This is a genomic window from Chloroflexota bacterium (assembly GCA_034717495.1).
In the GTDB taxonomy this organism is placed as follows: domain Bacteria; phylum Chloroflexota; class Anaerolineae; order JAAEKA01; family JAAEKA01; genus JAYELL01.
In genome coordinates, this window is sequence record JAYELL010000060.1 from 1 (window position 1) to 55888 (window position 55888).

Genomic DNA, 55888 nt, shown 5'->3' on the forward strand with positions numbered 1-55888 from the left:
GCGGGCCGGTGTTGATCCAGCGGGTAAGTGCTTCCCTCTGTCAACTCAAGCCTGGCTACCACCTTTCCTTCGGTGTTCCCAGCCGGTGCAGTGAAGTCAACTGAAGCAACCGCGATGCCATCGGGGCCAGTGACGTGGCGCCTGGGATGGGCGCGGAAGGATCGCCAATCGAATGATCTCCAGATCAGGGAGTTCAGGCATGGCTGAATTCTACCACAGGGTGAAACCGGGCAACAAGTGCGAATAGGTGCAACGCATTCCCGAGGGATTCTGGTCTCCGCCGGGATGGTGCCCGCTCCCAAACTGGGGCCTGGAAACGATCCGCGGTGAAATGCGTAACATCAGCTCCTCAGACATACAACTTGTCCAAAAGCCCAACCCGGTGTACTGTTGTATGCAGGAATTCTGTCTTTCTGATGAGGAGCTTTTCCAGCGTGACCGTTCGCGAGATTCAAGCCAGGGTTCTACTTTCACCGGTGAAACAGCCCGATACCTGGTTTGGCCTGAAATACAATATGAACCTCTACCGTGGCTGCCAGCATGGGTGCATCTACTGTGACTCCCGCAGCGAGTGTTACGGCATCAACGATTTCGATGGCGAGGTACTGGTCAAGGCCAACGCCGTGGACTTGTTACGCCAGGAGCTTGCCCGTAAACGGGTAAAGGGCTACATTGGTTCCGGCTCGATGAACGATCCCTATATGCCAGTGGAACGAAAGCTGGGTTTAACCGGTCGTGCCCTGGAGGTGGTTGCCGAATTCGCCTTTCCAATCCACATATTGACCAAGAGCGACCTGGTACTGCGCGACCTGGACACCCTGGAGGCCATCAATCGCACCAGTGCTGTGGTCAGCTTCACCATCACTACGCCTGATGATGGGTTGGCCCGGCAGGTCGAGCCGGGGGCACCTTCACCAACAGCCCGGTTTCGCGCCATGGCCACGTTGGCAGAGCGGGGCATTCGCACCGGAGTCGTGCTAATGCCGGTACTGCCCTTTCTGCAGGACGATCCGGACAGCATTGCCCAGATCGTGATCCGGGCCCACGAGAGCGGGGCCAGCCATGTGATTCCTTCGTTCGGCATGACCTTGCGGGACCGGCAGCGGGAACACTTCTATGGCGAGCTGGACCGGCGGTTTCCTGGACTCAGCCGGCGATACCGGCGGGCGTTTGGAGATAGTTACTTCGCCCCGGTGGATCGAATCGGCGAGCTGGAAACTGTACTTGACGACCTGATAACACGTTTTGGTCTGCTGCGTCGTGTTCCTCCCTATCGCCCCGTCGACGCACAGCAGCTGTCTCTTTTTTGACACACTGACTCATGTTACGCACTTGGCCAAGTTACGGGTCAAATGACATCCTGAGCCTGTCGAAGGGCGGCATTTGACCCGTTCGCTCCCTTCGGTCGCACTCAGTATGCAAACTGCGTAACTCCAGACACTGATATGATCACTCGATCTCCAGCCGCGGCACATCAAAGGATGCCCACTCCACATGAACAAACTGTACGATATCATCGTCGCCGGGGAAATAAATCCCGACCTGATTCTCTCCGATCCCGATCTGGAACCTCGCTTCGGACAACATGAAACCCTGGTCGAAAACGCCACCTTGACCGTGGGCTCATCGGCGGCGATTTTCGCCTGTGGCGCGGCTCGATTGGGCCTCACGGTGGGAATCATCGGCGTGGTCGGGGAAGATCTCTTTGGCCGCTTCATGCTCGATTCCCTGACAGAACGCGGGGTCGATGTTTCGAATGTCATCGTTGACCCTGAGCAGAAGACCGGGCTCAGCGTCATTCTCAGCCGGGGAACTGACCGGGCCATTCTTACCCAGGTTGGCGCTATCGACGCCCTGCGCGCCGAACAAATCCCCTCCGAATTGCTGAAAAAAGCGCGCCACCTCCATGTCACCAGCTACTTCCTGCAAACCGCTCTGCAACCAGACCTGCCCGACCTGTTCGCCCGCGCCCGGCTGCTGGGACTCAGCACCTCCCTCGACACCAACTGGGACCCCGACGAACGCTGGACTGGCGTTGAATCAGTGCTGGAGCACACGACGGTTTTCCTGCCCAACGAGATGGAAGTGTTATCGCTGACAGGGTTGGCCGATGTTCGGGAAGCCGCCCAATATCTGGCAACAAAAGCCGGGGTCGTGGCGGTAAAACTGGGCGAACAGGGTGCCATTGCCTGCTGCCAAAGCGAGTTTGTCCAGGCGCCATCCTTACCTGTGTCCGTCGCCGATACCGTTGGCGCCGGCGATTCTTTCGACGCCGGGTTTCTTTACGGTATACTCCATGGATGGGAGATGGAGAGGTCGCTGCGTTTGGGTGTCGTCTGTGGCTCCCTTTCGACAGTACAACATGGCGGCATCACCGGTCAGCCCACGCTGGAGCAAGCGCTTGCCACCCTGGAAAACACTTATTGGAGTTGAAGTATGAGCTCGTATTTGGATAACATAGTGGCGGCGCAGAAAGCTGGCGGGTCCATCGGCATCCCCTCCATCTGTTCCGCCCACCCTTTTGTCGTTGCAGCCGCCCTGCACCATGCACGGGCCAGCGATGCGCCGGTGCTGATTGAATCCACCTGCAACCAGGTGAACCAGTTCGGCGGTTATACCGGCATGACGCCCCGCGATTTCGTGGCCTATGTTTACGGCATGGCTGACGACGCCGGGCTTTCCCACGACCGCATCATCATCGGCGGCGACCACCTGGGCCCGAACCCCTGGCAGGATGAGCCCGCTGTGCAGGCCATGGATGAAGCGAGAGACCTGGTGCGGGACTGCGTGCTGGCGGGATACGAAAAGATCCATCTGGACGCCAGTATGAAACTGGCCGACGACGATTCCAGCGAGCCCCTGTCCAAACAGATTGCCGCGGCGCGAGCGGCTGACATGGCCCAGGTGGCGGAGGAAGCGTTCAGGCAATCAGCAGGTGCTGGAGCCCCGCGCTACGTCATCGGCACGGAGGTGCCCATCCCTGGTGGTGCGCAGGAGGAGGAAGGTAGCATCCGAGTCACCCAACCTGACGACGTGGCCGAGACCATCGAAATCACCCGAGCGGCGTTCCTGGCCCGGGGGTTGGAGGATGCCTGGCAGCGGGTCATCGCCGTGGTGGTGCAGCCGGGCGTGGAGTTTGGAGACAGCAGCATCTACGACTATGAGCGGATGGCGGCCTCGCCCCTGGTCGGTTTTATCGAGGCCGAGCCGCTCCTGGTCTACGAGGCCCATTCCACCGACTACCAGACGCCGGCAGCGTTGCGGCAGATGGTCGAGGACCATTTTGCCATCCTGAAAGTGGGCCCCGGTCTCACATTCGCTTTCCGCGAGAGGGTGTTCGCCCTGGCGATGATAGAGGAGGAGTTGCTGGCAGGTGAGAAGGACGTGACGCTTTCTGATATCCGTGAGACTTTGGATGAAGCGATGCTGGCGGATTCGATCTATTGGCGAAAACACTATCGGGGCTCGCCCCGGGAACAGTATTTCGCCCGCAGGTATAGCCTCAGCGATCGTTCGCGTTACTACTGGCCCGTTCCTGCGGTGCAGGCGGCGCTGGCGCAATTGCTGGCCAACCTGGAAGCGCATCCCATCCCGTTGTCATTGCTCAGCCAGTATTTGCCTTGCCAATACGAGGATGTGCGCAACCATCTGCTGGACAACTCTCCTCGGGAACTCATCCTCGACAAAATCCGCCGGGTGCTGGCCGATTATTCATCTGCCAGTGGAATTTCGGTTTCTGCCCCGGTCTCTGCCGCCAGCCGCGCTCGCGCCTCGGCCAACTGATCGTCCAGGTCATCCAGTTCGGCCATCATGGTCGGAGGCACGGAGTGAGCCGGCAGTCGCGCCTTCAGGTCGGCCAGTCGGGCTTCCAGGCTTGCCACCTCTGCCTGTAATTCTTCGGTCCTCTTCGAGTCCATGATTTCCTCTAAACGAGTACAGATAAGGCGTCGAGCCTGTGCGTAGCCCCCTTTTTGGGTCAGGCCTGGCAAGGGGCCAGTGGTCGACAAGCCCGGCTATTGTACACCTGCTCCGGCGGTTGGATCAAGTCCTCTGGCGTCGCTGGTCACGCCCTCGTAACACTCATTGCCCCAACTTGTCCCGCTGGCATTTCTCGCATATACTTTTTCATCGGTGGACAAAGCCTCATATCGAGGACAACGAGACGAGCTGATGCGATCGCCCTCATCCTGGGCGAGGAGGTGACGTAGTGGAACCTTTTCGGCGGCGCACCTATACCCTGAAAACCTTGTGGCAAGACTTCCGCGCTACCATGAGCCGGCGTGCTGCCATCCGCCAGGCCATGCGGGGGGGACGGGTCCCCGAGATCTTCCGCGAGCGGCTGATGCTGGTGGTCACCGAAGTGAACGGCTGCCGCTATTGCCGGACGTTTCACAACCGGGAAGCCCTGAAGGCGGGACTTTCGCAGGATGAGCTGCACGCCTTTTCCCAGGGTCTCATCCCCGAAGATGCGCCGGAAGAGCAACACGCTGCATTGCTCTATGCTCGCTACTGGGCGGAAAATGACGCCCGGCCTGATCCTGAAGCTACCCGCCAACTGGTCGGGCGTTATGGCCAGGAAACGGCTGAAGACATCCTCACGGTCCTGGGCATGATCCGCATGGGCAATCTTCTGGGCAATACCTGGGACTATCTGCTGTACCGGCTTTCTTTCGGCAGGCTTGGTTTGCTGGAAAGCGAGGCTGGCGATAGCGTCTAGTACAGCATCTTCTACTACGCGACGTGCGGCGGAAACCGGTGGACGATCCTGAACTCGCGCGGGCACCGGGACTGAGTTAGCCATCGCCAGGATGCGAACGGTTTGAGAAGTTTGCGGTTTTTGCGACAAAAGTGTACAATTGAATTGTACACAAGCGGAAAAGGAGTTGCAGAATGATCAGCATCGGTATTAGCGAGTTTCGAGCCAATATGAATCACTTCCTGTCTAAAGTGCAAAAGGGCGAAATCATTCTCCTCACATCCCGCAGCGCCGAAGTGGCGAAACTGGTTCCGCCTGATTACGCCCAATCGGTCGCACGCAAGGAACTGGAAGCGCTTCGCCAGACGGCTGTGGTCGGGGACGTATTGTCGCCGCTGGATGAGCATTGGAACGCATCTTCGTGATCCTCCTGGACACCCACGTCATCATCTGGGACGCCCTGGCTCCTGAACGACTGTCGAAGCATGCGCAGCAGGCCATCCTCCAGGCCAACGAGAGTGGTGGCATCCTGGTTTGTGATATCTCCCTGTGGGAGATCGCCATGTTGATCAAAAAGGGCCGTGTCCAGGTGGATGTTGATTGCCAGAGCTTTATCAACCTGGTGATAGAGGCGAACAGAATCGTGGTGCAGCAGATCACGCCGCAGATTGCCACATTGGCGGTGGAATTGCCTGACGTCATCAACCAGGATCCGGCGGATCGGCTGATTGCCGCAACGGCGTTGGCCGAAGACTCACCGTTGCTGACGGCAGACCGCAACCTGCTGGCGGCTGCGCAAATCCCTACAATCTGGTGACAATCCTGACCGCAGCTCCATGAGTGCGGAACTGTGGGATGAGACCGTCGATCTGCTGGAAGAAATGGGGCGGGTTGACGCAGAGCGCCGTTGACGTCAACCAGGACAACGGCGCCTGCGATCAGGTGACCAACCCCTACGGCGTCCCGTCAGGCGGAACAAAGGATGTCGCCTGGGGCACACAGCTCATGTTAGGTGCCTGGGCCGGGTTATTCATGAATTCCGCCATCATGGAAATTGAACAAGGGCTAAGGGTCACATGCGCCTGATCGCCGAACTCGGCCAGGTAGCTGGTGCCAAAGCTCTTGGCGACCTCAGCGCCCAGCTCGGGCGGCTTGTTGGTGTCGTACACGCCTTCCATGATCAGCGCCGGCACGCTGTCGCTCACCACCACATCTCCAGGCGGCAGGCTCTCAACGTCCCACAGCGAGCAGATGTCAACGACGAGTTGTGCCGCCGGCTTTAGCGCCTGGACAATCTCGGGGTAGGCGTCATCGGTAGCAAAGTCATCTATCGTCATGTAGCCGATGTCAGCGCAGAACACAGATTGGTACATGCCGTCGGCAAAGCCGATGCCGGTGTCGCCTGCAAATGCGGAGGGAAGGAGGCCGGAGATCATCGTGAAGTCACCATCTGCCATCTCATAGATGGCTTTGGGCAGGCTTGCGACCATACCACCACCGAAGCTGTTGGTAAGCACCTGGATAGCCAGATCGCCGGTCAGTGCAATTTCCACGCCCTCACCCGTTGCCGGATTCTCGATAGTCAGCGGCGCGGGATTGGTGTTCAAGCCTGCGATGAGGTCAAAGAAAACACGTTCCAGGTCAGGATAGTGCTCGCTGCAAACCGCGTCGGCGGCGCATTCCTCGAACAACAATCGGAAACTGGCGTCGATATTGGTGATCAGGGGAACTGTCACCTCGCTCATATGTGCCTTGGGGAAAGCGCCGCTGTCGGTCATGATCGTGCGAACTCCAGCAGGATGATCACGCACGACCACTTGCGTCAGCAGCCCCCCGCCTGAAAGGCCACTGAGATTGTATTCTTTGTAGCCCAGAACCTCCATCACCAGCGGCACGTCGGCGGCTCGTTCGGGGTTGTTGTAGGCGTTCAGGTTGATCCCGTCACTCACCAGGCGCTCCCGGCAGTTGGTGAAGGCTTCCAGCTTGAGCGCGTCGAGTTCCTCAGGTGACGCGCCAAAGTGCTCATCCACGATGGCGAGTTCGGGGCAGTCCAGGAAAGGCTCGGCTCCATAGGTACCGCGTTCGCTCATCAACACGATGTCACGGTCGGCGCGGATAGGTGCGCCGAACTTTGACAGCATGGCGGGGGCCATGTCAAATATGTTCCCGCCAGGGCCGCCGGTGAAGTACACATACGGGTCAGGGGCTGGGGTGTCGCTATCGCTCTTCAGAATAGCAACCGCCAGCCGGATCGTTGGCCCGTTGGGGTTGGCGTGCTGCTCCGGCACGGTGACGTAACCGCAGATCAGCTCTTTGCCGAAGGCCACTATTTTCGGCACGTCGAAGGGACAGTCTCCTTCCTCCCACCGTTCGTCGGTGATTACAGCTCCGGATGCTACGTCGGCTGCATCGGTGATTTCAGTACTGGGCGCTGCCTCGATGGTTTCGGCAGTGGGCGTTGAATCAGTTGCACACCCAGTGAGAAATGCCGATAACAGTATCAGGGCCAGGGCAACAAGTGTAAGGTTCTGCATGGTTTCCTCCATTTTAGTTAGTCTTATGCTTCACCTACCACTGTAGTCCTGAACTGTCGCAAAAGCATCACGGAATTGTCGCAACTTTGTCGTAGAATCAAAAAAAGTCGCGTTTAGCGACTTGATCCATGGCTCCGGATGTGAATGCTCCTTAATCGGCGCAAGGGAACCATATCGTGAAACAGCTTCCCTTGCCGACTTGGCTCTCGACTGAAACCGTCCCCCCCATCGCCTCGGTCAGTTCTTTAACCAGCGCCAGCCCCAACCCGGTCCCGCCTCTGCGTTCTGCGCGAGTCTCATCGACGCGGTAGTAACGTTCCCAGATGTGGGAAAGGTCTTCGGCCACAATGCCCTCGCCGGTATCCTTGACCTGGATGACAACCGCGCGCGGTTCGGTACGAGCCGATACGACGACGATTCCGCCCGGCGGTGTGTGGCGGAGAGCGTTCTGCAGCAAGTTGTTCACAATCTGTTCCAACCGAATCTTGTCTACTTTGACAAGGGGCAATTGGGGCGGGAGATCGGCGACCATCTGAACTTTGCCTTTTCGCCAGGCGATGGGCGATGCGCTTTTCACGACGCGTTGCAACAAGGGGAGGATCTCGGTGGGCTGCATCTGGAATCCTAACCTGTCCAACTCGGTGCGCGCTACCGTGAACAGGTCGTCAATCAAACGCTGCAGGTGGATTACCTCGCCGTCCATGATCTCCATATCCTGCCGCAAAACAGGCGACAGAGCAGCGGTCTCGCGCTCAAGGGCTGATTCGATGGTCCCCCGCAGAGTCGCCACCGGCGTCCGCAGATCATGAGAAACACTGGCAAACAGCTCGCGGCGCGACTCGAGGAGCGCGGCGACCGCATCGCGCTCGGCCTGCAACTCGCGCAACGCACGTTCGAGATCATCCGCCATGGCGTTGAAATCCGATTGAAGCTGGGCCACCTCGTCTTCACCTGTCACTTGTACGCGCACCCGGTAATCGCCCGCCCGCAGCGCGCCGGTCGCTTTGGTCAAACGCTGCAAGCGGCGCGTGATGCGGCGTGAAACAAAGTACGCCAGGATGGATGCTGGAGCCAAAATGAACAGCAAAAGAACGACGGACAACCCACTCGCGTAGGTCATAACACCTGCAAGTACATTGAAAAGGGAGACGAGCAAAGGGCCGGGTTCCCCCAAAGATGCCGTGACAATCGTGCCAACCCCCGCGAGCGCTACGACCAGAACAACCATCAAGAGCTGCCCGTGTGCTATTTGCCAGATCAGGTGTTTTCGTCGCATCTGCTCCCAAGAACGCCAGGCGTGCTTCAAGATGCGAAGCATGATGAATATGAACAAGACGATGACAGGCCCGACACGCACCATCGTTGCATACGTCGATGCAACGTCACCCGACAACATCTGTTCGAGCTGGGCCTCTGGGGCCAGGAGATGAATAAACCGGAAGAGCAGCCAGGCTATCAGCAGGACGGCTATTAGCCCGGCGACGAACTCGTAGATGAGCTGTCTGCGCCACGAACCGGCCGGAACAGTCAACCGAAGCGCACAAGCCATTGCACAAACCAGGGTGATGGAAACAACACTGCTCAGATATCTCATTGCAGGGAGGTCGGTTCCAAGCTGCACCAACAAAATCAGCAAGGTGATTCCCAACAGCAGGGCCTCAAAGAATGTGCGTACGGGGCTGCCGCTTGACATCTGTAGCCGCCAGTCTGCTATTCTCGTCGCCATCGGTAGCCAACTCCCCACACCGTCTCGATCGCTTCGCCCAGCGACCCCAGTTTCTTGCGCAGTCGCAGGATGGCGTTGTCCACCGAACGGTCGCCGCCAAAATAGCTCTCGCCCCAAACCGTATCGAGCAAAAAAGTTCGGCTAAAGGCGCGGCCGGGATTGCGCAACAACAAATGCAACAGATTGAACTCTGTCCGGCTCAGTTCAATGGGCTCACCGTCCAAACTTACCAGGTGTGCTGCGGGGTCGAGCAGGAGCGGGCCCCGGCTGATTGGAGTGAGAGGCCCGTCACGATCTGCCTGCAACATTTGCCGGATGAGTTCGGACCGCCGGAGCAGAGCCCGCACCCGCGCCACCAACTCGCGCATACTGAAAGGCTTGGTCAGGTAATCGTCTGCGCCGACCTCCAGCCCTACCACTCGGTCGACCACATCATCTCGCGCCGTCAGCATCAGCACAGGCGTTGCCGCGGTCTGACGGATTCGACGCAAGACTTCCAGCCCATCCAATTGGGGCAACATCCAGTCCAGGATGATTGCGTCAGGCTGCTGGCTGGCGTGCAGTTGCAAGGCAGTTAACCCGTCGCCGGCGTGCAGGACCTCATAACCAGCTCTTTCAAGCTCGCGTATGATGACTCGTGCCAGATTAGACTCATCCTCAACCAATAGGAGCGTTGCCAAAATGCACCTTCCAGGACTGCGGCAGAGAGTGTAAACCAACTGGCCCTCGAAAATGAAGCATGCGCAAAAACATTATACTATGCTTTCACGAGTAGATGTAGTTGCCGGCAGCCGGTGCCGACAACTGCCGCTGATCGACGGTGGTATTGAACTGGAAGCGTACCCTTGACAAACGCAGTCAAGTCTGATATATTGTTATCGATGATAACAGAAATTTACATATATAATTTTAGTTAGCAATGAAAGCAACCCTGTGTCTCAGACCCGAAGAGAGCGCCAACGCGCCGCCACCACCGACGAGATCAAGCAGATCGCCCGCCAGCATATGGCCGAGAGGGGGGCGGCTTCTCTTTCCCTGCGTGCCATCGCCCGTGAAATGGGCATGACCAGTCCTGCGCTCTATCGCTATTTCGCCAGCCGCGATGAGCTGGTCACGGCCCTGATTGTGGATGCGTATCATTCCCTGGCCACAGCCCTGCAAGTAGCCCGGGATGCTCAGCCGGAGGGCGACCATGCTGCGCGGGTGTTGCAAACTGCCCACGCCTACCGCAACTGGGCGTTGGCGCATCCCGCCGATTATCAGCTTATCTTCGGCACGCCCATCCCCGGCTACCATGCTCCGCCGGAGATCACCGACCCGGCCGCGGCGCAAAGCATGATAGTCTTCATCAGTGTGCTGGATGCCATCGACCGGGCCGGACAACTGCGGGTGCCCGAACCGGCGCCGGAGCTGATGGCGCAATTGCAGCCGTGGATCGACAAATTCGGCTACACAGGATCACCGGCAGTCGTTCATTTCGCCCTGGCCGGCTGGGCCCGGATCCACGGCCTGGTCTCGCTGGAACAGTTCGGACATCTGTGCGCCGATCCGGAAGAGGGGGACGCCGAAGCGCTGTTCGAGACAGAGATCAGGGCGATGATGAGGCGGATGGGGATCGCAGGTGGCAAGTAGCGGGGGCAAGTGGCAGATGGCGAGTGGCAGCAACTGTAGGTGACCGTTATGAACGCGATGGGAAATCCTTCTCGAAAAATCATCAAGTTTCTGGATTGGTTCTCGTGCGTGTGCCGGTGATGTATGATTGCATCGGCGAGAAGCCGCTGAACATCGGCGGGCTATCGATCACCTGCCCTACGGACATGCACGACGCTCTGATGCTCATCCGCTCTGATGTAAACAGATACGTGACCGTACTGCTGCCATTTTCCGTCTTAGGACTTCGCGCCCTGATAGCCAGCGTTTCGCGGTTGGCAGCCAGGCTGAGTCCGTTTGCCAGGAGTTAGCAATTATGCGCACCCCCCAACCAACCAATCATCTCATGTCTACCTCCCAACTCTACAAATATCTGTCCATCACCGCCTTCGCCGCCGCCCTGATGTTGGTGGGGATGCTACTCGTCTCACTGTTCAACAACGGCGTCACGGCTCAAGACTTCGAGCTGGTCAACGACGTGGACATCTATGCCCGCGGGATCGTGGCCGCGGAATTACCGTTGCGCCTGATTCTCACTCTCGACAATCTCTTCATCATGTTTTACGCGGCCGCCTTCATCTTCCTGGCGATGGCTGTCCGCGATGAGAGCAATAGCCTGCTCGTGACCATCGCCCTGGGCGCGGTGCTGATCACCGCCTACCTGGATTTGCTGGAAAACCACGACATCCTTACCCAACTGACAACCGCCCTGCATGGCCTGCCTATCGCCCTGGCCGACCTGCAGGAGCGCATGGTGTGGAGCCAACTCAAGTTCCACAGCAGCTATCTGGGCTTTTTTCTCTTCGCCTTCGTGCTGCCCGGCGACACATTTCTGGAGAAGCTGCTCAAGATCAGCCTGTGGGTCGGCTATCCGCTGATCGGCATCCTGGTCTACACCTTCCCCCACCCGGTTTTCGATTGGCTGCGCTACGCGCTGATGCTATCGGGGCTGACGATTCTGGGATGGAACTATGCGATGCTTGTAAAGCGTCAAACGTAAAACGTGATCGATGCCCCACCCAAACCTTGTTGCCATCGCGAACGATCTTCTCGGCCAAAACCCCGGCCCCGTTGTGCGCTATCGCCTGCTGCGCGATGTGCTGCAGAGACCGGCCCACGATCCCGAACTCGCGCGGGCGAAAGCAGCACTCGATGAGAGCCACGGCGTCCGGGAACTGGCTGCGGAGCAGTGGCCCGACGGCAGTTGGGGCGCGTTTCACTCGCAGGCTTCCCGCAGGAAACAAAAGATCATCACGACGGAAATGGGCGTCGAGCGCGCCCTAGCGCTGGGGCTGGATGCCTCACACCCCATTCTGCAAAAGGCAGCGAATTACATCATCCAGATCATGAAAGGAGAATTCGAGTTCCCGGACCGCCAAGAGAAGAACGATCGCTGGCAAATGGGCAAACGCCTGTTCTTGGCATCCACACTCTCGCTCATTCATTCCGACCATCCATTGCTGGAGGAAGACCGCACATCTTGGCTTGAGATCGCGCGGCGGACCTTTCAGTCGGGGGCGTATCGAGAAGAAGACGAGATACGCGCCCACATCGCACTCACTGGCGCTACGGTCAAAGACAGCTATCTGGTGCTGAACGGCAAATACCAACTCAATCTGTTAGGCTTCCGTGCGGGTGCGTTGCCCCCGCCGCTGGAGCAAATATTACTCCAATGGCTGTGGGAAAGGCCCGACGGCATCGGCTACTTGAACATCCCTTTGAAGCCCCCGCCACCGCAACAACCTGGTCCCCTCGACCGCTGGCTAGCCTCCCTGGAAATGCTCGCTCGCTTGTTCCCCGCTGCGCCCGAAATTGTCGGGGAAGCCTTCACCTGGCTGTGGGAAAAACAAAACGAGCAGGGCTATTGGGATTTCGGTCCAAGGCCGGCGTCCATCACCTACCTCCCTCTCTATGATAGTTGGCGGAAACGGCAAAATCGCACTTTCGATTGGACGACCAGAGTGCTGGCATTATTGAGCGCTATTCGAAGTGGGAAAACGACGCCAAGATGAAAATAACTCAAATGGAGGAAGATACGATTCTCAAGCAAATACGTCGGAGCGTCCAAAAACACGCAACGGGCCGTGCCATTCTCGTTCTGCTCATCGCTACGATTGCTATCTCGCTACTGCTCAACGTTTCAAATGTCTCTTTTGGCGTCCGCGCCCTCACAGCTCAATCGGATGGGTTGATGATCCTGGATTCGAGGTTTAGCTACACGCCCGATCAGGTCTATGCTCTACTGGAGGCGCTGGGCGCGGCGGGCCGGCAATCCTACCTTACCATGCATCTGGTCGCTGACATCATCTTCCCGGTAGTTTATTCGTTGCTTTTCGCCTTCACCACCGCCTGGCTCTTGCACCGCCTTGTTGCTCCCGACCATCCGCTTCAGTATCTGATCCTGTTGCCCTTTGTCGCCGGGTTGGCCGATCTGGCCGAAAACGTCAGCATCATGGCAATAGGTCTCGCTTATCCGGCCCGGCTCGATGGGGTGGCGCGCTTTGCCAGCCTGATGACAACGATTAAGTACGGACTGCTACCCATCGGCATCCTCGTTATCGTTGCCTGTTCAGCGCTCCTGGTATGGCGGCACATCACAATTTGACCAACCAACCACTCACTCAAACCACTTAATCATGACCAAACTCAACCTCGTCACCGGCGCGAACGGCCACCTCGGCAATAACCTCGTGCGCGCCTTGCTTGCCAGCGGGCAGGCGGTACGCGCGAGCGTGCGCAACCCAAACAACCGCATCCCCTTCGAGGGCCTGGACTGCGAAATCGTGCAGGCCGATCTGATGGATAAAGACTCGCTGCTGCGTGCGCTGGAGGGCGTGGACACGCTCTACCAGGTGGCGGCTGTCTTCAAAAATTGGGCGCGCGACCCGCAGAAAGAGATCATCGAGCCGAATTTGCAGGGCACGCGCAATGTGCTGGAGGCTGCGGCTGAGCAAGGCGTGTGCCGAGTGGTGTACGTTAGCTCCACCGTCACCTTGCCCCACATCTCAGGAGCCGTTGACGAGACACAGTGGAATAGCGACTTCCACGACAATCCGTACTACCAGTCAAAGGCCGAGTCCGAGCAACTGGCCTGGAAACTGGCCGAGGAGCGGGAGCTTGCAATGGTTTCTGTTTTGCCCTGTGGGATCGTCGGCCCCAATAGTTTCAACCCCACACCGACAATGGCTCTGCGGCGGCGGGCATTGCACAACGAGATCTTTATCGATGTCAACTTCTACTTCAACCTTGTGGATGTTCGGGATGTGGCAACAGGTATGATTGCCGCCGCCGAAAAAGGACGCGCCGATGAACGGTATATGCTCGCCACGGAAAATTCGGTAAGCACCAGGCGCATCATTAGAACTGGCTCAGGAGTTCAACCCCAGTGTCAAGATTCCGCGCCGCGCCCCCCGCCGGGCGTTGATGATGATCGCGGCTTTGATGGAACTCGGCAGCAAATTCACGGGCAAAGAACCAATGATGATGCGCAATCAGGTGGAACTGTACTACGATGCGAAATTGCAGATGAATATCTCGAAAGCTCGCACCGAATTGGGTTTCTCCCCCCGCGACGCGGAGACAGCAATCCGGGAGAGTTTTGAGTACCTTCAAGAACAAAAATGAGCTACAGATAAGCTGTTATGCAATATAACAAACCCGTCACAGACCTCATCAAACAATGCTTTTCCTGCCGGAGTTATCTCAAAACTCCCATCGAAGAAGAAAAGCGACAACAGTTGGAAGACTTTTTATCCGCCACCCAAACAGGGCCTTTTAGTAACCGAGTGCGATTCAAACTCGTCGCTGCGACGCCCCAAGACTCAAAAGCCCAGAAAGGGTTGGGGACGTATGGCTTTATCAGAAATCCCAGGGGCTTCATCATCAGCGCGGTGGAAGACACCGACAAAGGACTGGAGGATTTGGGCTATGCGATGGAGCGCATCGTCCTGTTCGCAACAGACCTGGGCCTGGGCACATGCTGGCTGGGAGGGACTTTCACCAAGGGCAGGTTTGCCCAAAAAATCTCGGCCAGGGACGGAGAATTGATACCAATCGTCACGTCTATTGGCTACGCGGCAGGTGGTTCTGAAAATGGCTTGGTTCGCCAATTTGTCGGTGGCGCTCACAGAAAACCGTGGGACAAGCTGTTCTTTGACCGGCAATTCGGCGCTCCGATTTCGCGTGACGCGGCCGGCGCGTATGACGTGCCGCTGGAAATGGTGCGTTTGGGGCCGTCCGCCTCCAACAAGCAGCCGTGGCGGATCGTCAAGGATGGCAGCGCCTGGCATTTTTATCTTCAGCGAACTCCCGGATATCGGTCTGGATTAGGTTTGAGATTTGTAAAAGGCGATGATCTGCAACGCATCGATATGGGCATCGCCATGAGCCACTTTGAACTCACGGCCAACGAGTTGGGATTGCTGGGCGAGTGGCGAGTCAGAGAACCCAGCATTGAAAAGCCTGACGAACTGGCCGAGTACACGGCTAGTTGGGTGAGGGAATGACCTGCTAAGGCCTTTCCAAGAAATTGATTCCCTGAAAAATTCGGGAAAGGCCGTGAGCAACTCCAGGGAGACAATCAGTTCTGAGGGAAATGTTTTCTTGGAGTTGCCTAACACAAGTTTAAGGAGTGATTCAAAGGCACTGGACGAGATGGCTTGCCATCATTCCCCGTACATTTCTGTGATGAGCTGACGTAAAAGCCTGATGTCTGTTTGCGACAGACGATCCAATTTCTTGATTAACCGTAATTTTGAAAGCGCACGGATTTGGTCAACAGCAATTTCGGCGTCTTCTCCCTGGCACGTGGTTTGAATACGACTGCGCCACGCGGAATGCAGTTTTGTCGTCAACGGACAGGCAACGACCGTTTCAAGATACTTATTCATCATGTCATCGCTGACAATCACCACCGGCCGCGTCTTCCTGATTTCGGAACCTATCGTCGGATCAAGATTGGCTAAGTAGATGTCATATCTTTTGACTATCATAAATGTGCGTCCAGCTCCATGTCCACATCTTGCCAATCCGACCACGCTTCTTGCGCCTCAGACATTGCCTTGTAGGTGTCTTCCCAACTGAGTTTATCGCTGTCGATAGCGCGGATCAAAATACCGTCCGAAACTTCCTCCAAAAGGATTTTTTTTCCAAAACCATATTTCGAAACCATCCACTTTGGCAATCTTATTCCCTGTGAATTTCCTATTTTGATCAATTGTGCTTCTCTTACCATTACTACCTCTAATCCTAAGCGGTGTGGTGGCGCTCGGAACAAAATATCACGATATGACTTCCCGAACGTCATTTATTGTGCAGCAGACAAAGCAAGTATACACCGTAATTACCTTTCTTGCAAGGAGTAAAAATGAACTACAAAAAAGTAATCCTCAACGAATTCGGCGGCCCGGAAGTGCTCCAGGTTGTCGAAGAAACAACCTTGCCCGAACCGCAGGCAGGGGAAGTGAGAGTGAAGGTATTGGCGGCCAGCGCCACCTTTACCGACACCCTCGTCCGCAAAGGCATTTATTACGGTTTCAAGGAAAAACCGCCGCTTTCGCCTGGCTACGATATGGTCGGGGTGGTAGACAAGGTGGGGGCCGGCGTCAGTGGCTTGGAACCAGGCCAGATGGTGGCGGACCTGATCGTCTTCGGGGCTTACAGCGAGTACATCTGTCGCCCGGCCGATTCGCTGGTTCCCGTCCCTTCGGATCTGGACCCCGCCGAAGCGGTGAGCATGGTGCTCTCCTACGTCACCGCCTATCAGTTGCTGCATCGCGTTGCCAAAGTGCAGAGCGGACAGCGGGTTCTCGTCCACGGCGCGGGCGGGGCGGTGGGCACGGCGTTGCTGCAACTGGGCCGCCTCCTCGATCTGGAGATGTACGGCACGGCGTCGAAGTCCAAACACGCCCTGGTCGAAAGCCTGGGCGGAATCCCGATTGACTACCAGAGCGACGATTTCGTCGCCCGGATGCAGGCCATCGGCGGCGTGGACGCGGCCTTCGATGCCATCGGCGGCGACAACTTTCAACGTTCGTTCGAGTCGCTGAAAAAGGGCGGCATACTGGTCGCTTACGGTTTCTACAATCAATCCATGGGCAAGGGTGGCAACGTTCCCATCGAATTCATGCGCGTCAAGCTCTGGAACATCCTGCCCAATGGCCGCTCGACATCCTTCTACTCCATCGGCGATCTGCGCAAAAAGCAGCCCGACTGGTTCCGCCAGGATTTAACCGCACTGTTCGACCTGCTGGCCCAGGGCAAGATCAAGCCGGTCATCGGGCGGCGCATGGGGCTGGAAGATGCCGCGCAGGCGCATGAGTTAATCGAGCAGGCCGCGGTGAAGGGGCGGATTGTGCTGGTGGTGAATGAACGGTGAACAAGAAAAACATCCTCGTCCTCGGCGTTGGCGGCGGCCTGGGATAGCACATTTGCCGTGAAGTCATCCGCCAGTTTGGTCCCGATGCGCCGGTGGTGGGCGATTACAGAGCGGTGCGGGGCAAGCAGACCGCTGGCCGCCTGGGGGCAAACGTTTCCTTTGCTCAGGTGGATGTCCATGATCTCGCCAGCTTGCACGCTGCCCTCCAGGATGACGTGAGCGCCGTCATCGTATCCGTCCAGCAACGCCAGCCATTGGCGCAGATTGCCTGCATCGAGGCCGGCATCCCTTGCCTGGATGTGTCAGACATGCGCCCTATCCACCAAAACTTCCGATCCAGGCGCTACACATACGGACCGCAGCCCAGCCAGCCGAACAAATCTTCCCCGCGGGGGATACCATTAGCGCCATATCGTGCATCTCAGTGGGGGCGTACCAGAGCAGTGCAGCCGCGCCAAAAACTGGCCCACTTTTGGCGTCTCTTTGTTTGTGTAACTTTCGGATTGATGCTATATTTAAGACGGTATGGAAAAGGGGCAACCTCATGGAATATTTCATGTCATCTGTCAACGTTGATGTCACCCTGTATGGTTCACTTGCACAGTTTGCAGGAGGGAAATACGTTGCCCAGAAAGTAGTAAAACTCAAGGCAAATGCAATCGTTCGGGATTTACTGGATTACTTTGGGATTGCCCACGACCAAAAGAGCTATTTGTTAATCAACGCCGTTCTTTGCGACATGCCCGGCCTCCAGGCTTCTTTAGACGAGCCCTTGGAGGACGGTGACCATGTTGGTATCTTTTCGCTTCAGCACATGTGGCCCTACCAATATCGCGACGGGATTCGCATGTCCGAGACGCTGACAGAGACCTTGCGAAAACGCGGTGCGATGCACAACATCTACTGATCCAACCCAATCATCAATCGAAAAAGGAGTGTATCATGGCAAAACAGATTCTTCGTATCAATATGACCAAGCTCGAAGCAACCTACGAGCCAGTCCCTGAAAAATGGGCTCGTTGGGCAGGCCGAGGATTGACCTCATCGATTGTTGCTGACGAGGTAGACCCCACCTGTCATCCGCTGGGGCCGAACAATAAGCTTGCTATTGCTCCTGGCTGGGTATCTGGTTCACCGGCCGCGCCCAGCAGCGGACGCACCTCCTTCGGCGGCAAGAGCCCGCTCACGGGTGGCATCAAAGAAGCCAACTCCGGTGGGCTTTCCAGCCAGAAGATTGCCAAACTTGGGCTTGCCGCGATCATCCTTGAGGGGATGCCCAAAGATGGCAAATGGTACAGCATTTTCATTGACAAGGATGGTGTCCAATTTGAAGATGCCGCAGACCTGATGGGCAAGGGTATGTATGAGATTGATACCCTGATGTGGGAGAAATATCCTAACAAGCCCGCAGTGATCGGCATTGGGCCTGCCGGCGAGATGAAACTCTCCAATGCAGGTATCTCCGTCAACGATCCTGAAGGTGAACCAGGTCGCTACGCCGGACGCGGCGGTCTTGGCGCGGTCATGGGCGCGCGCGGCGTCAAGGTCATGGTGGTTGATGACAAAGGCGGTCCTGGTGTTGAAGTTGCCAACATGGATCTCTTCAAAACAGGGCGCAAAAAACTGACCGCAGCTATCGGGGCGCATGATCTGACCAAGAGAGACGGCGGTTTGTGGACTTTCGGCACCAATGTCTTGATGAATATCATTAACGAGGCAGGTGGTTTGCCCACCCGTAATTTTAGCGCCGGGCAATTTGAAGGTGCCGCGAAGATTTCGGGCGAAGCTGTCGTGGAGAATATCGAAGCGCGCGGCGGCGTCGGGACAAAGCATCACGCCTGCCACCCCGGCTGCATCATGCAGTGCTCCAGCATTTACCCCCACGAGGACGGCACAGCCTTCGTCTCGGTCATCGAGTACGAAACATCCTGGGCTTTGGGTGCGAACTGCGGCATTGACGACATCGAATATATTGCCCAGGCCACCTGGGAGTGCAACGACATCGGTCTCGATACCATCGAAGCTGGGAACACGATTGCGATCGCGATGGATGGCGGCTATCTCGAATTTGGCGATACAGAGGGTGCACTGAAAACCTTTGATGAGGTCCGCAGCGGAACGCCACTTGGACGTGTATTTGGCCAGGGCGTGGAAGCGACCGCCAAAGCCTTTGGCGTTTACCGCGTTCCCACCGTCAAAGGGCAGTCCATGCCCGCCTATGAGCCGCGTGCCATCAAAGGCATCGGCGTGACCTACGCCACCACCGCCATGGGCGCAGACCACACCTCCGGCTACACCATCGCCCCTGAAATCGCCGGCGTGGGCGGCAAAGTGGATCCACTTACGCATACCGATAAAGCGGGCCTTTCGTTGACCTTCCAGTCCGCGACCGCTTTCATTGACAGCACCGGCTACTGCCTTTTCATCGCCTTCCCGATCCTCGACATCCCCGAAGGTTGGGCGGGCATGGCTGAATCTGTGGCGGGCGTGACTGGTCTCGACATCACCGGCGACGACGTGCTCGCAATCGGCAAAGAGGTTCTCAAGATAGAGCGTCTCTTTAATGAAGCGGCCGGCTTCACTACCGCCGATGACCGCTTGCCAGAGTTCATGCGTGATGAGGCTCTGCCTCCGCACAACGTCAAGTGGACGATGGCAGACGAAGACCTTGATCAGGTTTACGCCTGGGTGCACGAAGACTAACTTGGCTTTGGCAGAGAGGCTTGCGGTTCTACGCGCAAGCCTCTCTTTAGTTTGGCCATTTTGGCAACAGGGTTGGCTCTTCTGGAATTCATAAACTTCGTGTTGCGTGTTCCGTTTGGATAAGCGTCAACGCATCGTACAGCACGCGACACGTTGAGCCACAATCATGGAAGTAGAAGTCCGTGTTTTTGCCACTCTAAGAAAATACCTGCCTGAGTTAGGCGTCGGCGAGCCGAAGATTCTCGAAATCCATGAGGGGACGACCTTAGCTGAGTTGTGCGATCAGCTTGGACTGCCAATTGCTGAGGTCAAAGTCATCATGCGAAACGGTCTCCAAGCCGAGCCGGAAGAGATCATCGCTGAGGGTGATCGCATCGCCTATATCCCGGCAGTGGGCGGAGGATAAGAAAGAATGGCGATCTTCCAACATCCGCTGTGGGGATTCGAGTTGACTTATCCCGACGACTGGACGCACCAGTCCAATGTCGGTGCCGACGGCTTTGCGAAAAATGCTGAAGCTTTCGGCCAAACCGACGTTGCTAACGGGCAAGCCGCTCACCTGCTTGTACGTGGCGAGTGGAACGGTCGCCGCGAGCCAATCGCCCCACTCTGGAATCAACATATTACCAAATTATCCATCATGCTGGGTGCGAAGAAACTTGGATCATCCCCTTTTAGCATGGGCGGCGCAAATGGCTTTGAAGCCGAAATCCAGATGCCGCAGCGCCAGAACCGTCGCCTGTGGGCGGGAATCTTGGCGCGGGAGGCGGTCATTCTGCACTTTATGGTTTCACATCCCAGGGAAGAACGCACCGATTTTGAGCCACAAGCCACGCAGATTATCGCCAGTCTTCGTTTTCTCGACCACATCAACGACTTGACCATCAACGAGAGAGGGCTGCCTCTGCCCCCCGATTACGCTCCCGTTCCCCCCGCCAGCCTGGTCCCCGACGCGCCAAACGATGATAGCTGGCAAGCCTACGATGGGAGCAGCGACATCGGCGCGCTGCAAGCTTTTTACTACCGCGAACTGCCTCATTACGGTTGGGAAATCAGTGAATTTATCCCCTTTCCTAATCAAGTTGATATTCATTTTGCCCGTTTGCGCATCTGTAAAGAGGATATTGTCGCGACATTAGGCATCATCCCCACGGCCGAGAAGAAAGCTATGGGCAAGATCGTGGTTAAATATGAATAATCATACAAGGGGAAATTCATGATCTCCATTCACCTCTACGGAAAACTGCGCCGCTATGCCTCCGATGACAGTCCCTCAGGTAATAGCGTTATCGAACTTGACGCGATTGAGAGCGAAAGCCTGCAAATGCTTCTCGAACGCGTTGGCATCAGCGTCGATGAGCTTTACACCATTTTCATCAATTCCAAATTGCTTATCTCTCGCACGAAAATGGCTCCCTATTTAGGCTATCAGCAAGTCTGCGATGAAAACTGCCAGGTATGGGATTTGAGCGTCGTTATTAAAGATGGTGATCGTCTGGGATTCTTTGGGCCGGATATGCCTGCCTTGGTGGCCTGACGGTTCATGTGAGGACATTGGGGCTGCTTCCATTTACACCAGGAACTCGGCTGATGAGAGGGCCATAGATCATATCCAGTTCGGGGTTCACGCGCCCGCTCTCTCCGGGTTGGGGATACTCGAAAATCTGCGGGAACTGCTCCAGCAGGGTCATCGAACCGTTAGCGTCGAATTTGCCATCGGTGAAAGCGGCTTCAGCGTCCTGCAGGCCCATGCCGATATCCTGCCAGACTTCGTGCGGGGTGGTGATGGCCAGCGTGGGCAGGGCGGTGCGGCCCTGATGGACACTGCATCCCCCGTCGTTGATATCCATGTACCAGTCGCTGGGCCCGGGATCGAAAGCGAGTTTCGGAGGGGTGATGGTGAACTGGATCGTCGCCCGCAGGTCGGGGATGGCCTTGGGATTGTACATGCCTGCCAGGTAGTTGAGCATGTGCTCATTGGAGACGTAATACCGGCCATCGATCTGCACAACACCTTTGGGTGCTGCCTCCCGGCCGCCGGGCACATAGGGCACGCTATCCAGATCGGCAGCTAAAATCGGCACGGTGTGGCGCATCTCCTCGGGCACCTTGAAGCGGTCCATCTGCTGTTCCCAGTAAGCGCCGGCCATATCGTAGAAAGCCTGTTTGCCGCCGGGGAAGAGGTCTTTGCGCAATTCCACCTGCAAATCGTCGGAAATGCCGCCCTCCTGGATGATTTGCTCGCCCGCTTGTCGCAGCAAATCGTAATAGCCGCTGAACAAACCTTGCAGCGAGCGACGGCTGAGTGCTTCAGCGCCGGGACGCAGGATCTCGCCGACGTATTCAAAGCGCTCCATACGGGCCATGTGCCGGAAGGTCGCCACCAGTGACTCGAAGTGCTCGAACTCCGGGAAGCCGCAGGGCGAGACCAGCATGATCTTGTTGGGCTTGTGGAAACGCTCCGGGTGGAAGGTCACGCCGGGGAGGTCGGGGTGGGGGATCAGCCAGGGTTCAATGCGCGGCAGGGTGCGGTCGATGAAAGTTTTCATGATGCCGCTCATGCTGAAGTGGTAAAGAGGCGTGCCAAAAATGACCAGGTCAGCGGTGTTGTAGCGATCCATGGCGGCGACCATGCTGTCTTTGTCTTTGTGGATGCACTCGCCGGGCGTGCGCACCCAGCAGGTGTAGCAGCCGATGCAGACCTCGAGATCGAGCTTGCGGATGTGGATCAGTTCGGTCTCTGCGCCAGCCGCTTCCATGCCTTCGAGCAAGGGTGTCAGCATGTGGTAGGTGCTGCTGGCTTTCATGCGGGGGGAGCCGTTCAGGGCAAGGACTTTCATTTTACAGCCAACCTTTTGCAGCCAATTCCGCTTCCGTGGCCTGGCGGGAGAAGATATTGTCCATCTTCAGCAGCAAGCTCATCTTGCCGCTGGCTTTGTATTTGCCGGTCATCAGGGCCATCGCCCCGCTTCGCTCCTTGCGGGCGATGGCCAGCCAGATATCGGCAGGGGTGTTGATGGTGAGGGTGGGCTCAGCGACCATGCCGTTTTGGCAGCGGCATTGGCCGTCAGCGATAGTGAGGTTCCAGTCGCCACCATCTTGGCCGGAAACGTGAAATTGGATGGTAGCCTGTATGTCGCCGGCTGCTTCAGGATTGAAACTGAGCGCCATGCCTTCGATGGCCTGGGCAATATTTTTGGGGCGTAAACCTGGGGTTTGGTTCGACATTGTGGATTCTCCTTTAGTTGATAATTATATATAAAAATTGATATAATTGAGAAAAAAAACAATAGATCGGACGTCTTGCTTCCTGGATTACCCATCCCCAATCACCACCTCTCCACCATCTCAATCGTTTCGTCCAGCCAGCGAATGTACATCTCTTCGAATAATTCGCCAAAACGGCGGGTCGTTTCCCATAACCGGGCGTCATCGGCCATGTCTGTGCTGGCGGCAAATTGGCGGATCACCTCTTTGGTTGTGGTCTGGTACTTCTCCAATTTTGCCTGATGCAAATTGCGTTGCAGGCGCAGTTCAGTCAAGATCGTCTGCGGATTCAATTGAGCAGAGAAAAACAGCTTGAGCAGTAAGGTTTCCTTGTGAGGTTCGATTGTCATCAGCGGCTGGACCAGCCATTCTCGTAAGTCCGCTTGCCCGGCTTCGGTGATCTCATAAACGCGCCGGTTGGGGCGGCGTTCCTGGGGTTCGATGTGTGAGATGACCAGTTCATCCTGCTCCAGCTTTTTGAGCGTGGTGTAAATCTGGCTCTGTTTGGCGTGCCAAAAATTGGATGTGGAAACATCCATCATCTGTTTCAGGTCATAGCCAGAGTATGATTGGTAGTTGAGAAAACCGAGCAGAGTATATTTAAGCATATACAATTTCCTTTATATAAATCATTGTATATCAAAACTAAAGGTTTGTCAAAGCAAACAAGTCTGGAAAGAAATCGAGCAGGAACTCTTTGGAGTCGTCAGTATGGTGACTGCCAGGGGGGAAGCGCGCACGCTTGGCGTTGTCTACGCCTCGGATCGCCTGGTAAGTAGATCGTCAGTGACTCAGGTAGACATTTCGGAACAATACCTCGTCCCATCTGGAAATGGATCCCTGGGATTTTGGTGCCCCGCTGCCTGAACGAACCATCAGCTCGTTGTATCCCGGCTGCAAGAGCGAAGAGAGCACGGGGAAACTGGCCGAATCCCAGGCGTAGACCCAATCCTTTACCGGAAGATAACCCAGGAAATGACCATTCAGGAACACAGCATTGCTTGGCTCGTGGCTTTGCATCTCCATGTGCAGTCTCCAGGGGCCTCGCTCCGGGTATCTAACGTAGAATCCTCCTTGCCAGATCAGACTGGGATTCCGGGCCCCATACAGGGGCCAAAAGGGAGGTCACTGGTTGTCGCCCAGGTGAATCTCCTGATCCAGGGCCAGAATAGTTACGAGCGATGGCCCATCGGTCAGGAGCGATGCAAGCCGCTCCCAGAGAGTGAGTGCCGCCCGCCTGAGGCCTGTCCCGGAAAAGGCATCCTGCAACGCGTCCCAGGCAGGCTTGGGCCTTCCATCCTCGTATAGAAGACTGTAGGCGGCCTTCTCATCGACCTCACCTTTGGCAGCGGGCGAGGTCGCTCCCAGGTTCCAGACAGTGAACACGTCCAGCCAGGGCCAGTCCTGGCGCGCCATCCGCCAGGCCATTGTCAGATAATCGGCCTGCTGCTGCGGCGTCACAGTCAGCCAGTCGTGGTCGCCCACCCCGTCGGTTGTCCAGCCGACCTCCGTGGCCCAGACAGGCTTGGCGCCATCCCCATGGGCTTCCATCGTGGCCCGCAGATCCAGGATGCGGTTCACATTGAGCCCATTGTGCTGGCCGCGGGAATCGTCGGGCGGGTAGGCAAAGCCATACGGGTGGACAGCGAGGGCATCGAAATAGGGACGGGCACCAGCCTCGTACATCTCCTTGAGGAACAAGCGGTCGTCCACGGCCCAATCGCTGCGCTCGTTGGTAGGCGCCAGCCCTGCGCTGACGACTGTGGCGGCGGGGTCAATCTGCTTGATCGCGGCGTAGGTTCGTTGCAGCAGTTGGGCATAGGACGCCGGATCGGGCGGCGCGCCCCATTCAGCGGCCAGGTTTGGCTCGTTCCAGATGATGTATGAATGAATGTGGTCCCCGTAGCGGCGGGCGACCGCGTCCACGAAGCGCAGATAGGCATCCACATCGAAGGGAAAGCTGCTGTCAGCAGATGCCGCCTCCACAGCCCATTCAGGCGGGTGATCCAGGCGCACGATCAGGTCAAGGTCATAGAAGGCTGTTGCCCTGGCCAGGAAGTCGGGATATTCCCAGTACCACACTCCCTGGGCAGGCTCGATCTCGGCCCAGGAGAAGACTTGCACGATGGCCTGGAAGCCGATATCCCTGGCCTGATTCAGCAGAGAGTCGTCGGGCCGCAGGGTATGCACCGCCGGCAGTGGCCTCCCGGCGGCATGCTTGCTGGCGCTGGCCAGAATTTGTGCCAGCACCGCCAGGCCACCCTGGTCCTCGCGCTTCTCAATCGGAGAGGCCGTTGCGGGCGGGCAATCCCTGTCCGGGCCTTCGAAGAGGCCGCGATCGGTAGCTGCGTAGACCAGCGACGCCTGCGAATCCACCAGCAGGTCGTTCACGGTGGCATCAGCAGGAATTCCAGCTACCTGATGCCAGGTCGCGCCGCTGTCGCAGGATCTGTACAGGCCGGCGTAGCGAGTTCCCGCATAGACATGGCCTGCAGGCAGCGCAACCAGCGCAGAGACGCTGTTATGGATGGTCCCGGCCCCGCAGCGGCGCCAGCCGCTGTCGCCCGATTTGCACCACAACCCTGTAGTGCTGCCCGCATATTGCTCCCTACCCGAGGGATCGAAAGCCACGGCGTAGACAGCCGGATTGGGCAGGGCAAGCGGCTCCTTGTGCCACTGATTGTCCTGCCGGTTCCAGCGGAAAACCCCCTTGTCGGTGCCCGCGAGGAACTCCCCGGACGGCCCACGGGCCATGGACAGCACCACATGTTGGGTTTCCATGCCCTCCCAGCGAGCTTGCCAGGTCTGACCGCCATCATAGCTCTCGTAGATGCGCTCGAAGGCCAGCCGTATGAAGAGGTGGTTGGGATCGCCCGGATCCGCCAGCACGCCCGGCATACCATGTGATGCCAGCTCGGAGGGCACCTCTTGCCAGGTCTGGCCGTCGTCAGCGCTGCGCAGGAGGCCGCGTTCCGTGCCTGCGTAGAGGGTATGGCCGCTCGCATCGCCCGACAGGTCGTAGATATGTGTGTGTCTGAAGGTCGGGGCTATAGGCTGCCATGTGGCTGCACCGGCGAGCCGCCGGTACAAGCCTTGCGGGGTGGCTGCAATCATGCCGCCTGCGGAATTCCTGGCCAGCGCTTTCACCTGAATGCCGCCAAGCCCGGTGCTGTGGCGCTGCCAGCTGTTGCCGCGATCGCCGCTGGCGTAGATGCCATCTCGGGTGGCGGCAAAGAGCATATCCCCGCCTTCAGGCTGGCTAACGGTATCCAGCCCAAGGATGATCGCATCGGGTGCCAATCCTTCGCCCCTCAATGTCCACGTCTGTCCGTCATCCCGCGAGCGAGCGACTCTACCTTTCAACCCGGCGAACAGAGTGCCATCGGGAGCCAGGTGAAAGGAATACGACCGTCCGCCCAGCGTCGGGATCGAATGCCAGGTGTGTCCCTGGTCATCGGACCCATAGGCCGCCTGGGAGGTGCTGAGGAGGATCTGCTGTCCGACTTGCTGATCTGTCCACAGCACCGAAACGTATGCTTTTTTGAAATCTGGCACCTGTTGCCAGGTCGTTCCACCGTCATGGCTGATCCACAACCCATCGCCAGCGGTGCCCAGGAAGACCACCCTGCCGTCGGGCGAGACGTTCACAGCCAGAGCCCTGTCAGTATCTCGCAGTTGCGTCCAGTTATCGCTTCTATCCAAACGGAAAAGACCCGTTTCAGCCTGGACGGCATAGATGCGGCCCGACGCGTCCTGGGCCAGGTCATAGATTGGTCCATCGGGTCCGCCAGCAGGTTGCCAGACGGGTGAGTCTGTGCTGCGATAGAATAGTCCTGCGGTCGTTCCTGCCCACCAGCGTTGTCGCCCCGCATCCCAATGCAAGGCGTAAACTGGATGGCAGCCAGGGCGTGTCTCCCCGGCGAAAACCTCCTGCACCCACGTCTTGCCGCTGTTGGCAGAGCGCCACAACCCTGGTGGCTGGTGAGTTCCGGCGTACAGAATGCCCGGATGCGCCGGGTCGGCCTTCACGGTCAGAACGGTGGCGATGGATGGCAGTTCCTCATCGCAGCGTTGCCAGGTGGCCGTGGAAGCGAAGGCTGGTCGCGCCGCGACCACCGGGGCCGGCGGTCGGACAGGCATCACCGCGCCCAGACCGGTGCCGGCCAACAAACCAAAAAGCGTCAGCCCTGCGGCGATCAAAACATATCGGCCAGGCAGCGAGACACTATTCTGAGTGGCGGCCCTCAACCTAGTTAGCATAGGATATCCTGTTATTGGCCCTGATTATCAGTTGGGCGACTTTCGTGATGGGACATCGTTATCATCTCAACTCGTTCTGCCCATCCGAGCTTTTTCCAGAAGGCAATGGCATCTTGATTATCGTCGAAGACGAAGAGATGCCACTTGTGGATGCCGATTCGCATGAGGTTGTACAGGCATCGCGCCACAAGCGATCGTCCAATTCCCTGGCGACGATAAGATTTGCACACAGCCAACTGGTCGATGTAGCCATACCTGCCATCATGGCCACAGAGAACGGCTCCCACAAGCTGATCCCCATCCCGGGCGATGAAGCTAAGTCCGGGATTGCGTTCGAGGAAGCGTGCAATATCCTTCTTTGTATCAACTTTGCTGAGCACGACACCGTCGGATTCCTGCCACAGAGCGCGAACCTCAACATAGTCTTCAATGGTCATCTCCTTGATCACGACATTCATAGCTAGCTCCTTTTCATCCCGTCACTCAACTGATACACGCTCTCCCCAATCCCCATGTAACTTCAGCATATAGAACCTCTCGCCTTCGTAGGCCGTCGCAAGCAGTCGATGCTGGGCGAGCAGGTCGTCGATTACGGCCCAGTCCGCTCCGGCTCGTCGCAGGAACTCGCAGACCGCGTTCTCCCTCATCGGGTGGACAGCCATAATGCTCAGCAGGTCTTCCTCGACGTTACCGGTGAAGGCGAAGGCGTTGCCCTCGTAGCCGATCAGATACTCGGCCTGGCTCAACCGCTCACGGAAGATATGATAGGCTCGAGCGATGGTTTCCTCGGCCGGCGGCTGCACCCAGTTCTCGGCCGGCGGCCGGGTGGGGATCGCCAGATAGGCCGTTGCAGGTTGCAAGCGGGCCAGGAAATCGGCCACCTCCCACAGGTGGTCTTCATCGTCGTTGACGCCATGCACCAACATCGTCTCTGTCACCAGCTTGCCCTGGTAGCTGCGCGCAAACTCAAGCGCGCCGTCGAGAACTGCCGTCAACTGCAAGCTGCCGTGCGGCCGGTCGATCTTGCGCCACACGGTTTCCCAGATGGAATCGATCTTAAGTGAGACCCAGTCGGTCAGCATCAGATCGTCGCGCACATCCTGGTGCCAGATCAGGGAGGCGTTGCTGATGACGGCAATCTTGATGCCCAGTGGCTTCAGCAGCTCAATGGTGCGGCCCAGGTTTGCGTCTAGCGTGGGCTCGCCGTCGGGCACGAAGGTCAGGTAATCGATGATTTCTCCGGCTGCTCGGGCCCGCTCCACCTTGTCCTGCACAGCCTGGAACACGGCCTCCGGCTCGTAGAAAGCCTGGCGCTCCACCTGCATCTTGATGGTGCGTCCCAATTGGCAATAGACGCAGGCATAGCTGCATATCTTGGGCGGGATGTTGTTGATGCCCAGGCTGCGCCCCAGACGCCGGGAGGGCACCGGGCCGAAGGCGATCATTTGCTGATCTCCATCCTGGTTGTTCCGTATTGTCATCATTCACATTGCTTTCTCTGCACAGGGGCGACCTGACCCCTTGTATCATCTATAAGTCGGCGGCTGATCGACCCTGCGTATCCGAATCGCCTGGACGCGATTGTAAGAGCCCAGCGGGAATGCGGGTCAGTTCAGCGGGAGAAAAAGGCGCCAGAATGTCCCAGGCCAGCCCCAGCGTCTCCTCGATGCTGCGATTCTCCACGCCCTGATGGACGAAGCTCTGCTCAAAAGTCTTTGCGAAGTTCAGGTGCTGCTGATCGTCGGCGCTCAGCCCACCTTCCCCGATGATGGCTACAAGCCGGCGCAGGTCCCGGCCGTTGGCGTAGAAGGCATAAAGCTGGTCGGCCAGAGCGCGGTGTTCCACCAGGGTCTTTCCCTCACCGATGCCGGCATTCATCAGGCGGCTCAGGCTGGGTAGTACGTCGATGGGCGGGAAGATGCCCTTGCGGTGCAGTTGGCGACTGAGCACGATCTGGCCTTCCGTAATGTAGCCGGTGAGGTCGGGGATGGCATGGGTAATGTCGTCATCGGGCATGGTCAGAATGAGCAACTGGGTGATGGACCCCGGTCGCCCCTTTATCCGCCCGGCCCGCTCGTAGAGGGTTGCCAGATCGGTGTACATGTAGCCCGGATACCCGCGGCGGCCCGGTACCTCATCGCGGGCGTTGGATATCTCCCGCAGGGCCTCGCAATAGTTGGTCATGTCGGTCATGATTACCAGCACGTGGAGCCCCTGCTCGAAGGCCAGATATTCGGCGGCTGTGAGAGCTGCCCGCGGGGTCAGCAGGCGTTCCACGGGTGGGTCGTCGGCCAGATTGAGGAAAAGGACGGCGTGGGCCAGCGCGCCGCTGGCTTCGAATTGGCGGCGGAAGAAGGTCGCCTCGCGATAGGTGATGCCCAACGCCGCGAAGACCACTACGAATTCGCTGGCTTCATCCCCTTTTACGCTGGCTTGCGCGGCGATCTGTGCGGCCAACTCGTTGGCAGGCAGGCCAAAGCCGCTGAAGATAGGCAGCTTCTGGCCTCGCACCAGGGTATTCAATCCGTCGATGGCACTCATACCTGTCTGGATGAAGTCGGAAGGGTGCGCGCGGGCGACGGGGTTGATGGGCAAGCCGTTGACGTCAAGCATCGCCTCGGGGACCACCGGTGGCCCACCATCGATGGGCGCGCCGGAGCCATCGAAGATCCGCCCCATCATGCTCAAACCTACCGGGATCCTGGCCCGCCGGCCACTGAAGCAAGAGACCGTGCGAGCCAGATCCAGCCCGGCGGTGCCCTCGAACACTTGCACGATGGCCCGCTCCCCTTGCAGTTCCAGAACCTGGGCTAGCCGCTCGCTGCCATCGGGCCCTGTGATGGTGGCGATCTCGCCCAAGCCCACGCGCTGAACCTTCTCGAAGACCAGCAGCGGTCCGGAGGCATAGCGTCCCGTGCGATACGATGTCGTCGTAAGGCTGGGTTTGGGCGTTTCGACACTTGTTTCAGTTAGAACCATTGATCGTAGCGATCCACGCTGAGTGATTGAACTTCTCTTGTCCTGGATCATCGCCTCTTGCGGCGCTCACCATCTGCCGACCGGTGTTTGACTCTGGCGCACAGCCTTGTCCCAAGCCTTGATCTCCCGTAACAAGTCGGGAAGGAGGGCTTGCAGGTCTTCTATCGATAGTTCGTGCAGGCGTTCCAGCCGCCGGCGCACATCCACGCTGGCCTCCAGGCAGGTCTCCAGGCTGTGACCAGTCCGGATGAGCGCGTCCAAGGTGTCGTAGTAACTTAGGATGGCCTGAAGCTGTGCTAATTGCTTGTGCAGCGGCGCGTAGGCATCGTCGCCGAAGGCTGATTGTTGCAGGAATGCCTCGCGCAGCAGCCTCCCCACCACTATGATGGCTCGCTCTGACTCGCCGATGGCATCGCTGCCCACCAACTGTACGATCTCCTGCAGCTCGTGCTCTTCCTGCAGCAAGCGCTGCGCGTGGGCGCGCAAGTCCGGCCAGTCTTCATGTACAGCCTCTCGGAACCAGTCATCCAAGCGGTAGTGCGTGAAGCTGCTAATCCAGTCAATGGCGGGGAAGTGGCGCCTGCGCGCCAGGTTCACGTCCAGGGCCCAGAAGGTCCCGGCCAGCCGCAGGCTGTTCTGAGTCATGGGTTCGGAAAAATCGCCGCCAGGAGGCGATACCGCCCCGATGATAGTGACCGAACCCTCGCGTTCTTCCTCGCCCAACACCTGGACGATGCCCGCCCGCTCGTAGAAGCTGGCCAGACGGCTGGCCAGGTAAGCGGGATATCCCTCCTCTCCCGGCATCTCCTCCAGCCGGCCCGACACCTCGCGCAGGGCCTCGCCCCAGCGACTGGTGCTGTCCGCCATCAGCGCCACGTGCAGGCTCTGGTCCCGAAAATACTCAGCGATAGTCAGGCCGGTGTAAATGCTGGCCTCCCGCGCGGCGACGGGCATGTTGCTGGTATTGGCGATAAGCACGGTGCGTTCCATCAATGGCCCGCCATACTTGGGGTCCTCCAGTTGCGGGAACTCGGTCAGCACTTCGGTCATCTCGTTGCCCCGCTCGCCGCAACCAATGTAGACGACGATATCGGCGTCCGTCCATTTGGCCAGCGATTGCTCGATGACCGTCTTGCCAGTGCCGAAACCGCCGGGGATGATGGCCGTGCCGCCCTTGGCGACGGGGAAGAAGGTATCGATAACCCGCTGCCCGGTCACCAGTGGCGTTTGTGGGTCCAGGCGGCGCTGATAGGGTCGGGGCCGGCGCACGGGCCAGCGCTGCGAGAGCCGCAAGACCAGGGGCTCACTGCCATCCTCCGGATACAGATAACCGATGACTTCACGGACACCGTACTCGCCCGGGGCCATTCCTTCCACCTGCCCAGGGGGATAGTCAGGCGGAACCAGGATGCGATGGTGGAATCTATTGCCCTCGCTCACCGTCCCTAAAAGTGAGCCTGCGACCACCCTGTCGCCCGGCGAGACTGCCGGCGCAAAGGGCCAGCGCCGCTTGCGATTGAGGGGCGGCAGACTGATGCCGCGGGCAATGTAAGGCGCCGCTGGAACATCCTGCGCATCTAACACGGCCAGGTCTGGCAGGGGGCGCTGCACGCCGTCGTAGATGCTGCCCAGCAAGCCGGGACCTAACTCCACCCACAAAGGCGCGCCGGTGTCCCACACTGGGTCGCCAATCTGTAGTCCAGATGTGTCTTCGTAAACCTGGACGGTGGCAATGTCTGCATCCAGGCGGATGATCTCGCCGATCAGGCGCTCGGGGCCTACCCAGGCCACGTGATAGAGCAGCGCGCCTTCGAGGTCTTGCGCTTCCACCACGGGGCCGGAGGCGCGGCTGATGACTCCTCGAGGCGCATTGCCCAGGGGACGTCGATTACGGTAGGCATGGATGGCGGTCTGCAATGCTTGAGTTGGCATGGTTGATTTCGACTAGGGTTCTTCTCGGCCTTCAGCTCTGAAGCTGATACTGTAGCCAATGACCCGGCTGAGCATCTCCGACAACAATTGGCGGCGGGAGATTTCGCCGCGAGCGGGGAGACCATCGGGCAGGACAACTACCAGGGGGCGATATTCCCGCTCGATCTGCTCCCGCAGATCGGCGGACAGCCCGGCGTAGTAGTGCTCATGGTAGGCGATTATGCCGTCGGGGGCCTCGGCCATTTGGCGTCTGAGCAACTGTTCAGCCTCGGTCAGATCGGAAGCCGCCAGCACGTGTGCGCCGGTCAGAGAGAAACCGGGCGCCAGGTCAGTTGTGGTGATGACAGTGAGTTGGGCCATATGACGGTAATGGTCAATCTCCGAGCAGTAAGTACGCCCTTGCCTCGTCTCGGCCGATGTTGCCGGCCACGGCCTCGGCGATCAGGCGCAGGTTGCGTACTTCAGCCCCTTTAGCGGCTAGAAAAGCGATGAGCACGCCCACACCAAGTGGATCCGCCTCTGAGAAGAGGCTCACCCGCCAGTGGAATAGCGTGCTCTCCCAGCCATGTTGCAGCGTTGTCAGGCGGCGGTCATCCCACTGTGCCAGGCTCTGCCGCCAGAACTCGCCCTCGCGTGCCGCATCCAGTACCATGTCCATCGCCTGGATGTCGGCGGCTGTACGCAAACGTTCCAGCGCTTCGGGCGAGAGCCAACCCCCGGCCAACCAGGGCGCCGGTCTCGCCAGCTCAACCTCGTGCAGGTCAAGGGCCAGTAGGAGATTGTGCAGGTCAAGGCTGCGGACCAGGTCGAGGCGCACAAGGTTACCGTCTGAGCCCGGGAGCGCCGCCGCCTGCCGGGTTGTGCTCTCAGCCCAGGCCAGGTCGAAGGCAGTGACGAGCTGGCGCAGGTTGGGGCCAGCGGGCAGCGCAGCCACCAGGCTTCCCGCCAGTTCATCGGTCGGAAGCCGCCATTGGGCCAAGAGGTCCACAAGACTGCGCGCCGTGGCCTGGCGCGCCAGCTCCGCCAGCATACCCTCGCTGAAGGGAGGTAAGGCAAACAGCCATGGAAGGATACGTTCGGGCCCGGCCCTGGCGCTGACGCCGCGTAGGAGAACAACGATGTTGTGACGATGGTACGGGGCCAGTAGTATGCCCAGAGCAGGGGCGATGGTTTCGCCGCCGAAGGCAGCTATGCGCCGCAGGATGGCGCCGTGATCGATCTGCACGGCGCGCAAGATTGCATCCAGGCCGGCCGATGTGACCAGGGATTGCTCGAGGGCGTCGTGGTATTGACTCTGATCAACTTGGCCAATGAGGGCTTCGAGGTTGGGAGCCGCCAGCAGTTGCTCGAATTCTGTGCGCTGAAGCAGCCGACTGCGCATGGCTCGAAGCCGGGCGTTAACGTATTCATAGCCAACGTCAATCCCGGCGCTCATCGGGTGTCCTCCCGCCGGGCTGATCCTCGCTGAGCAGATCCGACAGCAAAGGGCGCAGGTCGGGCAGGGAACGCTGCAGACGACTGTCCAGAGTGTTCTCTGTCACTACCCGAGCATTGACGCTGCGCACGATCACGCCGGGCGCTAGCCCTTCCTCTGTCTCGACTGCCTCGACGCGCTGCGGCTGGTCGTGGTGGGTGTCCAGGATGGCGCGGATGAGGTCGACGTCATCGGGATGGACCACGACGATGGCCGGTTCATCGGTGTGTGCCAGCGCCTCGGCCGCCAACCTGGCAAGGATGTCCTCGTAATCGGGCCGTTGGCGGGCGGCTGCCAGGATCTCCTGGGCGCGGCGGACGGCCGCCAGGAACGCAGATTCCTGCACCTGCACCTGCTGTCGCTGGTTCTCCAGCTTGACGCGGTGGAGCCGCCTGGCTTCCTCCTGCTGGGCTGCGCGCTGGGCCTCGGCCAGGATGCGGGCCCGAGTCTGCGCGGCTCGCACCTCGGCAGCCTCCATGCGGGCCGCGTAGGTTTCTTCGGCCGCCTGCAGGATCGCCTCTGCCTCCTTCTCGGCATCGGCGGCGATGATTTCGAGGATATCCTTCAGCGCCATCGCATCAGCCCCCGCCTCATCCCAGCAATAGCAGGATCATGGCGGCGACGGCGAAGCCGAGAATGACCATGGTCTCGGGGATGGCTACGAGCAAAATGATACGACCGGCCAGTTCCGGCTTCTCGGCGATGGTCCCGGCGCCTGCCGAGCCGATGCGGGCCTGGGCGTGACCCGTACCGAGGGCTGTGAGGCCCACGGCCAGTGCGGCGCCAATGGCAATGAGTCCGACTTCCATAAGTAATACCTCCTGAGGTGTCTGAAGATTCATAGTGATGATAGACCTGTGGAACCGGTTGGTCCGGGAACCTGAGCAGCGGCGGCGGTTCCTGGCTGGCCGATGTCTGGTTCTGTAGATGCGAGGCCGAACGGCTGGAAGGGTTTCCCTCCGTCCTCATAAAATTTGGAGAAGAACTCGACGTAATGCAAGCGCAAGGCGTGAATGGAGGGGCTGAACGCGCCCAAGGCGATGTTGAGAGCGTGGAATAGCAGGGCGATGATCACACCCACCCAGACCACTCCAACGCGGCTGGCCATCTCATTGCCCACCAGAGCGAGATAGACCGAGGCCAGGCCGATGGCGGCCAGTCGCAGGTAGGACAGGATGTTACCTACCACGCCCAGTAACTCCACCGGGGCCATGAGCGCGCCCAGCGGGCCCATCCCACGGATCAGCAGCACCAGCCCTACCAGCACGACCACCAGGCCAGGGGTGGTCCAGCCGGATGGCAACTGCTGCGCCGCTACACCTGCGAGCAAGAACAAGCCACAAAGGCCTACCAGCATCCCTGCGCGCTCCCAGAGCTTGTCGGTATGATGGGCGCACCAGGCGCTCCAGACGCCCAGCACCAGCCCTAATGTCACATGCACTGCGCCTATGGCAAGGGCGAAAATGAGCAGCGGCGCCAGGGCGTCGGGCGAAGAACGCTCGAGCCAGAGGGGCTGCAGGCCCAAAGCGTGGCCGAGCGAGCCGAAAAACTCACCGAACACCAGCCCCCAGACGATGCTCCAGCCCGCCCCCATCATCAGGAAGGCCGTCACGTCCCGCAGGCTGCTGCCTTTATCGCTACGGTAATGAACAAATGCGGCGATCAGCAGGATGACCAGGCCGTAGCCAATATCGCCCAGCATCAGCCCGAAGAACAGGGGCATGAACAACGCCATCCAGGCAGTGGGGTCCAGGCTACCGGCCCGGGGTAATGCCAGCAGTCGGATGAAGAATTCGTAGGGGCGGGCGACGGATTGGTTCTCCAGCAGCACCGGAGCTGTCGAAGCCTCCTCTTGGGACGGCGGCAACTCCTGGATGGCCAACTGGTCGGGCAAGCGATTTTCGAGGGCAGCGACCACTGGCACCAGTTCACGTTGAGGCACCCAGCCGATCAGTACAAAGGCATGGTCGGTTTCGCCCAGATGCCTGCGGGCGCGCAACTGCTCCAGGCGTCGGGCCAGGGCATGGCGAGCGCCCAGCCAGCGCCGCCGATGCCGCTCGGCCGCTTGCTGCAACTGCACATCCACCTGCTCCAATTCGCCTGGGATCCCCTCCAAACGACGCTGGATGCGGCCCAGCGCATCCTGGAACGGGACGTCCTGCAGCGATTCCGGCAACCTCACCTGGCTGACTTGCACCTGGCCCAGCAGTGCCTGCACCTGACCCGCGACTCGCTGGGGTACGACCAGGATGGCGCCGATACGATCGGGGTCGACTTGATCGTACACCAATTCGTATTCCTGCCCGGCAATTGCCTCGACCTCCTCGGCCAGCAGTTCGATGGCCGGACTATAGCGCCGTTGGACCAGCAAGGCGATGGTTTCATACCCCTGCAGTTTCGTCAGTTCCGGCGTGAGCCGCAAGAGCTTGCGAACGGTCTCGGCGTAGCTGGGCAGGATCTCGGCGTCGTTGCGCAGGGCTTCCCGGCGCCGAGCCAGTTCCTCGATGGTGGGCGCGTGGCGATCCAGGTCCGCTTGCAGGCCGGCGCACAGGTCCGTCTCCACCCAGGGAATGGGATGTTCTTCGGGGAGCCTGGGCAGCAGCGCCAGCAACGCGTCCAGGCGCGCGAGCAGGTAGCTGAGAGTCTCCAGCTCTCGCTGCTCGTCAGCCAGCGCGTAGGGTCGTAGCTCAGTGTGCACCTGCTGCCCATCGATGAGCTGAACACAAGCCAGCACTTGTACAGCCTGGAGCGTCTTGTCGAGGTCCCGCTTGTGGCCAATGACCTGCAAGCGTGTCATGGGAATGAGCATAGGTGATTCAGGGCAAGAGGTACTCTACGATCCTGGCCGCCGTTCTATCAATTCGCTGCGATAGATGATGGCGCAGGAATTCTGTTTGCTCCTGACCCTGCCTCCTCAGAACTGCGGCCTCCTCTTCTGCCGCGGCAAGGATAAAACGCCTGCGACCTTCAGCCTCCCGTTCCGCCTCGGCTTGCGCCTGCACCACCAGGTGCTCGGCAGCGTGTTCGGCCTCCTGACGGCGATCCGCAGCTCGCTCTCGGGCTGCGGCGACGCGGTCTGCAGCTGCTTGTTCGGCAGCGTGAATGCTGGAGACGGGATCAGACGACATCATTGCTGTTGCTCCAGGTTTGACCGGAGGAAAGGCGGTTACGGGTCCGGCGTTCTTTGACGCGCTTGAGCCGGTAGACCTCCTCCCGCTCACGCTCGGCCAGGCGCAATCCGATGGTCCGCAACTGGTGGTGCAGACGGGGCAGGAGAATGTGCTCCAGTGCGTTGACGCGACGGGTTGTCTGGCGAATGGCTTCGGCCAGACGGCGCAGACGTAGCTCGCTGTTGGCGACCTTAAGCAATACTTCGAGCTCCGATTCGAAAGCACTCACCACCGCTTCCAGGCGAGGCGTGCTGTCGGTGGGACCGTACGGACGATCCTGGGGTGGAGAAGCCAGCCTTTGCGGTTCGATGCGCAGGACGTTTACGCCCATCACGCGGGTACTCGTCACGGGCACATTGAGGGGATCGAGTCCAGCCAGGGCCAGGCTGCCCAGCACCTCAGGACCGTCCAACGCCTGGGCGAGGGCAAGGCTACGACGGGCGGCAGCGGCCACTTCGTCCAGAGTCTCTACTTCCTCCATGACGGCATCTGCGCTGCTCATCAACTCCTCCATGAGGACGTTTCGTTTTTGCCGTAGCAGTTCTTCAGCTTGAGCAGTCAGCTCGAGCTGCGCCCGCTTCTGATTCAATTCCGAACGCGTTGCGGTGACTTGTTCCAGGGGCATAATAGATGACTCGATCGTGTGATGCTATCACATCATGGTCATACAAAATCGCTACCAACTGTCCTGAAAAGACAGGGATTGGCCTTCTCAACCTTTGGTGGTTTCCTTCCTGGATGTTCCGCATTGTCATCAATGACATTTACGGCTCTTCTATGGTCTCCGGTTGCTGTCGTATCACCAATACCGGGCAAGGACTGTGACGCACTACCTTCTCGGCTACACTGCCGAACATCCAGCGAGCCAAGCCGCCCCTGCCGTGGCTAGATATGACGATTAGATCGATAGCCTCCGCGCTGACGACATCGAGGATATCTTCGGCAGGCGCTCTATCACGCAGCAGGATCCGTGTCTTGAACCCTTGCCGGTCCAGTTCACCTTGCAGGGCTTCCAGATAGCTCTGAGCTTCCTGGTGAGCCTGTTGACGCGCTTCCTGCACCCAACCTATCCAACCCATCGTCTCTTCCGGATGTGATATTGGTGGTGTGGGGCTGGGGATATCCAGCACTCGCAGCAGGAAAATCTGACTCTCGAACTTCTTCGCCAGTGTAAGGGCAGCCGGCAGGGCTCTTTCTGACACAGGCGAGCCGTCCAATGGGACTAAAATGCGTTTGAACTCAGTCATGATCTACTTTCTCCTTTCTAATCTCGCAGGTTAACCACTGGGGATTCGACCATGAAGGCAGCACGGTTATCTGCCGGGAGAGCGAACCACTGTGTTGGGGTTCATCTCTGCTACGCGGGCCTGCTCTATCGATTCCGCAGCAGTTCATCCGTCACTTCCATTCACGCCGGCTTCAGATCAAGCACCGGCGTGCTGTTGATTGCATCCAGCCCCCGCACTCGTAACACGTTCCCCTCCACCGCTATCAGATCCACCACGGTAACGCCGACGGGGTTGGGTCGCCGCGGGCTGCGTAGGGCGAAAACTCCTCGCCGGGGGCAAGACCTGTCACCGCGAGGATGCTGAAGCAAGTCAAAGCCTTGTGAACGATGAAAGTAGAATACCACCATGACCTGCTGGCCCGGCTCCAGGCCCCTCAAGCCTTCGGTCAGGGCCGGATCGAGGACGATGCGAGATTCGGCAAACCGCATCTCCTGCGGCGCAGCTTTCTCCTCGAAATCGTTCTCGACGTAACCGATGGCCCGGAAAGTAACGGACTCTTCCGTCTTACTCGGCACTGGACAGGCGTTAGAGAAGGTCACGATCATCACCACCTTGGCCTACCGGGCGACATGGCGAAACGTCTCCCGCAAAGCGGCGATGATGCTGTCATCTTCGCCGGTGATCAGGCTATGGATGGACTCTTGGAAGCGTTTCATCTCGGTCTTTTCTTTCTGCACTCACTCTGTCCGGCTGTGCTATCCCACCATTGAGGACGGCGCTCTAGCGACGCGACGATGAGCGTGGCCACGGTGCCTATCCCTATTACTAGCTTGCTGCGATGAGATCAATCGGCAATCTTGATCACGGCGTTGGGCTGGTCCAGTTCTCCCTGTTTGGCCAGAATGAGAGCATCCTGTAAATCTTCAAAGGGGAACAGACTCGTCTCCACATTTAGTTCCAGCCCGTCGACAATGCTGAAGAACTCTTCTGCATCTGATTTTGTTAAGTGATACAAGGTCTTTATTGAGCGACCCCATAGGTTTTCACTGTAGTTTTTTATGACAATTGGAGACGCGCTCACGGGAGCCAAAACTAAGGTCCCGCCTTTTTTCAACAGAGAAAGGGCCGGCTCAACCAAGTTTCCCGCAGGGGGAAAGAGTATAGCTGCGTCTAGCACACAGGGCATTTCTTCTCTTGAGGCATTCGCGGCCCACTCTGCCCCTTCTCTTCTGGCTCGTTCGAGGTTCTTTTGAGATCGTGTGCTCACGTATGTCTTTATGCGCAGAGAATGAGCCACTTTGAGGGCAATGGAGGCCGTGGGGCCGTAGCCGTAGAGCCCCAATTTGTCACCTTCCTGGACCTCTGTGAGTTTGAATGCTGCGTATCCGGCGATGCCAGGACATATGAGCGGTGCAATCTCGGAAGGTTCCAGCCGGACCTCATTGAGCGGCAAGGCAAACGTTTCTGCAATCGTCACGTATTCTGCGTATCCACCATTCTCGTGCCAGCCCGTGGCTTTGAAATCGGGACAGTAGTTCTCTCTTCGAGATAAGCAGTACTTGCATCTTCCGCAGGTGCTGTGGAGCCAGTAGACGCCGGCCCTATCACCAACACTGAAGCGCCGGACGTTCTTCCCCACCTCATCAACCACACCCACGATCTCGTGCCCCAAAATGACGGGGGATTCCTTCAAGGGAAGGTCTCCCTCAGCGATGTGGATATCTGTCCTGCAGACCCCGCAAACGAGCACCTTGATACGCACTTCATCGTTCTGCGCATGAGGAGTGGGCACCTCCATGAACTTCAGCGGCCTATCCTCAATCTGTGCCTGTTCTTCGAGAATCCATGCCCTCATCATTCTCTCCTAAATCACAAGTGAGCCTGCGTAGCGTTCCCGAAAGGTTTCACTGAGACCCTCCCGGACCATCCTCACGGCACGTGGCAGGTAGTCCAGGATGTCTTGGGTCGTTATGCCATCTTCACGCTTGTCGTCAGCGGCCAGATCCCCTGAGAGCCCATGAATGAACACCCCCTGGCTCACTGCATCTCGAAGGGAGAGTCCCAGGCCGAACATGGCAGCAATCGTCCCCGTCAGCACATCACCCGATCCTGCTGTAGCCATACCGGAGTTCCCGCTCATGTTGATGAATACCCTCCCATCAGAATATCCAATGAGCGAATGGCCGCCTGTCAGGACGACTATGGCATTCAATTCTATCGCAGTGCGCTGCAGGACATCGACTTTGTAGGTGTCGATGTCGCCGACACTCATCCCCGTGATTCTAGCCATCTCGCCCAGGTGTGGAGTAAGAATGGTTTCTGCTTTTCGCTCTCTGATGATTTGCAGATCGCCACATAGCGCTGTAATGCCGTCACTGGCTATGAGCAATGGTTTATTGATCTCCTTTGCCAACTCCCTGACCAGTTGCTGAGTTTCCTTCTCCAGGGACAGACCGGGGCCGAGCACCACCATATCCATGTTCTCTGACAGTGCCAGTAATGCCTGCTTGTTCTCGAGAGAGATACTTCCCGCCTCTGTTTCTGTCTGAGGAACCAAGACGATCTCACTCCCCTTGTTGGCGACAAACGGTGTCATGGATTTGGGTGTAGCGAGGTGGGAATATCCGCCGCCGGCTTTCAGAAACGAGAGGGCCTCAAAATAGGGCGCCCCGAAGTAGCTGGAAGCCCCAGCAATGAAAAGCGCTTCACCGAGATCGCTTTTGTGACCATTTGGACCTCTGGGAGGTAGTTTCACCGGCTGGCTTATCTCGATTTTCAGCGCATCTGCGTTGTAGATGGATGGAGGAAAGGAGATGTGTGACACATATAGCTTCCCGCACAGGTCATATCCTGGGAAGAGCATATTGCCTAGCTTCGGGAGGCCGAAGGTCACGGTGCAATCGGCCTTCACCGCGACGCCCATGATTTTGCCCGTATCGCCGTGTACACCGGAGGGGATATCAATGCTAAACACCGTCTTTCCGCTCTGATTAATCAATTCAATGATTTCGCGATGTACGCCGCTAACATCCCGTGACAGACCAGTGCCGAATATTCCGTCCACGATGGCGTCACAACGAGCAATCTCTCCTCTAACCAGTTCGATAGATTTGATCCGTCGAACTTCTATGGGCAGGTGGGACACAATGTCCAGATTGATTTTCGCCGCACCTTTGATTCGGCTTGGATCACCCAAAATAAAAACCTTAACCGTCCCACCATTGGAGTGGATCTTTCGCGCAACAACGAAACCGTCGCCCCCGTTGTTGCCGATACCACAGAGGACGAGAAACTCCTTGTCCTTGATGCCGAGCTCCTTCAGTATCGCGAAGTACACAGCATGACCCGCGTTTTCCATCAGGAGTTCGGCCGAGATGCCGAATTCTCCGATAGCCGCCCTGTCCAGGGCTCTCATCTCGGAGACTCTGCTGATTTTCATGTCATACCTCTCGCTCTCGCACGAGATCCTATTTCCGCCTTTCGTCAAGCGTTCTACCCGGTGAGAGCCAGTTGGATGCTCCACAAGTAGACACTTGTCAGGAAAACTACCCGAGACTCTTTTCTTCAGCCCTTTCCAGCTTTTCGACGATCCTCTCTACGTCTGACTTGGCGTTCGCGGCTTCCATCGGCATTCCTTTTAGCCAGGACATGGCAATCGCGGGGTCTTCGTGAATGACCCCAATCGCCTCAATTCCTTGCTCCGCCAGTTTTTCCCTCATATACCCTTCCATTTCCTCATCTCTGACCCGGTTTAGTATCACCAAAACGCCTTTGATCGTCGCTTCTCTGAAGATGCGATTGGCCCACTCGACCAGGTCAGGGGTTTCCAAATGCTTCGTAGCTGGCAATCCGCCCGCCTTGATCTGGTTTACCATGTCTCTCATGTTGGCTGCCATCTGAATCGCCGCTGTGGTCGGATCGACGACGACCAATGCCCAATCCAAACCGGTTACAGCGCCCCGCGCCGAGTCCTCAAATCCCGCCTTGAAGTCTACCAGCGTGACAGGGGTTTCACCGTTCTGATGTATCCTCAGGTCCCTGGCGATCTTGGAAACAGGACCGTCGCATCCAGCGCCTGGACCTTGATCGCCGATCTTTCCAGCCGTCAGGAGCAATATCCCTCCGTCGTTTTGACTGTAGTGTCTGTCGGGAAGTTGATCCAGGGAGATATCTGCCCCCGGCAAAGGCGTTGGATCATCCACAGGGCAGGTGACAGATCCTCCGCTGAACACCACGCCCCCGAAATAGTCCAGGAGCTGGGTTGGAGCCGTTTCCATGCCCAAGGCCTGGTGCAGCCCCACATTGGTCGAATCGGCGTCCACCACACAGACTTCGTAACCGCTGTCTCTGAGCGCCATGGCCAGCAGAACCAGGGCTGTGCTCTTGCCACTCCCGCCCTTTCCAAACACGCCAATTCTCCTGCCAGTGAGCGCTTTCTTGTGTTCCATCACCGTTTTCTCTCCTTATTCCATCCTGCACGATGGGATGGTTCCTCACGATATACTTGATCCTCCCTGGATTCGGTGAAGCGTCCAGACAATGTTCAAGACCGCACTCGCTGTGTCAGTGGGCGTGGTGATGCTGTTGCTCTGCCGGACCGCCCAGCTTGTCCAGAGCGCTCGCCAACGCTTCGTTGGCGAGGACCACTGCTTCCGCAGCAGCCAGGATGTCCGGCGCGGCAACGCCGGCCTTGTCTGCCCAGCGGCGGAACTCGGCAGCATGTTCGTCGTTGTGCTCGATCCAATGGGGAATCAACACTCGCAGTTTTTCCTGGTCATTCATGGCGTTTTCTCGGGTTCAGTCAAGGACTCAAGCATCACCCGGTGCTTGATCAGGTCTATCTCGCGGATGGTAGCTTGCACCACCTGGGGTGCCTCGAACAGCCTACTCAGCCGCACTCCTTCCGGTACAAGCTGCACCTTCAGCACGTCCTGCATGATCTCTTCTTCGTTCAAGTACACGGTTGCCTGGCACATGGTAGAAAACCTCCTCGCAGCGACAATTGCAATAACCAGCTTTTCAAAGCACTAGTCCAGCTTCCTGATGACTGCCAGCGTCTGATCCCATAGGCTGCGACTGAAACGACGCCTTTCCCATACGCGTCGTAGCAAACTCAATCGGCTCTTCTGCGCCGACTGCTTCGCCTGACGACAGAGCCTCAACGGATCCACGGTTGTCAGCAGAGGCGGCTTTCACGCCAGCCAGTCACGGGCATGAGCACCCGTTCTACCTTAATACCTGGATCCACCGAAGCTGGTTGGGAGGCGTCGCCTCTGCTGACCGCAATGAACCCTTCCTTGTTGCTTAGAAGGTAAAGGTCATCGTCGCTCCTTCCGCGTCCATCAGGAAGGGCGGCGCCTTTTCGATGAGGATCCGCTCATCTCGCAGGTCCTTGGGGTTGATCCCCTTGTTCTCCAGGGCCAGCTCGCAGAGCACGACCTTGCCGCCCAGATCCATGATGGTGTCGAACAGTCCGACCGGATCGGGCAGGCCCTTTGGCTGGCCGATCTTTTCCAACTCGCCTCTGAGGGCCCATCTGGCTCCTGCCGGACAGAAGAAAACGTGGACCTCATCATCGATGGCGAGGCCGGAGGAGGCAAAGATCAGCGTTGGCAGGATGTTTGCGGGTGTGTCGCCATTGCAGACAATGACCATTTTCTGGCTACCGTTTTGTTCAGACATGTGATTTTCTCCTTTAGCTCAGGTTAGGGAATCTGGTCTTGATGTCAAACTTCGGTTGGGGAATGAGCGTGCTCCATAATGTTCTTTGCCTCGGGCGAGAGTGCGAAACTGTCTGTTTCACAGCTATTCCGGGCTATTCGCCATGACTTGCTGGACTGATTGAAGAAACTTCACCAATTCCGAAAGAAACCAGTTGACGTCGAGTCCATCGCATTGGTCTGTCAACTGCGAGAGCCAGGCGGCGGCTGGCACGGCGTATTCTTCCGGCCAGGGTGCCGTCTCCACTGGCGCGCCGGGGAGAGCCTTCGGTTGCTCCATAGTTTCTGCAAGCACACCCGCTGCCGTTCCCTCGATGGGGTAATCACGCCAATTTCGTGAGTCATCGATCCGAAAAGGGACAATCTGTGGATCAAGTGTCCAGGTAGACATCCCGTGCAGACTCACCTGGGCGTCGTAGCCCATCATGTTGAGAATTGTCGCCACCTGCGGACTGGTGAATCCCAGATAGCAGCAGATGACAATGGGCTGGTCGGTCGGCAGGCGCGAGAGGTTTTCCGGCTCAAAAACCTGCCAACGAGGGCTGTTTACCGCCCCAGGAATATGCCCTTTGGCATAGTCATCCGGCCACTGCAGACTGAGCACAAAGGGATCGTTTGCTGCGTCGCCGTCCATCAATAGGTCTTCCAAATCACAGGGACAGATGCCGGCGTTGGTATAATGCTCTGAGGCCAGGTAAACATCGGCTGCTGCCGTGATAATCTCTTCCGGCGTGCTTCCGGCCACGTTCAGCTGTGGATAACGGCCTGTGGGATCGGCAGTGTGTGTCTGGGTGTCCATGGCGTGTTCGCAGACACATGCTGGGTCAAAGTGGTCAGGAATGGCGACCTGATTTTTGGTCCAGCTCTCAAAGCCATACGCCAGATCCAGGGTGTCATAGCCCAGTAAATTCAGAATGGCGGAAATCTGAGCGGAATGGACGCAGTGGTTGCAATAGAGAACCACCAACTGATCTTCGGGAATCTGGGCCCGCAGTTGGGCCACGTCGGTGATTTCATCCCAGGGTAGATTGATTGCTCCAGGGATGTGCCCCCGTTCATACTCAGCACGGGTCTGTACACTCACTACCAGTGGATCGTTTTCAGGGTCGCCATCGTGCAGCAGGTCGTACAATTGGTCGACGTCCATGTGGTATTGGTGATATTCATCGGGAAAATAGTCGGCTGCCGCCAGCCGAATTGTCTCCAGATCGGGGGGAGGGTCGTTGGCCAACGCTACAGCGCAGGCCTCGCCGCTCAACACAAGCAGCCCGCCGATCACAACAAGTATTCCCAGCTTCTTCATCAGCCTCGTGATTACAGGTTTCATCTGAAGCCTCCTGGCGCAATGATGCGCAGTTATCGTGTGGCTACCTGACTTGACCTGGCTTTCGCCGGCAGAGTCAAGCCGCAACAGATGCCATCTCGGTCTCTGCCGCCTGCCGGACCAACGCCTTCTCCTTCACCGCCTGGAAATAGATAGCGCATGGCCGGTAGGCCAGGTGCGACCATTTACCGAAGGGCACTTCCAGCACCAGCATCGGCACCAGAATTGCCAGATGGATGACATAAATGTAGTAAGTCCCTAAAGGCAGTCCCATATAGCGGAAGATATGCACCAGGATGCCGGACACTGTGGTCAGAAACAGCAGGATCAGGAACATCCAGTCACTTGGGTGCGAGAAGCGGTGCATCTCGGAATCCTTCTTGATCCGTCCCCAAAACATCACTGCTGTTCCCCACAGCAAAGCGATGGTCGCCAGGTAGCCGATCCACCGCTGGGGATGCCAGATGGGATAGATTTCATCGGTTTGGAACCATTTCAGGAAGCCCACGATCAATACAAGCATGATGCCGTAGCCGACCACCAGAATCCAGTGATTGCGCCAGAGAGGTTTCTTCAGGAAGTCCTTTTCCGGGTCCTCATCGCATTTGGACCACCGGCTCTGGGTCACTAGTTGGTAGATCAGTTGCCAGGCTTCAGTGATGTACAGCGAGAAAGGTATCTTGAGGTCCGTGCCCCGGCGCAGGGTGAAGATGTACATGCGAAAGACGTTGGACAGCAGGAAAAAAGCAAGCCCAAGAAACATGATCCAGTCGAGAACATGGACAACGTGAGCGGGAGCGAAGGTGTTCAGTTCAACGCGATCGGTGACGACGGGGCCGTGAAAGAGAGCGAACGCCACCACGACCAGGAGACCCACGAACAATACGGAACCGATCTCCCAGTACTTTGAAGTATAGAATCTGCGGGCAAGTCCGGTCCAGTCGTATTGGGCCGTCAGCCAGCGCCGCATGGTCATCTGCGCTTCGCCCGGCTCGGCCTGCCTGGGGCAGGTCTCGGAGCATTCGCCACAGTAGTAACATAGCCAGGGGTCGGTGCTCTGCAGCAGGCGATCACGCAACCCCAACTGCACCATGCGCAGATTGTTGCGCGGGAATGGCGTCGCATCGGTGGCCAGCGGGCAAATGGCGGTGCAGTTGCCGCAGTTGAAACAGGATTCGATGTTGACCTCGCCGTATTTCTTGAGTTCCAACAGCAGGTTTGGATCTGCGCGATTTTTCATCGCTTCTCCTCCTTGGCCAGGCCATAAAGGTAGTACTCGTAGTCCTCGTCCAGGCCTGTTTCAACGATCTGGCCGTACTTCTTCATCGCGGCAACGTGCCATAAGACCTCTGGGGCAGAGAGACCGACCTGATCGGCCAATTGGGGCACGGAGTGGGGCCCGGCTTGCAGCGCCCGCCGCAGCGATTTTCGAATACCCTGCTGCTGCTTGAGCATGGCCTGGGCTTCCTTTACCTGCTCGCGATGCTGCTTGCGCAGATCGGCCAGCATTTCGCTTCGTTTTTTCGCTTCTGTTCTGTCTCTTGTCGTCATGCCACACCCTCCAGGACAGGGATCTCCGCCGTGATGGCGTCCACCATGGCTTGGTATTCGTCCAATCGCCAGCCTTGCACATCGATGGCCTGATTGGGACAGACGCTGACGCACACGCCGCAGCCGTTGCAGTTGGCGGGAGTCACTACCGCCCGCTGGGCGCTGGCGCCATTTCTTGAGAAGGTTTCCAGGTGTATAGCGCCATCCTGCGGGCAGATACGCACACAGTCGCCGCTGCCCTGGCAACGGTCAGCATCCACGTGGGCCACGTAGGGCTCCAGTTCGACCTTCCCTTTGTTGAGCAGGATCGCCACCTTGGAGGCGGCTGCTTCCGCGGCGGCGCAGCTTTCTTGAATGTTCATCGGTCCCTGGGCTGTCCCGGCCAGTACGATACCGTTCACAGCGGTCTCAACGGGCTGCAACTTGGGATGGACTTCCAGCAGGAAACGGTCGTTGCCCGGGGTGATGTTGAACGTTTCAATCAGGTCCTGTATCGGGTTGGGCATCATTCCGACAGACAGCACGACCAGGTCCACCGGTAATTCGATTTCCTCGCCCCAGGTCAGGTGGTCCTTAACCTTGACCAACAAGGGGTGTTGCGAGCCATTCTCGGCCTGATATACCTCGGGAATCTCCTCGGCGAAGTAGCGCAGGAAGGTGACCTGGTTCTGGCTGGCCTGGGTGTAGTAGTCCTCTTGCCCGCGGCCGTAGGTTCGAATGTCCTCATAGATGTCGTATGTGTGTACGTCCGGGTAGCGTTCCCGGATCTGATTGGCCGCGCTCAACGTGGCCGTGCAGCACACACGTGAGCAGTAATCGTTGACGTGTCCGTCCGGCTGGGGTTGGTGCACCCCTTCGATCTGGCGGCTGCCTACGCAGTGGATCATGGCGATGCTGCGCACGGGATGACCGTTCCATTCCAGCTCGCCGCCGGTGGGGCCATCGGGCGCCAGCAGGCGCTCCAACTGGGGCAGGGTGATCACTTCGGGGAATTCGCCGTAGCCCATTTCGCCAGGGAATGGCTCGTAGGGACGGAATCCGGTGGCAACCACTACGGCCCCCGCGTTGATGTCGAATTCGAAGGGGGTGTCATCCAGGCGGATATCACCATTGTGGCTGGACTTCAGACATTCCTCGCAGCGGGTGCAGTGTTCCCAGTCAATCACCGGGCTGGCCGGGTAGCAGCCCTTGTAAGGTCGGTAGATGGCTTTACGGGTCTGGAGGCCATAGTTGAATTCATCCGCTACTTCCACCGGGCAGGCGGCTATGGCCTGCGCCACGGCATCGAAATTTCCATCAATACCACGCGGCTGCTGGCGGATGTGGACCTGGAAATTGCCCACGTAGCCTTTGGCTTCCACTACCTCCGCACCGGTATGGATGGTGATATTGGGTTCAGCCAGCACGCGCTCGATCAAACGGTGCAGCAGGGTGCGGGCATCTTCGCCGGTCGGGAAGACATGCTGCCACTGGGCCATACGTCCGCCCAGGAAGTGGCTCTTCTCCACCAGGGTGACTTTCAGCCCCGAGCGGGAAATGTCCAGCGCGGCCCGCAGTCCGGCCACCCCTCCCCCAATGACCAGAGCGTGTTTTTCTGCTTGGAGCTGCACCGGTTCCAGCGGTCTCATCAGGCGGGCTTTGGCAATCCCGGCCGACATCATGCGCACTGCTTTCTCAGTAGCTTCATTCGGGCAATCGTGATGCACCCAACTATCCTGTTCTCTCAGGCCGACGTGATAATACAGGTAGGGGTTTAGCCCCGCCCGCTCCACCGTTTGGCGGAAAGTCTGCTCGTGCAGGAAGATGGAACAGGCTCCCACCACGATCCGGTTGACTCCCTTCTCTCTGATGTCATCGGTGATCAGCTTCTGCCCTGGATCGGAACACATGAACATGTCGCTGTGGGAGGTCACAACGTTGGGGAGTTCCCCCAAAGCCCTGGCAACCTGCTCGCATCGCACCACGTCGCCGATATTGCCGCCACAGTTGCAGACGTATACGCCGACGCGCACTTCTTCTTTCTGTTCCTGGGATGAGTCCTGCAAGGGCACCTTTTCTTCTTGGGTCGGGTTGGATTGTTCAGGCATAGACCGGGCTCCTCTCTTCCTGAGCCGCAACGGGTGCGGCCTGCCGCCCGTTGTGCGTATGCATATAGGCAGCAGCTTCCGAGGCGGCGGCTCCCGCGGTTACAATACTGTCCACGATGTCCATCGGTCCGGTTGCCGACCCGGTGGCGAAGATGCCTGCCTGTTCGGTCACTGCAGGCGAAATGTTGTAGTCTGGAATCTGGATGAAACCGTCCTCCGCGACAGGGACCTGATAGAGGGGCTGCGTGTTATAGCCAGGCAACATGCCTACCGAGAGCACCACCAGATCATGCCTGCGCTCGGCCACGTGCGAGAACTCGTCTATCAACTCTACCCGCACGATGGGATTCTGGTCCTCATCCTCGGTGATGCGAGCCACCTTGCCCTTGACGAACTCGATCCCCATGGCTTTGGCGTTCTGGTAGAACTGCTCGTAGCCCTTGCCGAAGGCGCGGATGTCCATGTAATAGATGGTGATGTCGGCCAGGGGCAACGCACCCGAGAGCAACATGGCCTGCTTGATGGCATACATGCAGCATATCCGCGAGCAGTAGGACACACCCAAGCTCAGGTCGCGGGAGCCCGCACATTGCACATAGGCGATGGAGTCGGGCAATTTGCCATCCGACGGCCGCAGCACCCGCCCGTAGGGGCCGGTGGGGGCCAGCAGGCGTTCCATCATCAATCCATCGATCACGTTACGAAGATTGCCTGCCCCGTACTCCTTCTTGGCATCGTAGGGGGTCACTTCATAGCCGGTGGCCAGGATGATAGTCTCTGCCTCGATCTGGAGGGTTTGCGGCTGCTGGAAAAAATCGATGGCGTCTGTGGGACAGGCTTTGAGACACTTGCCACAGAAGATGCAATGGTCGATGTCAAGCAGGGCAGTCTGCGGCACGGCGGTGGCGAAGGGTACATAGACCACCCGGTGGGCCGTACGACCGTATTCATTGGCTTCGTCCGGCAGATCGAGGGGGCAGACCAGTTCGCAGGAGCGGCAGCCGGTGCAGTCCTCTTCCCGCACATAACGGGGCTTCCGCAGGACCTGGGCGGAAAATCCCTTCCCGTTGCGTGTTACCGACTGCACTTCGCTGTAGGTCAACAGTTGGATGTTGTCGTGGTGGGCCACGGCCGCCATCTTGGGGGTGGTGATGCAGCTACAGCAATCCAGTGTGGGAAACACCTTGCTCAAGCCGATCATCTTGCCCCCGATGCTGGGATCCCGCTCCACCAGGGCGACCTGATAGCCCTGATCGGCCAGGTCCAGCGAGGCCTGCATGCCGGCGATGCCACCTCCGACAACCAGGGAATCCACGTGTAGCTTGTTTGAGGTCATTTCTTTTAAATCCTCGTCTTCCTGGCTCACGCCTGTAGGGCTGTTGTGGCCGGCAGTGAACGGGGCACCGGCCCAAGCTCCTCGAGCAACTGGTTCATCTTTTCGATCTCTTCGAGGAAAGGACGGACGCACACAGTGCAGATAGCCGTCAGACGCAAGCGGCGCGGGTCCAGATTGCGCTCTTTCATCAGTTCATAAGTGCTGTTGACCATGGTCGCCGTCCGTTCCGGCGCGCCTTTGTAAGGGCTGTCGGTGCCGCTGTACATCACGAGTATGCCGTCGAAGCCGCGCTCGAAAGCCCGCATATAAAAGCTCTCTGGAAACATGGCTGCACTCATGACCGGCAGGATGAAAGTGTTAGGTGGATATTCCAGGTGAGCCTGCCCGGTAGAGTCTGCTCCCCGATAGCCGCCCGACAGGGTGGCCAGGATCAGAATCTTGGGTGTTCCGTTTTCCGTTTTTGTTGCCATGGGTAGTACCTCAATTCGATAATGCGCAAAACGCCGAAATGCAGCATGAAATATCACGTTTTACGCATTACGTTTTCCGTTCGACTACTTCTGGCGCAGAATAAAAAGCCGGTCGTACGCGCCTTCATCGACAAAGCCCAGAAATTCGTTGCCGGTCTTCTTACACCAGCGGCTCAGGTTATTCCGGGTGTCCTGTGAGCCGGACCAGATTTCCAATACTTCGCCGACGTTTACGCCGCCGATGCCCTTTTTGGCTTCCAGCAGGGGACCAGGACAGGCGCTGCTGCGGGCGTCGACAACTTTGGCGGATTGAATGCTCGCGAGATCTTCTACTCCACTCGTCATTGGGTTTCTCCTTGGTTGAATGGTGGCTGGAGCGTTGCCTGCTCCAGTTCGTCGAGTAACGAATCGATGTCCAGGTGATAAGCATGTGCCACCTCGTCAAGCGTACAGAATGGCGCCATCGGACATCCCACACATGCCGTGCGGCGATGGAGGAAAACCAGCAGCGTCTGCGGCCAACGGTCCATTACGTCGGCTACCCTGCTGTCAGCCCTCAGATGGGAACAGTCTATCATGCCAGACACCTCTGTTTACCAGCATAGACCATGTGCAGGCTGCTGTCTTTGTGCCAGAACAAAGAAATCGGAAAACAAAATGACAGCCACCTCAAAGGAGTGACTGTCACTTGTAGATGAACCCCTGAACTCAAATTTGGAAAACGGTGCGCCCCTATCTCAGACCGTCTGGCCTAGCGATCGCCCCTGTTACTGTTTTTCTGCGTCGTCAATCCCTCGGAAATCGCTACCAGCCCGTGCATTTGCAGAATGACGATCCGCTTCCAGCCCAGCTCAACCAATCCCTGGTGCTCCCAGCGGTTGAGAACGCGGCTGGCTGTAAACTGCGTCGTGCCCGTCATTTCTGCCAGATCTTCGCGAGACAGTGGCAGGTTGATCAGCACGCCGGTCTCCACACGTTGCCCAGCCTGTCGCGCCAGCCGTAACAAGGTCTGGGCCACTCGCTGTTCCACGCACTCGGTGGTCACCTCGTGGTAACGACGCTGCCATCCCTGGCATTGCTCTACCATCACCTGCAAGGCATTCAAAGCGATTTGTGGATAGCGCTGCAGCAAGTCTCGCAGCGTGTTTTTCTCCCATCCCAGGGCCGAACAGGCATCGACCGCCTGCAGGGCTGCCGGGTACTCTGCCCTATCGGCCAGGGCGGCAATCCCAAAGCACCTGCCAGGGTCGAGAAAGCGCACGAGCACCTGATGGCCATCCGGCGTCAACTGTGTTAACTTCGCCCGTCCCTCCAGCAGCAGATAAGTGGAGGTCGCGGGATCACCTTGATGATAGAAGAAACCCTTGGGGCCAACCTGGGTGCGCCAGCCTGCCTGATACACAGCTTCCAGTGTGGAATCAGACAGGTTTTGAAAGAGTATGGATCCGGCGAAAGCCTTGGAAACATCTGATGGCAACGACATGTCTCCCTATTCTACCGGAAAAAACCGGAAATGTAAAAAATGGAGCAAGTCGCAGGCTTAGTCGATAACACACGGCCACCCGTCATTATCGAGTGTGACCTCGATATCACGGACAAGGTATGAGCAGAGCAGTGCGTTGAAACCATCCGGTGCCAAAACATCTTTTCCATGCCAGAAATCCTGGCTCCCGCGGAGATACGAGGGCGTCTGCATCTGGCAGGCATAACCAAATTCCTCTACGACGCCATCAGCCAGGCGGAACTGTAATGTGAAAAGCGAAGCACAGTTTGCCGCCGGCATCAGGCTCACGTCAGCATCAAGGGCCGCCACAAGCTCAGCCACAACATCGGGCTCCGAGAAGGAAATCAGAGGCTCATAGGAACCTGGTACGTCGGGATCGCGCCTGAGAAGGGCGATTTCCTGTGTCTGGGCCAGCCCTGCTTTATCGACGATGTTGATGGTGATTCCTGTCGCGATTTCTTGCTTTTCCGGACCGCACTCGCCGCGAAAGAACTCCCATCCGTCACATTCACTTCCGTCTGGAAAGATGCACACGCCATACTGGCTGCCATCGGAGGCGGTGCGTATTTCGTATGTGTAGCCTTTTTCAGCGCAGAACAGGGCAGCCGGATTGGCTAACCCCACTGTACTCTCGCTGGTCGGTTGGCCATCAGGTGTTTGCAGGATTGGGGGCAGCGTGCAGCTGGCCAGCAACAGTGCCATGACCAGCAGAACCAGCAGGTGTATTCTGAACTTGCAGATCCAACAGTCCTTATCAGGTTTCACAGCCTTGCCTCCTTCTTGATTGCAGAACTTGTACCTGGATGCCTTTCATTCTGAAATCAGACGGGTGTGTGATGTTTAGAATGTGATATACATAACACAATCGTCAGCATAACACACCTCATTCCGGCGGTCAAGTTGGTACTGCAACGAGCAGCAATTCCAAATATGACGCAACACAGCGAAAATTCGCCATGAACCTGACAAGGATGAACCGCAGCGCTGTCCCGAGCCTGTCGAGGGGCGTAGTCGAAGTGTGACGCTGATGAACGCAGAAAATCGCAGATCGATCAAAAAAAGATCAGCGACCTTTGCGCCGAAGGTCTGCGTAATCGGCGTTCCTCTGGTTTGTCCGGGTTAGGGTAAGGCGACTTGTCAGCTGTGTTTGCGTAAGACTAACCTGGCTAACCCAATGAATGGGGACATCGTACAGGCTGGACTCCAGCGCCCAGATTGGTCGTATTGAGTATGCCGTGATCTTCAGGATCATTCATACTGCAAGGAACCTGGAGATTCTTCGGCGCACACATCACAGAAAAAAGGCGGCGGAAGAAGGTTCAAAAGCCTTCTCCCACCGCCTGATTCACGTTAGTCTGTTGATGCCAGCGAAGACGCCGGGGCTAGCTGCGACCACGCCCGCGGCCGCCATTGCCGCGGCTGTCCTGGCTACCCTGGTCGTCGTGGTCGCCATGACCACCTTGTTCGTTCTCGCAATCCTGATCGTCGTGGCCGCCGGCGCCTTCGTCCCCATGACCACTCTTGCCGTGTCCTTGACCGCTCTTGCCGCGGCCGCCCATTTGATTGGAACTGGCTATGATCTTGTCAAACCCCGCCTGATCCATGTACTGAGGCTGATAGATTTCGCCAGCCTGTCTTTCCAGGGTGCGGACAAAGGCGCGCAAATGGTTGCCTGAGCCCTTCAGTAGATTGGTATAGACCTCCTGGATGTCAGGATTGTCGGTCTGAGCCAGGTACTCCTCCAGATCGAGGATGTCGATCTCCTCGATAGCGGCGCCCACTTTCAGGGCGTCAGCCAACGACTGGCTACCGGTGTTCACCAACCCGTCATAGAGGGCCTGCAGATCGGGATCGGTGAAGACACCGACATCATTGCCGGCGGCCGGATCTTCGATGCCACTGCTGTCGATGAGACGTAGAACGGCGTCCATGTGGGTCTGCTCGGATCGAGCGATGTTCTGGAAGATGCGTTGTCCCCACTGCTCATAGAGCGTCAGATAGACATCACGGGCCAGTTTCTCCTCTTCCCTCATGAACTGCAGGCCGCCGGCTTCGTCGGAGCTTAGTTCTCCAGATGCTTGCTGTACGACGGCCGGGGTATTGGAGGTGGTTGTGACTGCTGTCACCAAAACGGGGGCGGCAAAAGTATCCATCGTATCGGCTGCGGCCGGTAGACCACAGGCTATCATTGACAGTGCTGTGAAACCCGCCAGTGCGCTAAGTGAAAGAGTTCGAAAGATGCGCATGTTTATTTCTCCTTATGTGAATGGTTTGGTTTGTCAAACTCGTCATATATCCACTATAATCCAAAATTATGGAGAACTTGTGGAGGAACCATGGTACAACAACATTCCCACCCAACCATATCTATTCCGGAATATCCTGTCGCATTTATGGCTCACACTTTTCGGCGTCGCTTGTCTCGGGGGAAGCGGCAACGCAGCAGCGAGCCGTCGGATCATAGCGGGGCTCACGCAAAAACATGATGGCGACGAGCAGGCTTGCCAACGCCAGGATACCCGCGATGGCGAACAAGGTTGGGTAAGACCACCAGGCCGCCAGAAAGCCTACCAGCAACGGTGCGAAGGCCAGCGGCGCCAGAGCGGTGTTCTGCAAAGCTACACAAACCGGCCGGGTGGATTCGTCGGCCATCTCCAGAATGATATTGCTGTACCCGACCTGGACACCGCTCAAGGTCGCGCCCAACAGCAAAAAGACGCCGCCGAACAACCAACTCATATGGCTGGGGGTCAACCAGGCCAGGCCGGCGGCCAGGGCGAAGGTCAGGCCAACGCCAACGATAACCAGGCGGTTGCCGTAGCTATCGGAGAGCCAGGCCCAGAGAATGTTGGATGAGGCTGCACCCACCATCTGCAGGGCCAGGTAGAGGCCAATGACGGAAGCTGCGACGTTAAGGTCGTTGTGAGCATAGACCACGAAGAAGGGAGCCAGTGCCAGGCTGAGGGTCAGCAGCGAACGGTTGAGCAGGAGCATGCGCAGATTATTACTGCCCTTGAACAACTGCCCCGAGGTGCGCAAGAGATCCCTGGGGCTTGTCAACAGGCGTTGGTTTTTGCCTTGCGGCTCTTTGATCAACGCAAAGCCGATCAGGGCCACGGCCAGGACGGCTGCGCTAAGCGCTATGATCAGCGCATAGTTGGTTGCAAAGGGGAAACGTTCGGGCTGGTCGAGTATCCATTTCACCACAAGCCCGGCCAGGATGGCCAGGCCGAACCCGAAGAGCTGTTTCGACCCGGCGAATCGCCCCCGGCGCCGCGCCGGGATGGCCCGCGCGAAGATATCGGCGTAGATGACGGTGCCCATGCCGCCGATCAGGGAGAATAGCCCGAACAGGCCGATTAGGGCAAACAATACCAGGCCAGGCCTGCTCACACCAAACTGGAAAATCAACCAGGCCAGGAGGCCCAGGGCCAGAAAACGGGTAATGATGATGGCCATGAGCCATGGCTTCTTGCGCTGCCGGCCATCGATCAGGTAGGCGGTGCTGAGTTGCGGTATCACCGCACCTATGGCTTGCAGCGAGGCCATCAATCCCACAGCGCTGGCGGCCGGCGTCAGCATGGCTACCAGGCTGGGCAATACCGTGTGGATATTGGAAAAGGCGGCCGAAGCCTGAAAGAAGACACCGTGAATGAGTCCGGCGCCGAAATTGCGATAGTAGTGCTCTGGCAGGACTTCCCCGTTCTGGGCTGAGGGGAGGGTGATTCTCGTCATCGGTGATGCTCCTGGTGCAGGTGCCTGGGATTGTGATGGTTGCTCTCGCCAGGGCGTTCATGCAGCGCACGCTCGATGATTTCTCCATCGACGACGGACGAGATCGAAAAACAGGGGGCGTGTCCGAAATGGGCAGACACGGTGACACCATACCACGGACACAAC

The 55888-nt window shown here is 58.1% G+C and carries 61 protein-coding genes; 19 read left to right on the forward strand and 42 right to left on the reverse strand.

Going from position 1 to position 55888, the window contains the following annotated elements:
- The first annotated feature begins 434 nt into the window (after window positions 1–434).
- The 3 genes from U9R25_11855 to U9R25_11865 all read left to right on the forward strand — a co-directional run bounded on the left by U9R25_11855 (window position 435) and on the right by U9R25_11865 (window position 3783).
- Window positions 435–1310, forward strand: a complete 876-nt coding sequence (locus tag U9R25_11855) for a radical SAM protein (GenBank protein MEA3336598.1) — start codon at window positions 435–437, stop codon at window positions 1308–1310.
- A gap of 184 nt (window positions 1311–1494) precedes the next feature.
- Window positions 1495–2433 (forward strand): sugar kinase, encoded by a 939-nt coding sequence (locus U9R25_11860; GenBank protein MEA3336599.1) that lies wholly within the window; start codon window positions 1495–1497, stop codon window positions 2431–2433.
- Window positions 2434–2436: 3 nt separating this feature from the next.
- Entirely contained in the window at window positions 2437–3783 is a 1347-nt protein-coding gene (locus tag U9R25_11865; GenBank protein ID MEA3336600.1) for a D-tagatose-bisphosphate aldolase, class II, non-catalytic subunit, read from the forward strand.
- Here the strand turns inward: U9R25_11865 and U9R25_11870 are convergent.
- On the reverse strand, window positions 3708–4007 hold the full coding sequence (locus U9R25_11870; GenBank protein ID MEA3336601.1) for a hypothetical protein: 300 nt from the start codon (window positions 4005–4007) through the stop codon (window positions 3708–3710). The genes U9R25_11865 and U9R25_11870 overlap by 76 nt on opposite strands.
- A gap of 200 nt (window positions 4008–4207) precedes the next feature.
- On the opposite strand from U9R25_11870, the gene U9R25_11875 reads away from it, so the two are divergent.
- The 3 genes from U9R25_11875 (at window position 4208) to U9R25_11885 (ending at window position 5513) form a co-directional block, all read left to right on the forward strand.
- Window positions 4208–4717 (forward strand): carboxymuconolactone decarboxylase family protein, encoded by a 510-nt coding sequence (locus U9R25_11875; protein ID MEA3336602.1) that lies wholly within the window; start codon window positions 4208–4210, stop codon window positions 4715–4717.
- A gap of 173 nt (window positions 4718–4890) precedes the next feature.
- A complete protein-coding gene (locus U9R25_11880; protein ID MEA3336603.1) occupies window positions 4891–5121 on the forward strand; it encodes a type II toxin-antitoxin system prevent-host-death family antitoxin in 231 nt (76 codons plus the stop codon).
- Entirely contained in the window at window positions 5103–5513 is a 411-nt protein-coding gene (locus tag U9R25_11885; protein ID MEA3336604.1) for a type II toxin-antitoxin system VapC family toxin, read from the forward strand. Before U9R25_11880 ends, U9R25_11885 begins: the two co-directional genes overlap by 19 nt.
- Before the next feature lie 136 nt (window positions 5514–5649).
- On the opposite strand, the gene U9R25_11890 is transcribed toward U9R25_11885, so the two are convergent.
- The 3 genes from U9R25_11890 to U9R25_11900 all read right to left on the reverse strand — a co-directional run bounded on the left by U9R25_11890 (window position 5650) and on the right by U9R25_11900 (window position 9636).
- Entirely contained in the window at window positions 5650–7230 is a 1581-nt protein-coding gene (locus U9R25_11890; GenBank protein MEA3336605.1) for a hypothetical protein, read from the reverse strand.
- A 151-nt stretch (window positions 7231–7381) separates the two neighbouring features.
- Window positions 7382–8923, reverse strand: a complete 1542-nt coding sequence (locus U9R25_11895) for an ATP-binding protein (GenBank protein ID MEA3336606.1) — start codon at window positions 8921–8923, stop codon at window positions 7382–7384.
- Between the two features lie 17 nt (window positions 8924–8940).
- Complete coding sequence (locus U9R25_11900; protein MEA3336607.1) at window positions 8941–9636, reverse strand: response regulator transcription factor; 696 nt, start codon at window positions 9634–9636, stop codon at window positions 8941–8943.
- Between the two features lie 253 nt (window positions 9637–9889).
- Here U9R25_11900 and U9R25_11905 point away from each other — a divergent pair, with 253 nt between their 5' ends.
- Genes U9R25_11905 through U9R25_11935 form a run of 7 tightly spaced genes read left to right on the forward strand, consistent with a single transcriptional unit; the run spans window position 9890 to window position 15111 of the window.
- Window positions 9890–10588 carry a TetR/AcrR family transcriptional regulator gene (locus U9R25_11905; GenBank protein ID MEA3336608.1) on the forward strand — a complete coding sequence of 233 codons (699 nt, stop codon included), beginning with the start codon at window positions 9890–9892 and terminating at the stop codon, window positions 10586–10588.
- Between the two features lie 23 nt (window positions 10589–10611).
- Entirely contained in the window at window positions 10612–10917 is a 306-nt protein-coding gene (locus U9R25_11910) for a hypothetical protein (GenBank protein MEA3336609.1), read from the forward strand.
- A gap of 5 nt (window positions 10918–10922) precedes the next feature.
- The gene (locus tag U9R25_11915; GenBank protein ID MEA3336610.1) at window positions 10923–11606 is read left to right on the forward strand and encodes a hypothetical protein; all 684 of its coding nucleotides are present in this window, start codon (window positions 10923–10925) and stop codon (window positions 11604–11606) included.
- Window positions 11607–11616: 10 nt separating this feature from the next.
- Window positions 11617–12618, forward strand: a complete 1002-nt coding sequence (locus U9R25_11920) for a hypothetical protein (GenBank protein ID MEA3336611.1) — start codon at window positions 11617–11619, stop codon at window positions 12616–12618.
- On the forward strand, window positions 12615–13211 hold the full coding sequence (locus tag U9R25_11925) for a hypothetical protein (GenBank protein MEA3336612.1): 597 nt from the start codon (window positions 12615–12617) through the stop codon (window positions 13209–13211). The genes U9R25_11920 and U9R25_11925 overlap by 4 nt, the downstream gene beginning before the upstream one ends.
- A gap of 31 nt (window positions 13212–13242) precedes the next feature.
- Window positions 13243–14208 carry an NAD-dependent epimerase/dehydratase family protein gene (locus tag U9R25_11930; protein ID MEA3336613.1) on the forward strand — a complete coding sequence of 322 codons (966 nt, stop codon included), beginning with the start codon at window positions 13243–13245 and terminating at the stop codon, window positions 14206–14208.
- A 39-nt stretch (window positions 14209–14247) separates the two neighbouring features.
- Complete coding sequence (locus U9R25_11935; GenBank protein ID MEA3336614.1) at window positions 14248–15111, forward strand: nitroreductase family protein; 864 nt, start codon at window positions 14248–14250, stop codon at window positions 15109–15111.
- Between the two features lie 159 nt (window positions 15112–15270).
- On the opposite strand, the gene U9R25_11940 is transcribed toward U9R25_11935, so the two are convergent.
- Both U9R25_11940 and U9R25_11945 read right to left on the reverse strand, forming a co-directional pair.
- The gene (locus U9R25_11940) at window positions 15271–15597 is read right to left on the reverse strand and encodes a type II toxin-antitoxin system PemK/MazF family toxin (GenBank protein ID MEA3336615.1); all 327 of its coding nucleotides are present in this window, start codon (window positions 15595–15597) and stop codon (window positions 15271–15273) included.
- Complete coding sequence (locus U9R25_11945; GenBank protein ID MEA3336616.1) at window positions 15594–15839, reverse strand: AbrB/MazE/SpoVT family DNA-binding domain-containing protein; 246 nt, start codon at window positions 15837–15839, stop codon at window positions 15594–15596. Before U9R25_11945 ends, U9R25_11940 begins: the two co-directional genes overlap by 4 nt.
- Window positions 15840–15971: 132 nt before the next feature.
- On the opposite strand from U9R25_11945, the gene U9R25_11950 reads away from it, so the two are divergent.
- The 6 genes from U9R25_11950 to U9R25_11975 all read left to right on the forward strand — a co-directional run bounded on the left by U9R25_11950 (window position 15972) and on the right by U9R25_11975 (window position 21222).
- Entirely contained in the window at window positions 15972–16982 is a 1011-nt protein-coding gene (locus U9R25_11950; GenBank protein ID MEA3336617.1) for a medium chain dehydrogenase/reductase family protein, read from the forward strand.
- A 556-nt stretch (window positions 16983–17538) separates the two neighbouring features.
- Window positions 17539–17889 carry a hypothetical protein gene (locus U9R25_11955; protein MEA3336618.1) on the forward strand — a complete coding sequence of 117 codons (351 nt, stop codon included), beginning with the start codon at window positions 17539–17541 and terminating at the stop codon, window positions 17887–17889.
- 35 nt (window positions 17890–17924) lie between these two features.
- Window positions 17925–19685, forward strand: a complete 1761-nt coding sequence (locus tag U9R25_11960) for an aldehyde ferredoxin oxidoreductase C-terminal domain-containing protein (GenBank protein MEA3336619.1) — start codon at window positions 17925–17927, stop codon at window positions 19683–19685.
- 166 nt (window positions 19686–19851) lie between these two features.
- Window positions 19852–20091 (forward strand): MoaD/ThiS family protein, encoded by a 240-nt coding sequence (locus U9R25_11965; protein ID MEA3336620.1) that lies wholly within the window; start codon window positions 19852–19854, stop codon window positions 20089–20091.
- 6 nt (window positions 20092–20097) lie between these two features.
- The gene (locus tag U9R25_11970) at window positions 20098–20883 is read left to right on the forward strand and encodes a hypothetical protein (protein MEA3336621.1); all 786 of its coding nucleotides are present in this window, start codon (window positions 20098–20100) and stop codon (window positions 20881–20883) included.
- Between the two features lie 18 nt (window positions 20884–20901).
- Window positions 20902–21222, forward strand: a complete 321-nt coding sequence (locus tag U9R25_11975) for a hypothetical protein (protein ID MEA3336622.1) — start codon at window positions 20902–20904, stop codon at window positions 21220–21222.
- 4 nt (window positions 21223–21226) lie between these two features.
- Here U9R25_11975 and U9R25_11980 read toward each other — a convergent pair whose 3' ends face one another.
- The 36 genes from U9R25_11980 to U9R25_12155 all read right to left on the reverse strand — a co-directional run bounded on the left by U9R25_11980 (window position 21227) and on the right by U9R25_12155 (window position 55723).
- Window positions 21227–22525: an NAD(P)H-dependent oxidoreductase gene (locus tag U9R25_11980; protein ID MEA3336623.1), complete on the reverse strand. Its 1299-nt coding sequence runs from the start codon at window positions 22523–22525 to the stop codon at window positions 21227–21229.
- A gap of 1 nt (window position 22526) precedes the next feature.
- Window positions 22527–22913, reverse strand: a complete 387-nt coding sequence (locus tag U9R25_11985; protein ID MEA3336624.1) for an SCP2 sterol-binding domain-containing protein — start codon at window positions 22911–22913, stop codon at window positions 22527–22529.
- A gap of 101 nt (window positions 22914–23014) precedes the next feature.
- Window positions 23015–23560, reverse strand: a complete 546-nt coding sequence (locus tag U9R25_11990) for a PadR family transcriptional regulator (protein ID MEA3336625.1) — start codon at window positions 23558–23560, stop codon at window positions 23015–23017.
- A 175-nt stretch (window positions 23561–23735) separates the two neighbouring features.
- Entirely contained in the window at window positions 23736–23978 is a 243-nt protein-coding gene (locus U9R25_11995) for a hypothetical protein (GenBank protein ID MEA3336626.1), read from the reverse strand.
- Between the two features lie 99 nt (window positions 23979–24077).
- A complete protein-coding gene (locus U9R25_12000) occupies window positions 24078–27212 on the reverse strand; it encodes a YCF48-related protein (GenBank protein MEA3336627.1) in 3135 nt (1044 codons plus the stop codon).
- Between the two features lie 11 nt (window positions 27213–27223).
- Window positions 27224–27670 carry a GNAT family N-acetyltransferase gene (locus U9R25_12005; GenBank protein MEA3336628.1) on the reverse strand — a complete coding sequence of 149 codons (447 nt, stop codon included), beginning with the start codon at window positions 27668–27670 and terminating at the stop codon, window positions 27224–27226.
- A 21-nt stretch (window positions 27671–27691) separates the two neighbouring features.
- Complete coding sequence (locus U9R25_12010) at window positions 27692–28657, reverse strand: radical SAM protein (GenBank protein MEA3336629.1); 966 nt, start codon at window positions 28655–28657, stop codon at window positions 27692–27694.
- A gap of 85 nt (window positions 28658–28742) precedes the next feature.
- Window positions 28743–30191 carry a V-type ATP synthase subunit B gene (locus U9R25_12015; GenBank protein ID MEA3336630.1) on the reverse strand — a complete coding sequence of 483 codons (1449 nt, stop codon included), beginning with the start codon at window positions 30189–30191 and terminating at the stop codon, window positions 28743–28745.
- A 66-nt stretch (window positions 30192–30257) separates the two neighbouring features.
- A complete protein-coding gene (locus U9R25_12020) occupies window positions 30258–32123 on the reverse strand; it encodes a V-type ATP synthase subunit A (protein ID MEA3336631.1) in 1866 nt (621 codons plus the stop codon).
- 12 nt (window positions 32124–32135) lie between these two features.
- A complete protein-coding gene (locus U9R25_12025; GenBank protein ID MEA3336632.1) occupies window positions 32136–32483 on the reverse strand; it encodes a V-type ATP synthase subunit F in 348 nt (115 codons plus the stop codon).
- 13 nt (window positions 32484–32496) lie between these two features.
- Window positions 32497–33558 carry a V-type ATPase subunit gene (locus U9R25_12030; protein ID MEA3336633.1) on the reverse strand — a complete coding sequence of 354 codons (1062 nt, stop codon included), beginning with the start codon at window positions 33556–33558 and terminating at the stop codon, window positions 32497–32499.
- Complete coding sequence (locus U9R25_12035; protein ID MEA3336634.1) at window positions 33542–34171, reverse strand: V-type ATP synthase subunit E; 630 nt, start codon at window positions 34169–34171, stop codon at window positions 33542–33544. Before U9R25_12035 ends, U9R25_12030 begins: the two co-directional genes overlap by 17 nt.
- A 16-nt stretch (window positions 34172–34187) precedes the next feature.
- Entirely contained in the window at window positions 34188–34406 is a 219-nt protein-coding gene (locus U9R25_12040) for an ATPase (protein MEA3336635.1), read from the reverse strand.
- A gap of 29 nt (window positions 34407–34435) precedes the next feature.
- Entirely contained in the window at window positions 34436–36406 is a 1971-nt protein-coding gene (locus U9R25_12045; protein ID MEA3336636.1) for a V-type ATPase 116kDa subunit family protein, read from the reverse strand.
- Window positions 36407–36413: 7 nt separating this feature from the next.
- On the reverse strand, window positions 36414–36728 hold the full coding sequence (locus U9R25_12050; protein MEA3336637.1) for a hypothetical protein: 315 nt from the start codon (window positions 36726–36728) through the stop codon (window positions 36414–36416).
- Entirely contained in the window at window positions 36715–37392 is a 678-nt protein-coding gene (locus U9R25_12055; protein ID MEA3336638.1) for a V-type ATP synthase subunit D, read from the reverse strand. The genes U9R25_12050 and U9R25_12055 overlap by 14 nt, the downstream gene beginning before the upstream one ends.
- A gap of 139 nt (window positions 37393–37531) precedes the next feature.
- A complete protein-coding gene (locus U9R25_12060) occupies window positions 37532–38014 on the reverse strand; it encodes a universal stress protein (protein ID MEA3336639.1) in 483 nt (160 codons plus the stop codon).
- Between the two features lie 161 nt (window positions 38015–38175).
- Window positions 38176–38595, reverse strand: a complete 420-nt coding sequence (tsaA, locus tag U9R25_12065; GenBank protein MEA3336640.1) for a tRNA (N6-threonylcarbamoyladenosine(37)-N6)-methyltransferase TrmO — start codon at window positions 38593–38595, stop codon at window positions 38176–38178.
- Window positions 38596–38840: 245 nt separating this feature from the next.
- Window positions 38841–39854, reverse strand: coding sequence for an alcohol dehydrogenase catalytic domain-containing protein (locus tag U9R25_12070; GenBank protein ID MEA3336641.1), 1014 nt, complete (start codon window positions 39852–39854; stop codon window positions 38841–38843).
- 6 nt (window positions 39855–39860) lie between these two features.
- A complete protein-coding gene (locus U9R25_12075) occupies window positions 39861–41435 on the reverse strand; it encodes an NAD(P)H-hydrate dehydratase (protein MEA3336642.1) in 1575 nt (524 codons plus the stop codon).
- A gap of 106 nt (window positions 41436–41541) precedes the next feature.
- The gene (locus U9R25_12080; protein MEA3336643.1) at window positions 41542–42444 is read right to left on the reverse strand and encodes a P-loop NTPase; all 903 of its coding nucleotides are present in this window, start codon (window positions 42442–42444) and stop codon (window positions 41542–41544) included.
- A 115-nt stretch (window positions 42445–42559) separates the two neighbouring features.
- A complete protein-coding gene (locus tag U9R25_12085; protein MEA3336644.1) occupies window positions 42560–42778 on the reverse strand; it encodes a hypothetical protein in 219 nt (72 codons plus the stop codon).
- Window positions 42775–42972, reverse strand: coding sequence for a CooT family nickel-binding protein (locus tag U9R25_12090; protein MEA3336645.1), 198 nt, complete (start codon window positions 42970–42972; stop codon window positions 42775–42777). The genes U9R25_12085 and U9R25_12090 overlap by 4 nt, the downstream gene beginning before the upstream one ends.
- 328 nt (window positions 42973–43300) lie before the next feature.
- A complete protein-coding gene (locus tag U9R25_12095; protein MEA3336646.1) occupies window positions 43301–43678 on the reverse strand; it encodes a DsrE family protein in 378 nt (125 codons plus the stop codon).
- Window positions 43679–43801: 123 nt separating this feature from the next.
- A complete protein-coding gene (locus tag U9R25_12100) occupies window positions 43802–45043 on the reverse strand; it encodes a rhodanese-like domain-containing protein (GenBank protein MEA3336647.1) in 1242 nt (413 codons plus the stop codon).
- A 73-nt stretch (window positions 45044–45116) separates the two neighbouring features.
- Entirely contained in the window at window positions 45117–46280 is a 1164-nt protein-coding gene (locus U9R25_12105; GenBank protein MEA3336648.1) for a 4Fe-4S dicluster domain-containing protein, read from the reverse strand.
- Entirely contained in the window at window positions 46277–46591 is a 315-nt protein-coding gene (locus U9R25_12110; protein ID MEA3336649.1) for a winged helix-turn-helix transcriptional regulator, read from the reverse strand. Before U9R25_12110 ends, U9R25_12105 begins: the two co-directional genes overlap by 4 nt.
- Window positions 46588–48678: a CoB--CoM heterodisulfide reductase iron-sulfur subunit A family protein gene (locus U9R25_12115; protein ID MEA3336650.1), complete on the reverse strand. Its 2091-nt coding sequence runs from the start codon at window positions 48676–48678 to the stop codon at window positions 46588–46590. Before U9R25_12115 ends, U9R25_12110 begins: the two co-directional genes overlap by 4 nt.
- The gene (locus tag U9R25_12120) at window positions 48671–50014 is read right to left on the reverse strand and encodes a CoB--CoM heterodisulfide reductase iron-sulfur subunit A family protein (protein MEA3336651.1); all 1344 of its coding nucleotides are present in this window, start codon (window positions 50012–50014) and stop codon (window positions 48671–48673) included. The genes U9R25_12115 and U9R25_12120 overlap by 8 nt, the downstream gene beginning before the upstream one ends.
- Before the next feature lie 26 nt (window positions 50015–50040).
- A complete protein-coding gene (locus U9R25_12125) occupies window positions 50041–50484 on the reverse strand; it encodes a hydrogenase iron-sulfur subunit (GenBank protein MEA3336652.1) in 444 nt (147 codons plus the stop codon).
- Between the two features lie 84 nt (window positions 50485–50568).
- On the reverse strand, window positions 50569–50829 hold the full coding sequence (locus U9R25_12130) for a sulfurtransferase TusA family protein (GenBank protein MEA3336653.1): 261 nt from the start codon (window positions 50827–50829) through the stop codon (window positions 50569–50571).
- Window positions 50826–51062, reverse strand: coding sequence for a hypothetical protein (locus U9R25_12135; protein ID MEA3336654.1), 237 nt, complete (start codon window positions 51060–51062; stop codon window positions 50826–50828). Before U9R25_12135 ends, U9R25_12130 begins: the two co-directional genes overlap by 4 nt.
- A gap of 173 nt (window positions 51063–51235) precedes the next feature.
- The gene (locus U9R25_12140) at window positions 51236–51967 is read right to left on the reverse strand and encodes a Crp/Fnr family transcriptional regulator (protein MEA3336655.1); all 732 of its coding nucleotides are present in this window, start codon (window positions 51965–51967) and stop codon (window positions 51236–51238) included.
- A 57-nt stretch (window positions 51968–52024) separates the two neighbouring features.
- Window positions 52025–52753, reverse strand: a complete 729-nt coding sequence (locus tag U9R25_12145) for a DUF333 domain-containing protein (protein MEA3336656.1) — start codon at window positions 52751–52753, stop codon at window positions 52025–52027.
- 617 nt (window positions 52754–53370) lie between these two features.
- Window positions 53371–54234 carry a DUF2202 domain-containing protein gene (locus U9R25_12150; protein ID MEA3336657.1) on the reverse strand — a complete coding sequence of 288 codons (864 nt, stop codon included), beginning with the start codon at window positions 54232–54234 and terminating at the stop codon, window positions 53371–53373.
- A 145-nt stretch (window positions 54235–54379) separates the two neighbouring features.
- A complete protein-coding gene (locus tag U9R25_12155; GenBank protein MEA3336658.1) occupies window positions 54380–55723 on the reverse strand; it encodes an MFS transporter in 1344 nt (447 codons plus the stop codon).
- Between the last annotated feature and the right edge of the window lie 165 nt (window positions 55724–55888).

Bases quoted from the DNA above. Each gene is read 5' to 3' on its own strand.
- U9R25_12150 (MEA3336657.1), bottom strand. From the start codon at position 54,234: ATGCGCATCTTTCGAACTCTTTCACTTAGCGCACTGGCGGGTTTCACA.
- U9R25_11950 (MEA3336617.1), top strand. From the start codon at position 15,972: ATGAACTACAAAAAAGTAATCCTCAACGAATTCGGCGGCCCGGAAGTG.
- U9R25_11925 (MEA3336612.1), top strand. From the start codon at position 12,615: ATGAAAATAACTCAAATGGAGGAAGATACGATTCTCAAGCAAATACGT.
- U9R25_11920 (MEA3336611.1), top strand. From the start codon at position 11,617: ATGCCCCACCCAAACCTTGTTGCCATCGCGAACGATCTTCTCGGCCAA.
- U9R25_11960 (MEA3336619.1), top strand. From the start codon at position 17,925: ATGGCAAAACAGATTCTTCGTATCAATATGACCAAGCTCGAAGCAACC.
- U9R25_12085 (MEA3336644.1), bottom strand. From the start codon at position 42,778: ATGAATGACCAGGAAAAACTGCGAGTGTTGATTCCCCATTGGATCGAG.
- U9R25_12070 (MEA3336641.1), bottom strand. From the start codon at position 39,854: ATGATGAGGGCATGGATTCTCGAAGAACAGGCACAGATTGAGGATAGG.
- U9R25_12155 (MEA3336658.1), bottom strand. From the start codon at position 55,723: ATGACGAGAATCACCCTCCCCTCAGCCCAGAACGGGGAAGTCCTGCCA.
- U9R25_12080 (MEA3336643.1), bottom strand. From the start codon at position 42,444: ATGGAACACAAGAAAGCGCTCACTGGCAGGAGAATTGGCGTGTTTGGA.
- U9R25_12125 (MEA3336652.1), bottom strand. From the start codon at position 50,484: ATGGCAACAAAAACGGAAAACGGAACACCCAAGATTCTGATCCTGGCC.
- U9R25_12015 (MEA3336630.1), bottom strand. From the start codon at position 30,191: ATGGTTCTAACTGAAACAAGTGTCGAAACGCCCAAACCCAGCCTTACG.
- U9R25_12050 (MEA3336637.1), bottom strand. From the start codon at position 36,728: ATGATGTCGTCTGATCCCGTCTCCAGCATTCACGCTGCCGAACAAGCA.
- U9R25_12045 (MEA3336636.1), bottom strand. From the start codon at position 36,406: ATGCTCATTCCCATGACACGCTTGCAGGTCATTGGCCACAAGCGGGAC.
- U9R25_12025 (MEA3336632.1), bottom strand. From the start codon at position 32,483: ATGGCCCAACTCACTGTCATCACCACAACTGACCTGGCGCCCGGTTTC.
- U9R25_11895 (MEA3336606.1), bottom strand. From the start codon at position 8,923: ATGTCAAGCGGCAGCCCCGTACGCACATTCTTTGAGGCCCTGCTGTTG.
- U9R25_11955 (MEA3336618.1), top strand. From the start codon at position 17,539: ATGTCATCTGTCAACGTTGATGTCACCCTGTATGGTTCACTTGCACAG.
- U9R25_12040 (MEA3336635.1), bottom strand. From the start codon at position 34,406: ATGGAAGTCGGACTCATTGCCATTGGCGCCGCACTGGCCGTGGGCCTC.
- U9R25_11970 (MEA3336621.1), top strand. From the start codon at position 20,098: ATGGCGATCTTCCAACATCCGCTGTGGGGATTCGAGTTGACTTATCCC.
- U9R25_12130 (MEA3336653.1), bottom strand. From the start codon at position 50,829: ATGACGAGTGGAGTAGAAGATCTCGCGAGCATTCAATCCGCCAAAGTT.
- U9R25_12030 (MEA3336633.1), bottom strand. From the start codon at position 33,558: ATGAGCGCCGGGATTGACGTTGGCTATGAATACGTTAACGCCCGGCTT.
- U9R25_11945 (MEA3336616.1), bottom strand. From the start codon at position 15,839: ATGGTAAGAGAAGCACAATTGATCAAAATAGGAAATTCACAGGGAATA.
- U9R25_11990 (MEA3336625.1), bottom strand. From the start codon at position 23,560: ATGCTTAAATATACTCTGCTCGGTTTTCTCAACTACCAATCATACTCT.
- U9R25_12075 (MEA3336642.1), bottom strand. From the start codon at position 41,435: ATGAAAATCAGCAGAGTCTCCGAGATGAGAGCCCTGGACAGGGCGGCT.
- U9R25_11915 (MEA3336610.1), top strand. From the start codon at position 10,923: ATGCGCACCCCCCAACCAACCAATCATCTCATGTCTACCTCCCAACTC.
- U9R25_11935 (MEA3336614.1), top strand. From the start codon at position 14,248: ATGCAATATAACAAACCCGTCACAGACCTCATCAAACAATGCTTTTCC.
- U9R25_12135 (MEA3336654.1), bottom strand. From the start codon at position 51,062: ATGATAGACTGTTCCCATCTGAGGGCTGACAGCAGGGTAGCCGACGTA.
- U9R25_11980 (MEA3336623.1), bottom strand. From the start codon at position 22,525: ATGAAAGTCCTTGCCCTGAACGGCTCCCCCCGCATGAAAGCCAGCAGC.
- U9R25_12020 (MEA3336631.1), bottom strand. From the start codon at position 32,123: ATGCCAACTCAAGCATTGCAGACCGCCATCCATGCCTACCGTAATCGA.
- U9R25_12055 (MEA3336638.1), bottom strand. From the start codon at position 37,392: ATGCCCCTGGAACAAGTCACCGCAACGCGTTCGGAATTGAATCAGAAG.
- U9R25_11890 (MEA3336605.1), bottom strand. From the start codon at position 7,230: ATGCAGAACCTTACACTTGTTGCCCTGGCCCTGATACTGTTATCGGCA.
- U9R25_11995 (MEA3336626.1), bottom strand. From the start codon at position 23,978: ATGGAGATGCAAAGCCACGAGCCAAGCAATGCTGTGTTCCTGAATGGT.
- U9R25_12010 (MEA3336629.1), bottom strand. From the start codon at position 28,657: ATGATCGCCTTCGGCCCGGTGCCCTCCCGGCGTCTGGGGCGCAGCCTG.
- U9R25_11940 (MEA3336615.1), bottom strand. From the start codon at position 15,597: ATGATAGTCAAAAGATATGACATCTACTTAGCCAATCTTGATCCGACG.
- U9R25_12035 (MEA3336634.1), bottom strand. From the start codon at position 34,171: ATGGCGCTGAAGGATATCCTCGAAATCATCGCCGCCGATGCCGAGAAG.
- U9R25_11880 (MEA3336603.1), top strand. From the start codon at position 4,891: ATGATCAGCATCGGTATTAGCGAGTTTCGAGCCAATATGAATCACTTC.
- U9R25_12090 (MEA3336645.1), bottom strand. From the start codon at position 42,972: ATGTGCCAGGCAACCGTGTACTTGAACGAAGAAGAGATCATGCAGGAC.
- U9R25_12005 (MEA3336628.1), bottom strand. From the start codon at position 27,670: ATGAATGTCGTGATCAAGGAGATGACCATTGAAGACTATGTTGAGGTT.
- U9R25_12120 (MEA3336651.1), bottom strand. From the start codon at position 50,014: ATGACCTCAAACAAGCTACACGTGGATTCCCTGGTTGTCGGAGGTGGC.
- U9R25_11975 (MEA3336622.1), top strand. From the start codon at position 20,902: ATGATCTCCATTCACCTCTACGGAAAACTGCGCCGCTATGCCTCCGAT.
- U9R25_11930 (MEA3336613.1), top strand. From the start codon at position 13,243: ATGACCAAACTCAACCTCGTCACCGGCGCGAACGGCCACCTCGGCAAT.
- U9R25_12095 (MEA3336646.1), bottom strand. From the start codon at position 43,678: ATGTCTGAACAAAACGGTAGCCAGAAAATGGTCATTGTCTGCAATGGC.
- U9R25_11985 (MEA3336624.1), bottom strand. From the start codon at position 22,913: ATGTCGAACCAAACCCCAGGTTTACGCCCCAAAAATATTGCCCAGGCC.
- U9R25_12000 (MEA3336627.1), bottom strand. From the start codon at position 27,212: ATGCTAACTAGGTTGAGGGCCGCCACTCAGAATAGTGTCTCGCTGCCT.
- U9R25_12060 (MEA3336639.1), bottom strand. From the start codon at position 38,014: ATGACTGAGTTCAAACGCATTTTAGTCCCATTGGACGGCTCGCCTGTG.
- U9R25_12105 (MEA3336648.1), bottom strand. From the start codon at position 46,280: ATGAAAAATCGCGCAGATCCAAACCTGCTGTTGGAACTCAAGAAATAC.
- U9R25_12100 (MEA3336647.1), bottom strand. From the start codon at position 45,043: ATGAAACCTGTAATCACGAGGCTGATGAAGAAGCTGGGAATACTTGTT.
- U9R25_11865 (MEA3336600.1), top strand. From the start codon at position 2,437: ATGAGCTCGTATTTGGATAACATAGTGGCGGCGCAGAAAGCTGGCGGG.
- U9R25_12115 (MEA3336650.1), bottom strand. From the start codon at position 48,678: ATGCCTGAACAATCCAACCCGACCCAAGAAGAAAAGGTGCCCTTGCAG.
- U9R25_11965 (MEA3336620.1), top strand. From the start codon at position 19,852: ATGGAAGTAGAAGTCCGTGTTTTTGCCACTCTAAGAAAATACCTGCCT.
- U9R25_12110 (MEA3336649.1), bottom strand. From the start codon at position 46,591: ATGACGACAAGAGACAGAACAGAAGCGAAAAAACGAAGCGAAATGCTG.
- U9R25_11860 (MEA3336599.1), top strand. From the start codon at position 1,495: ATGAACAAACTGTACGATATCATCGTCGCCGGGGAAATAAATCCCGAC.
- U9R25_12140 (MEA3336655.1), bottom strand. From the start codon at position 51,967: ATGTCGTTGCCATCAGATGTTTCCAAGGCTTTCGCCGGATCCATACTC.